Origin of the sequence: Streptomyces sp. NPDC088910, assembly GCF_044749865.1 — a bacterium.
GTDB lineage: Bacteria > Actinomycetota > Actinomycetes > Streptomycetales > Streptomycetaceae > Actinacidiphila.
In genome coordinates, this window is record NZ_JBIVIV010000016.1 from 172,681 (window position 1) to 227,529 (window position 54,849).

The window sequence follows — 54,849 nt, forward strand, 5'->3', positions numbered from 1 at the left end:
ACCCGCGGGGCCACCGCGCCGCGGGACCTGCCCGTACCCGTCCTGGACTTGGACGTGGACCTGGACGTGGACCTGGACCCGGGGGCCGTGAGCACCGGCGCGGCCGGTCGGACTGCTGTGGCTGCCGACCCGCGCGACGCGGCGTACGTCATCTACACCTCGGGCTCCACCGGGCGCCCCAAGGGCGTGGTCGTCACCCACGGCTCCGTCACCAACCACATGGCGTGGATGGCCGGCCACCTCGAACTCACCGACGACGACCGGGTCCTCGCCCGCACCTCACCGAGCTTCGACGCCTCCGTCTGGGAGACCTGGCTGCCGCTGCTCCACGGCGGTGCCACCTGCCCCGTGCCGCCCGCGGCCAACCACGACCCGGCGGGACTGCTGGCCCTGATGCGCGAGACGGAGGTGACCGTCGCGCAGTTCGTGCCCTCGCACCTCTCGCTCCTGCTGGCCGAGACCGCCCCCGGCGACGCGCCCGGGAGCCTGCGCGCGGTGCTGTGCGGCGGCGAGCCGCTGACCCGGACACTGGCGGAGCGCGTCGGCCGCGACTGGCGGGCGCGGGTGCACAATCTCTACGGCCCGACCGAGGCCACCATCGACGCCACCGCCCACCGGTGGGACGGGCGGCAGGACACCGACGGGTACGGGGAGAGCGTCCCGCTGGGCCGCCCCGTCGACAACACCCGCGCCTACGTCCTCGACAGCGGCCTCCAGCCCGTGCCGCCCGGCGTCACCGGGGAGCTGTACCTCGCGGGCGACGGCCTCGCCCGCGGCTACCTCGGCCGCCCGGCGCTGACCGCGGCGCGGTTCGTCGCCGACCCGCACGGACCCGGCGGCGCCCGGATGTACCGCACGGGCGACCTCGTCAGATACGGCGCCGACGGCGAGCTCACCTTCGTCGCCCGCGCCGACGAACAGGTCAAGCTCAACGGCCTGCGCATCGAACCCGGCGAGATCGAGGCCGCCCTCACCGGCCTGGACGGGATCGCCGCCGCGTGCGTACTGGTCCGCGAGGACATACCGGGGGAGCGGCGCCTGGTCGCCTACACCGTCCCCGACCGGCCCGGCGCCCCCACCGACCGCGAACTGCGCGACCGCCTGGCCGCGGAACTGCCCGCCTACATGACACCCGCCGTCTTCGTCCCGCTGGACGCGCTGCCCCTGCTGCCCAACGGAAAGACCGACCGCAAGGCGCTGCCAGCCCCGGCCCGGCCCGCCGCCGCCCGGCCCGGAGGACAGCCGCGCACCGCGTCCGAGCGCGTGCTCTGCGAGGTCTTCGCCGCGCTGCTGCACACCGACACCGTCCGTACCGACGACGACTTCTTCGGTCTCGGCGGCGACAGCATCCTCTCGATCCAGCTCGTCAGCCGCGCGCGGGAGGCCGGGCTGAGCGTCACACCGCGCGACGTGTTCGCGCACCGCACGCCCGAGGCGATCGCGGCCGTCGCCCGAACCCTCGGTCAGGACGTGCCGGCCCAGGCCGTACCCGGCTCCGGCGAACTGCCGGCCACGCCCATCGCCGCGTGGCTGCTGCGACGGCCCGGCACCATCGACGGGTACAACCAGTCAGGGGTGCTGCGCACGCCCGCGGGAGCCGACGAGGACAGCGTCGCCGCCACGCTCCAGCGCCTCATCGACCACCACGACACGCTCCGGCTGCGGGCCGTCAGGACCGGCGAGGACGGCCCCGTGCTCGACGTGCTGCCGCCCGGCGCCGTGAGCATCCGCCGACGCCTCACCCGTCTCGATGTCGCGGGGCTCGACGCCGACGCCGTCCGCACCGTCCTCGCCGAGGCGGGGGAGCGGGCCCGGCGGCGGCTGCGGCCCGCGGACGGCCACGTGATCGAGGCGGTCTGGTGCGACGCGGGACCGCACGCGCGCGGACGGCTGCTGCTGGTCGTGCACCACCTCGCCGTCGACGCCGTCTCCTGGCGCGTCCTCGCCGAAGACCTCGCCACCGCCTGGCACGCCGTCACCTCGGGTGCGCCCGAGGACGGCCTGCCCGCCGTCGGCACGACCTACCGCGGCTGGGCGCGGCTGCTCGCCGCCCAGGCGCTGGAACCGGCGCGCGAAGCGGAACTCCCGCTGTGGGAAAGGGCCTTGAGCACCCCCGCGCCCCGCCTGGGAAACCGGCCGCTCCACCCCGACCTGGACACCGCCGACCGGACCCGCACGGTGACCACCCGGCTGCCCGCCACCTGGACCGCGCCGCTGCTCACCGACGTGCCCGCCGCCTTCCACGCGGGAGTCGGCGACGTCCTGCTCACCGGCCTCGCCCTCGCCCTGAACTCCTGGCAGGCCCAACGGGCGGCCGACGGCGGCCCGTTGCCCGGCGGCACCGGCGTGCTGCTCGACGTCGAGGGCCACGGACGCGAGCAGATCGCCGACCACGTCGACCTGTCCCGTACCGTCGGCTGGTTCACCAGCCTCTACCCGGTCAGCGTCGATCCGGGACCCGTCGATCCCCGCGACCCCGGGCGCTTCGGCCCCGCGCTCGTGGACCGCGCGCTCAAACGCGTCAAGGAGCAGTTGCGGGCCGTGCCCGACCACGGCCTCGGATTCGGGATGCTGCGCCACCTCAACCCGGCCACCCGCCCCCGGCTCGCCGCCCTGCCGGAACCGCAGATCGGCTTCAACTACCTCGGCCGGTACACCACTTCGCACCAGGACACCGCCGGGGCCGCGCGGCAGGACGCGGGCGCCGACTGGGAAGTGCTGCTCGACGGCGGCGGCCCGCGCGCCCAGGACCCGGACATGCCCGTCCACCACGTCCTCGACATCAACGCGCACACCGAGGACCTGCCCGACGGCCCCCGCCTGGTGACCCGGTGGACGTGGGCCGCCGACCTGATCGCGGAAGAGGAGATCGACGCCCTGTCCGACGCCTTCGGCCGCGCCCTGCGCGCCATCGCCGAGCACACCGAACAACCCGACGCGGGCGGCTACACGCCCTCCGACCTACCGCTGGTCTCGCTCGACCAGGCCCAGATCGACCGGCTTCAGAACAAGTGGGGTGGACACAAGTGACCGGGTTCCAGTTGGAGGACGTACTTCCGCTGACACCGCTTCAGTCGGGGATGCTCTTCCACGCGCTGTACGACTCCGCCGCCGTGGACGTCTACACCGCGCAGTTCGTCTTCGACCTCGAAGGCGCCGTCGACGTCGCCGCGCTGCGCGCCGCCATCGGCGCCCTGCTGCGGCGGCACGCCAACCTGCGGGTCGGTTTCCTGCACGAGGACCTGGACGAGCCCGTACAGGCGGTCGCCGCCACCGTCCCCGTACCGCTGGAGGAACTCGATCTGACCGGGCGGGACGGCGCGGCGGCGGGCGAACGGCTCGGCGCGTTCCTCGCCGCCGACCGGACCCGGCGCTTCGACCTCACCTCCCCGCCGCTGATGCGGTTCACCCTGGTGCGCACCGCCCCCCGTCAGTCGCGGCTGGTCATGACGAGCCACCACATCCTGCTCGACGGCTGGTCGACACCGCTGCTGGTACGGGAGCTGTTCGAGCTGTACGCGAGCCGCGGCGACGACACCGCGCTGCCCAGCCCCACCCCCTACCGGACCTACCTGGCCTGGCTCGCCCGGCAGGACCGCGCCGCCGCCCTGGACACCTGGCGCACCGCCCTGGCGGGCCTGGAGGCCCCGACCCTGCTCGCCGGGCCCGGCCGGACGCGGACGGCCGCCACCGACGACCTGCCCGGAACGCTCGTCCTCGACCTGGACGCGGCCACCACGACCCGGCTGCGCGAGACCGCCCGCGCCCACCGGCTCACCGTCAACACCCTGGTCCAGGGCGCCTGGGGACTGCTGCTGACGCACCTCACCGGGCGCGACGACATCGTCTTCGGCACCACCGTCTCCGGCCGCCCGCCCGAGATACCCGGCGTCGAATCGATGATCGGCCTGTTCATCAACACCGTGCCGGTACGGCTGCGCCTGGAGCCCGGCGAGACCCTGGCCGCGCTCCTGACCAGGCTCCAGGCCGAACAGGGCCGTCTCCTGGACAGCCAGTACCTGGGCCTGACCGAGATCCGCGGCGTCACCGGACTGGACGAACTCTTCGACACCCTCGCGGTCTTCGAGAACTACCCGGTGGACGCCGCCGCGCTGAGCACCGCCCGGCGCGGACTGCCCGGCCTCGACCTCACCGGCTTCACCGGCACGGACGCCGCCCACTACCCGCTCACCCTCACCATCGCGCCGGGCGACCGGCTGAGGATCACCTTCGGCTACCGGGCCGCCGTCCTCGACCACGACGACGTGGCCCGCACCGTCGCCCGCGTGCGGCGCGTGCTGACCGCGATGGCCGACGGCCTCGACCGCCGCGCCGACACCGTCGATGTCCTCCTCGACGGCGAGCGCGAACGGCTGCTCGCCCTCGGGCGCGGCGCGCCGCTCCCCGTCGGCACCGTGGACACCAGCGTCTGGGACACCGTGCTGCGCCACGCCGCCGACCACCCCGACCGGCCCGCCGTGACCGGCGCGGGCGAGCCGTTGTCGTACCGCGAACTGGCCGACGTCGCGGGGGAGACGGCCCGCGCCCTGACCGGGCTCACCACCGCGTCCGGCAGCCGCGTCGGTGTCATGACGGAGCGCTCGGCCGCCCAGGTCACCGTGTCTCTGGCCGTGCTGGGCGCGGGCGCCGCCTATGTGCCGCTCGACCCGCGCTGGCCCGACGAACGGCTCACCCGTGTCGCCGAGGCGGCCGGACTGCGCGCCCTGGTGGTCGACGAGGCCGCCGCCGCCCATCCGTGGGTCCGCGGTCTCGCCACCGCCCTGCCGACGCTGACCGTGGACGCCGCGGGTCGGGTCCGCGCAGGCGCGCCCGCCGCCCCCGGAACCCTGCCGGAGGTCACCGGGGGCGCCCGGCTCGCGTACGTGATGTTCACCTCGGGCTCCACCGGCCTGCCCAAGGCCGTCGGCGTCACCCACGCCGACATCGCCGCGCTGGCCGCCGACCGCGTCTGGCACGCCGGCGCGGCCGACGCCGTCCTGCTGCACTCGGCGTACGTCTTCGACGCCTCCACCTTCGAGATGTGGGCGCCGCTGCTCAGCGGCGGCCGGGTCGTCGTGGCCCCGCCCGGCCCCCTCCAGCCCGCCGTGCTCCGGGACCTCGTGGCCCGGCACGGCCTGACGTCGGCGTTCTTGACCACCTCCCTGTTCAACCTCGTCGCCGAGGCCGACCCGGACGCGCTCGGCCTGCTCCGCACGGTCGCCTCGGGCGGCGAGGCCGCCGCCCCCGGCGTCCTGCAACGCCTGGCCGCCGCCCACCCCGGCACCGCCGTCCTCAACGTGTACGGGCCCACCGAGACGACCACCTTCGCCACCCGCCACCAGGTGCGCCCCGAGGACGGCCCCGACGGCGCGCCGCCGATCGGCGGCCCCACCGACGGCACCCGCGCCTACGTCCTGGACGCCGCGCTGCGCCCGGTCCCGCCGGGAGCCGAGGGCGAACTGTACGTCGCGGGCCCCGGCGTGGCGCGCGGCTACCTGGAGCGGCCCGCCCTGACGGCCACCCGCTTCGTCGCCGACCCGTTCGCCGCCACCGGGGACCGCATGTACCGCACCGGCGACCTCGTGCGCCAACAGCCCGACGGCGTCCTCCAGTACGTCGCACGGGCCGACCAGCAGGTCAAACTGCGCGGCCACCGCATCGAGCCCGGCGAGATCGAGGCGGTGCTGCGCGCCGACCCGTCGGTGCGGTCCGCCTGCGTCATGGTGCGCGAGGACCTGCCCGGCGGTCGCGGACTCGCCGCGTACGTCGTCCCCGCGCCCGGCCGCACCCCCGACCCCGACCTGCTCACCGCGCACGTCGGCAGCCACCTTCCCGGTTACATGGTGCCGACCGCGATCCAGGTGCTCGACGACTTCCCGCTGACCGTCAACGGCAAGCTGGACCGGGCGGCCCTCCCCGCGCCCGCCGCCCCTGACCTGGCCCCGGTCCGGGCCCCGCGCGACGCCCACGAGGAGATCCTCACCGGCCTGTTCGCCGACGTGCTCGGGGTGCCCCGGGTCGGCCCGGACGACAGCTTCTTCGCGCTCGGCGGCCACTCGCTGCTCGCCACCCGCCTGGTGGGCCGCATCCGGACCGCCCTGGCCGCCGAGACCGAGATCCGCACGCTGTTCGACCACCCCACCGCCGCCGCCCTCGCGACCGCGCTGAAGGACGCGCGCCGCCCGGCGCGGCCCGCGCTCGTCCCCCAGCCCCGCCCTGCCGTCCTCCCGCTGTCGTACGCCCAGCGCCGCCTGTGGTTCCTGCACCGCCTCGAAGGGCCCTCGGCGACGTACAACATCCCCTTCGCCGTACGCCTGGACGGGCCCCTCGACACCGGCGCGCTGCGCCGGGCCCTGCGCGATGTCGTCGTCCGGCACTCCGCGCTGCGCACGGTCTTCCCCGAGCACGACGGCGGACCGCGCCAGCTCATCACGGCGGCCGACGACGTCCGCCTCGTCCTGGCCGCGGAGACCGTCGAGCCGGACAAGCTGCACGACCGGGTCAGGTCCGCGGCGGCCGAACCGATCGACATCGAGCGGCAGTTGCCGCTGCGGGCGACTCTGCTGCGGCTGGCCGACGACGCCCACGTCCTGGTCCTGGTGATCCACCACATCGCTTCCGACGGGTCCTCCATGGCGCCCCTCGCCCGTGACCTCGCCGCCGCCTACCGCGCCCGCGTCGGCGGGCGGGCCCCGGCCTGGGCCGAACCGCCCGTCGACTACGCCGACTTCACGCTCTGGCAGCGCCGGCTGCTCGGCGACGAGCAGGACCCCGACAGCGCCATGGCCCGCCAACTGCGGTACTGGAAGCAGGCGTTGGACGGTCTGCCGCACCTGGTCGAACTGCCGTGGGACCTGCCGCGCCCCGCCGTCCCCCGGCACACCGGCGCCAGCCACGACTTCGTCCTGGACCCCGCCGTGGCCCGGCGCGTCACCGACCTCGCCCGCAGCCGCGGCTGCACGGTCTTCATGGTGCTCCAGGCCGCCCTGTCACTGCTGCTGTCCCGGCACGGAGCCGGTGACGACATCCCCCTGGGCACGGCGGTCGCCGGACGCACCGACGAGGCCGCGACCGACCTCGTGGGCTTCTTCGTGAACACCCTCGTGCTGCGCACGGACCTGACGGGCGACCCGACGTTCCTCGAACTCCTGGACCGCGTCAAGGACGCCGACCTCGCGGCCTACGCCCACCAGGACGTCCCCTTCGAGCGGCTGGTCGAACTGCTCAACCCCGCGCGCTCGCAGAACCACCACCCGCTCTTCCAGACCATGCTCGTGCTCCAGAACCACGCCCCCGCCGCCCCCTTCGACCTGCCCGGCCTCACCGTCTCCGGCCTGCCCGTCGATCCGGGCGTCAGCAAATTCGACCTGTCGTTCACCTTCACCGAGACACCCGCCGGTACGGATACGGATACGGATACGGATACGGATACGGCGGACGGTCAGGACGCGTCCGGCGCGTCCGGCCCGTCCGGCGGCATGCGCGCGACCGTGGACTACGCGACGGAGCTGTTCACCGAGGCCACGGTCGGCGCGCTCGCCGAGCGCCTCGTCGTCCTGCTCGGCGAGGTCACCGCCGACCCCGGCCGCCCGCTGCGGACCTACGACGTCCTCGGCCCCGGCGAACGCGCCCGGATCGCCGCCCTGGGCACAGGACCGGCCGACGACCTGCCCCGCTCGACGGTCCCCGAACTCTTCGCCCGGCAGGTCCGCCGCGCCCCGGACGCCCCGGCGGTGCGCGACGCGGCCACCACCCTCAGCTACGCCGAACTCGACGCGCGCGCCGACGCCCTGGCCCGCCGTCTCCTCGCGCGGGGCATCGGCCCCGAGGACCGGGTGGCCGTCGCGCTGCCCCGGACCAACGACCTCGTCGTCGCCCTCCTCGGCGTCCTCAAGGCCGGTGCCGCCTATCTGCCGCTGGACCCCGACTACCCGGCCCAGCGGCTGTCCTTCATGCTCGACGACGCCGGGCCGCGGCTGCTCCTCACCACGGCCGACGTCGACGCCCGCCTCCCGGAGACCGCCGTACCGCGCCTGGTGCTCGACAGCCCCGAGGCGGACGGTCCGCCGGTCCCGCCGCGCGGGGACACCGCCGTCCCGCCGCGTGCGCTCCCGTCGCATCCCGCGTACGTCATCTACACCTCCGGCTCCACCGGCCGGCCCAAGGGCGTGGTCGTCACCCACCAGGGCGTCGGCGCCATGGCCAGGACGCAGCGCGACCGGCTCCGGGCCGGTCCCGGCAGCCGGGTCCTCCAGATGGCGTCGGTCAGCTTCGACGCCGCGTTCTGGGAGCTGTGCATGGGGCTGCTGTCCGGCGCCTGCCTGGAGATCGGGGAACGCGAGGCCCTGCTGCCGGGACCCGCCCTCGCGGACGCCGTCCGCACGCGCGGCATCACCCACCTCACGCTGCCCCCGGCCGCGCTCGCGGTGATGGAGCCCGGCTCCCTGCCCACCGGGATCACCCTGGTGCTCGCGGGCGAGGCGTGCCCGCCGGAGCTGGCGCGGGCCTGGGCGCGCGAGCGGTACCTCGTCAACGCCTACGGCCCCACCGAGACGACCGTCTGCGCCACCATGAGCGGCTTCCAGCGGGCGGACGGCGCCCTCGCCCCCGACCGCGCCGTCCCCATCGGCCTGCCTGTGGACGGCACCCGCGTGCACGTACTGGACGACCGGCTGGCACCCGTCCCGTCCGGTGTCATCGGCGAGTTGTACGTGTCGGGCGCGGGACTGGCCCGCGGCTACCTCGGCCGGGCCGCCCTCACCGCGTCCCGCTTCGTGGCCGACCCGTTCGACCGCTCCGGCGGCCGTATGTACCGCACCGGCGACCTGGTGCGCCGTACGGCCGAGGGCCAGATCGTCTACGTCGGCCGGGTCGACGACCAGGTCAAGCTCCGCGGATTCCGGGTGGAACCCGGTGAGATCGAGGCCGCGATCACGGCGCTGCCCGGCGTCGCGGCGGCCTGCGTCGTCGTCCGCGAGGACCGGCCGGGCGACCGGCGCCTGGTCGCCTACACCGTGGCCGCGCGCGGCGGGACGGCCCCCGACGAGGCGGCGATCCGCGCCCGGCTCGCCGACACGCTGCCCGGCCACATGATCCCGGCCGCGTGCGTCCGGCTCGACGCGCTGCCGGTCACCCCCAACGGGAAGACCGACCGCCGTGCCCTGCCCGCGCCCGGCCACGCCGCGCCCGCCGCGTCCAGGCCCCCGGCCACCGACCGCGAGCGCGAGCTGTGCGCGGCGTTCGCGCAGACGCTCGGCGTGCCCGAGGTCGGGGTGACGGACGACTTCTTCGCCCTCGGCGGCCACTCGCTGCTCGCGGTGACCCTGGCCCGCAGGATCGAGGAGCGGTGCGGCCGACGGCCCTCGCTCAGGGCGCTGTTCGCGGCGCCGACGGTCGAAGGCGTCATCCGGTCGCTGGACGGCGCGGCGGACAGAGGTCCGGCGGCGCCGGACACCACGCCGACCGGGCCGGGCGACGGCCTGGGCGAGGGACCGCTGGACCCGGTCGCGTCGTACCTCCTCGCGGAGGTCCGGCTCGCCCCCGACATCACGGGCGGTGCGCGCCGGACCGCGCCGGTACCCGCTCCCACCCGCTCCCGCCCCGCCGCCCGCCCCCTGCTGACCGGCGCTTCCGGCTTCCTCGGCGCGTTCCTGCTGCGCGACCTCATCGAGGCCACGGACGGCCCCGTCGACTGCCTGGTCCGCGCCGACGGCCCGGACCACGCGGCGCACCGGCTGCGGGCCAACCTGGAGCGCTACGGCCTCTGGCGCCCCGCCTACGCCGACCTGGTCCGTCCTGTCCCCGGCGACCTGGCCGCCCCCGGTCTCGGCCTGTCGCCCGACGACCGCGCCGCCCTGGCCCGCCGCCTCGGCCCGGTGCTGCACAACGGCGCCCGGGTCAACTTCGCCGCCCCGTACGGCGATCTGCGCGCCCCCAACGTGGCCGGTACCGAGGAACTGCTGCGGCTGCTCGCCGACTCCGGCTCACCGGGCATGCACTACATCTCGACCACGAGCGTCTACGCCCCGTCGTCCGATCCCGACGCCGCGCCCGTCACGGAGTCGACGCCGACCGGCCCGGCCGCCGACCTGCCGGGCGGCTACGCGCAGAGCAAGTGGGTGGCCGAGGGGATCGTCGACCTGGCGCGCGCCCGCGGCCTGCCGGTCACCGTCTACCGCCCCGGCCGGATCAGCGGCGACACCGCCACCGGCGCCTGCCAGGACCGCGACCTGCTCTGGCAGCTCATCAAGGGCTGCCTCCAGGCCGGGGCGGTGCCGGACCTGCCGCACGGCTCGACCGACTGGATACCCGTCGACTACGTCAGCGCGGCCGTCGTGGCACTGGCCCGCTCCGCCGGGACCAGTACCGCCATGCCCGTCTACCACCTCACCAACCCGGACGCCCCCGACCTGCGGACCGTCTTCGAAGTGGCCGCCCGCCTGGGCCACGACCTGCCCACCGTCCCGGTGGCGCGGTGGCGCTCCCGCGTGGCGGCGCAGCCCGACAACGCCGCCCAGCTCCTGCTCGGCGACGACACCCCGCCCGCCGGCTCCGCCCCCTCCCACCACCGCCGCTTCGACTCCCGGCGCACCGCCGCGCAAGCCGCCGCCGCGGGCGTCCACCTCCCGCCCCTGAACGACACGGTCCTCACCCGCTACCTCACCTACGGCCACACCACCGGCTATCTCCCCACCCCCTGACCCGGCCCCGTCCGCGCCGCGACCGACCGACCCCTCAGGACCCGCGCCTCCCGAAACGCGGTGGCCCCGGGCCCCGGGGGGTCGGGAGGATGGGGCGATGACGACCGACAGCGGGGCCGTGGGGGCACAGGGTGTGCGAGCCGAGTGGGGGGACGTGCCCGCGGGGGTGCGGGGAGAGGCCGAGGCGCGCCTGGGGGCACGCGTCGCGGCGGCGGAGACGCAGGCCGGCGGCTTCTCGCCGGGCGTGGCGGCCCGCCTGCGGCTGACGGACGGGACGAGGGCGTTCGTCAAGGCCGTGACCTCGGCGGCGAATCCGGAGAGCCCGGGCATCCACCGGGCGGAGGCCGCGGTGGCCGCGGCGCTTCCCCGTGAAGTCCCGGCCCCGCGCCTGCTGGCCTCCTTCGAGCGGGACGACTGGGTGGTCCTGCTCTTCGAGGACATCGAGGGCCGCACGCCCGCACAGCCGTGGGACGCGGCCGAGTTGGAGCGCGTCCTGACCGCGGTCGGCGACCTCGCGACGCTGCTCACACCGTCCCCGGTGGAGGTCCCGCCCGTGGCGGAGGCGAACGCGGAAAACTTCCACGGCTGGCGCGCCCTGGCCGCCGAGCACGCGGCGGGCACCGACGACCTGACGGGCCTCGACCCCTGGGCCGTACGCCATCTGGCGGAACTGGCCGCGTTGGAGGCCGGATGGGCGCGGGCGGCGGCCGGAAAGACCCTGGCCCACGCGGACCTGCGGGCCGACAATCTGCTGCTCACCGCGGACGGCCGCGTCATGGTCGTGGACTGGCCGTGGGCCTGCCTGGCGGCGCCCTGGTTCGACCTGCTGCTGATGCTGCCCAGCGTGGGGATGCAGGGCGGACCGCCCCCCGCCGAGATCTTCGACCGGCACCCGGTGGCCGCGGGCGCCGACCCGGACGGCGTCACGGCGGTGCTGGCCGCCTTCGCCGGCTTCCTGCTCGGCCACGCGCGGCGGCCCGCGCCGCCCGGCCTGCCGACACTGCGCCCCTTCCAGCACGCCCAGGGCGTCGTCGCGCTCGACTGGCTGCGGACCCGTACCGGCTGGTCCTGACGGCGGCGCGCCCTACCCTGGCCTTATGTCCCCTTTCGTGGTCGAGCGCCGCACCCCGCTGCCCGTCGCCGAGGCGTGGCGGCGGCTGACCGACTGGGAACGGCACACCGCCACCGTGCCGTTGACCCGGATCAGCGTGCTGACGCCGCCGCCCGACGGGGTCGGCACGGCCTTCGTGGCGCGGACCGGGCTCGGCGGTGCCGGGTTCGACGACCCGATGCGGATCGTGCGCTGGGAGCCGCCGGTCGACGGCGGCCCCGGATTCTGCCGCCTGGAGAAGACCGGCCGGATCGTCACCGGCTGGGCGGAGATCGACGTACGGCCGGACGACACCGGTACAGGTGCGGGCGCGGATACCGGCTCGTGGGTGCGCTGGCGCGAGGAGCTGCGGGTGTGGCGGCTGCCGGGAGCGTTCGACGCGGTCACGGGGCGTACCGGACGGCTCGTCTTCGGCCGGGCCGTGGACACGCTGCTGCGCGGGGAGTGAGGCGAAGACGGCCTGCGGGTACCGATGAGTTCCGCGCCGCGCACCGGTCTACCCCGGTGAAGCGCACGACCTTCCCGTGACACCGACCAGCGGAACGTAAGGCAGGCACCCATGTCCACGAAGATCTTCGTCAACCTCCCCGTGAAGGACCTCGACCGCTCCGTGGCCTTCTTCACCGCCGCCGGGTTCACCTTCAACCCGCAGTTCACCGACGACAACGCGACCTGCATGGTGATCAGCGACGACATCTACGCGATGCTGCTGGTCGAGCCCTTCTTCCGGACCTTCACCGAGAAGGAGATCGCGGACACCGCGACCACCACCGAGGCCATCGTGGCGCTGGGCCTGGACAGCAAGGAGCAGGTCGACCGGATCGCGGAGGCAGCCGTGGCCGGGGGCGGCACGGCGGCCAAGCGCACCGAGCACGAGAGCCCGATGTACACCCGGAGCTTCTTCGACCTGGACGGCCACCACTGGGAGCTGTTCTGGCTGGACCCGGCCCTCGCCCAGGGCTGACCCGCCCCTGATCCAGGGCTGACCCGCCCCTGGTCCAGCGGCCTGGTCACCGGACGGGCGGCGGCCCGCTGCTCTCGCGGACGACCAGCTCGCCCGCGACCTCCACCCTGGTCGACGCGGGCTGCTCCCCGCCGAGGAGCTGGAGCACCATCCGGGCGGCAAGCGCGGCCATGTCGGCGAGCGGGGTGCGTACGGTGGTCAGCCGCGGGGTGACCCAGTCGGCGAAGGGCAGGTCGTCGAAGCCGACGACGCTCAGGTCGGCCGGGACGCGCAGCCCGAGCGCGGCGGCGGCGCGGTAGGTGCTCAGCGCCTGCTGGTCGTTGCCCGCGAAGACCGCGGTCGGCGGGTCGGGCAGCCCCAGCAGGTCCAGGGCGTGCCGGTGCGCGGGCTCGTGGGTGAAGTCGCCGTAGCGGACGAGCGCCGGGTCGAAGGGCAGCCCGGCCTCGTCGAGCGCCGAGCGGTAGCCGTCCACGCGGGCGCGTGAGGCCAGCCGCTCCGGCGGCCCGCTGATGACGGCGATCCTGCGGTGGCCGAGCCCGATGAGATGGCGGGTCGCGGCCAGCCCGCCCGGCCAGTTCGTGGCGCTCACCCACGGCACTCCGGGCGCGGGCTCGTCGGCCGGGGCGATCAGCGCGAAGGGCAGGCCGAGCCTGCGCAACTCCTCGTGCTGGGCGGGCGTCAGCTCCGGCAGCACCAGGATCGCGCCGCGCGTGCGGCGGGTGGCGAGCGAGTCCAGCCACTGCCGGGTGAGCCGGCTGCGGCCGTGCGTCGCCGACACCACCATGCCCAGCCCCTCGGCGTGCAGCGCCTCCTCCGCGCCCCGGATCAGCTCGCCCGCCCACGGGCTGGCCAGTTCGTTGATCACGAAGTCGATCAGGCCGCCCGCCGCCAGCGCCGTCGCCGCGGGGCGGTGCCGCGCGAGATACCCGTGCTGCTCCAGCAGCCGCTGGACCTTGGCGCGGGTCCTGGACGCCACGTCCGAGCGGTCGTGCAGCACCTTGGAGACCGTGGAGACCGACACCCCCGCCTGCCGCGCGATCTCGGCGAGCGTCGTCGTGCCTCCGCCGCCCGCGCCGCTCCCCGCGCCCGCGTCTGTGCCGCCGCCTGTGTCGCCGTCGGCTTCGTGCCCCGGTTCCGCCGCCGCCATCCTCTGCTCTCCCGCGCTCGCGCCCCCGGCGGCCGTATTACCGCCGTGCCGGTCCGCCTTTTGCGAAAGCTATCGCGAATCACCGCGGTCGCGGTCCCCGGACCCGGCGGCGGTCCGCGGGTCCCGTCACCGCCTTGACCCTCACCGAAGGTGAGGGCCCACCGTGAGGGCAGGGCGTACCGCACGCCGCGGAACCGGACGAGAGGACCTTCCATGAAGACGACAGGACCTTCCACGACAGAGCGCTGCGTCATCCTCGACATCGGCGGAGTCCTGGAGATCACACCGCCGACGGGCTGGATCGAGCGGTGGGACGAGCGCCTCGGCCTCCCGCCGGGCACCGTGGACCGCCGTCTCGACGACGTCTGGGAGGCCGGCGCGGTCGGCGCGATCACCGAGCCCGAGGTACGCGCCCAGGTCGGCGCCCGTTTCGGCCTCGACGCCCGCCAGGTCGAGTCCTTCATGTCCGACCTCTGGGCCGAATACCTCGGCGCCCCCAACACGGAACTCATCGACTACGTCCGCGGCCTGCGCTCCCGCTGCCGCCTCGGCATCCTCAGCAACAGCTTCGTCGGCGCCCGCGAGCGGGAGACCGCCCGCTACCGCTTCGACTCACTGGTCGACGAGATCGTCTACTCCCACGAGATCGGCGTCTCCAAGCCCGACCCCCGAGCCTTCGCGCTCACCTGCGAACGCCTCGAAGTCCGCCCGTCGGACTGCCTGTTCATCGACGACCACGCCCCCAACATCGCCGCCGCCGAGACCGCGGGCATGCGCGCCCACCTCTTCACCGGCACCCCGCAGGCCGTCGCCCGCGTCGAAGCCCACCTGCCGGCGCTATGAGGTGCGGGTGTTGGTGAGGTGCGGTCCGATGTGGCCGATGTAGAGCAGACCGGTGTTGGCGGTGTCGTCGAAGAAGTGCAGCCGCGGGGAGATGGTGCTGCCGCCACCGATCCGCAGATGGGCCTCCATGTAGACCGCGCCGGAGGGATCGACGGCGCGGGGCACGGGGAGGGTGCGCTCCTTGCGCCAGGAGAGATTGCGCCAGACGGTGTCGGACTCCTTCATCAGGACCTTGCCCGCGGGGAAGGGGTGGCAGCCGGAGGGGAGATCCTGGCACCAGGAGCGGAAGTCGCCGCGGGCGCGGCCGGCCACGGAGGCGGCGGCGAAGTCCTCGAGAGCCTGGAGCGCTTCCCAGCAGACGTTGACCCAGTTGGGCTTGGAACGGTCGTCGAGACCGGTCATCACCTTGGGGTCCCCGGTGAAGAGCAGGGTGGGGAACTGGTGGAGCCGGGCGTGGAGTTCGGTGAAGCTGCCGGGCAGCGCCTCGCTCTCGTCCACCTCGACGGGGGCGAAGGCGGCCTCGTAGGCGCCGACTTGCTGGAGACGTAACTGGAGCGCGCGGACCTGCTGTTGGGCGGCGCGGCGCTCGGCGTAGAACTCCTCGGCGAGCCAGTTGGCGTCGGCGAGGTCGTGCTGGAGCTCGCGGACCTGCTTGTAACGGGCGGCCTCGGCCTCCGCCGCCTCGTCGAGAAGGGCGATCAGGCTCTCGTGGTCGGCGCGCAGGCGCGCTATCTCGTCGCCGTGCTCGGTGGACCTGGGCCGCGGGCGCTGGGCGTGCAGGCGGGCCAGCGGCTGGGGGAGCGGCATGCGGGCCGCCTGGTTGCGCGGCAGCGCGGTCAGCACGGTGGCGGCCCGTACCGGATCGGCCTCGACCGTGGCGCGGGACATCACCGGGTGCCGCTGCCCGTCGGCGGCCCACGCGGGGTCGACGCGCGGCATGTACGTGCGGATGCCGCCGCCGAAGACCGGATGGTGTTCGAGCGCCTTGTTGAACGCGGCCTGCGCCTCGCGGGTCAGCACGTACAGCACCGCGCGGCCCACGAGTTGGGTGAAGGCGCGGTCCACGACCTTCTCCAGCCACTCGTCGGCGTCGGTCCCGTACGGCACGCTCGCCACGACGATGGGCAGCCGCCGCTCCCGGTCGGTCAGCTCCTCGACCACCTCCTTCACGTCACCGGCGTAGATGAAGCTGGCGCGGGCGCGGATCTCGGCGATGCCGCTGTGCGTGTCCAGGGCGTCGAGTATCGCGTCGGCCAGCCGCGGCTTGGACGCGCGGATCTGCGGTATCTCCGCCGAGTCCGGCCGGTGTTCGACATCGAGCTGCACCCAGGTGCGGCCCGGATCGGCCATGTCGGTACGGACGATGAGCGTGGACTGCCAGGTCGCCCGCAATGTCGGCGGGCTCTCCCGCAACCGCCAGCGGCTGTGCGCGCCCTGCTGCCCCGAATCGGTGTCGCGGTCGAGCGTCACGTGCTCGGCTATCTCGTTGCGGCCGTCGTGCAGCGCCGTGACCGGATAACCCTTGGCGTCGGTGAGCCACTCCGCGACCAGCCGGTCGGCCGTCGCGGCGGCCGTGACGTAGTCCTGCTCGGTCCACACGACCATGCGGTACGCGGACGCGTCCACGCAAGTCCCCCCTCGGTGGGCTGATCGATCTTCAAGGGGAGGCTAGAAGAGCGCGGTGTCACGGTGATAGGGGGCACGCCGTCCGGCCGGGCCGTACGGGCTGCCCGATCCAGGGCGAATCGGGTCCACGGCCGCTGGGCGTCACACCTCCGCTGCCCCGGTGGCCTACGCGAGCGCCGCCCGCAACTCCCTTGTCGTGGGCGGGTTGGCGCCGGGCCGCGAGACGGTGAGCGCGGCGGCGGTGCCCGCGTGGCGCAGCACATGGGCGAGGGTCGCCTTGTCCAGGGCGCCGAGCGCGGGCCGGGCGGCGGCGCCGGTGAGGCCGAGGCCGGTGAGGGCGTCCAGCGTCGCGGACATGAAGGAGTCGCCCGCGCCCACGGTGTCGGCGACCTCGGTCCGCACCGGCGCGCCCGTCACCTCGATGTCACGGGTGAAGGCGGCGGCGCCCTCCCCGCCCATGGTCACGAAGACGACGGCGGGCCCGGCCGCCAGCCAGCGCGCGGCGACCGCCGCGACCGGCTCGCCCGGATACAGCCACTCCAGATCCTCGTCGCTCGCCTTGACGAGGTCGCTCAGCGCCACGCACCGCTCGACTCCGGCGACACCCTGCTCGTGCGTGCCCATCAACTCCGGCCGGATGTTGGGGTCGTAGCTGACGGTGGCGTCCGCGCGCAGCCGCGCGGCGAGGTCCACGGTGGTGGCCGCGCCCGGCTCCGCCACGGCGGCGATCGACCCGATGTGGACGTGCCGGATCGCGGCGGGCGGCTCGACGGGCCCGAGCGTCCACGCGATGTCGAAGTCGTAGCGCGCCGCGCCCTGTTCGTCGAGCGTGACCACCGCCGTCGGCGTGCGGACGTCGTGCCGGCCGTCCGCGAGCAGGTGTACGCCCGCCGACCGCAGGTGGTCGGTGATGAGCTTGCCCGAGGGGTCGTCGCCGAGCTGCGTGAGGAGCGCGGTGGCGTGGCCGAGGCGGGCCAGCCCGTACGCCACGTTGGCCGGACTGCCGCCGGGATGCGGCACATCGGGCTGTCCGGGGGTCCGGACGATGTCCGCTACGCACTCACCGATCACCAGGAAGTCGCTCATGGGCCACATGCTGCCGTATCGCGGTCCCGCCCGGCGACCCCCGTCCCCGTACGCGATCACGCGGGCGGTCCCCTGCCGGTACGCGGCCGGAGACCGTCTGCCGCGGCGGGCCCGCCCGCCCTACGCTGGTGGCGGCGGCCCCGCGGATGAGCGGGGCGGCGGACGAAGGGGGGCTCCGTGGACGCGGAGTTGGCGGCACTGGCCGCGTCGGGCGCGACGCAGGTGGTCACACTGATGGCGTCCGACGCCTGGACACAGGTACGGGACCGGCTGGCGCGGTTCCTCGCACGCGGCAGCGGCGGCAGCGCCGGGGCGGCGGCCGAGGACGGTACGGCAGCCGACGACGGTACGACCGGGGCCGCCGTACGCGCCGGGGACGAGACCGCCGCTCTCGACGAACTCCAGCTCTCCCGAGCCGAGTTGACGGCCGCCAGGGACTCGGGGGACGCGGACGCCGCCGCCGACATCGAGGCGGGCTGGCGCACCCGGCTGCGCCGCGTCCTGCGGGACGACCCGGCCGCCGCCGCCGAACTGCGGCTGCTGCTGGAGGAGTTGGCCCCGGCGCCCGGCCGTGGCTCGGTCAGCGTCGTCAACAACACCGTCAACGACGGGGTGTTCCACGCCCCGGTCATCCAGGGCCGCGACATCAGGAGCACCACCGTCCACGGCGGCGGCCCGACGACGCCCTGACGGCGGCAGGGCCCGGCGGTCAGGACTCGGACCTGTCCAGCTCCTCGTCCAGCGCCGTCGCCGCCGTGATCAGCGACAGATGCGTGAACGCCTGCGGGAAGTTGCCCAGTTGCTCACCCGTCGGCCCGATCTCCTCGGCGAACAGGCCGACGTGGTTGGCGTAGGTGAGCATCTTGTCGAAGGCATAACGGGCCGGGCCCAGGCGCCCGGCGCGGGCGAGCGCGCCGACGTACAGGAAGCTGCACAGCGAGAAGGTGCCCTCGCCGCCGCGCAGCCCGTCGGGGGACGCGCCCGGGTCGTAGCGGTAGACGAGGCTGTCGGAGACCAGCTCCTCGTCCATCGCGTCCAGCGTCGACAGCCAGCGCGGCTCCTTCGGCGCGACGAAGCCGACCTCCGGCATCAGCAGCAGCGACGCGTCCAGCACCTCGCTGCCGTAGTGCTGCACGAAGGCGTGCCGCTTCTCGCTCCAGCCGCGCTCCATGACCTGTTCCATGATCGTGTCGCGCGCCGTCGTCCAGGTCTCCAGATCGGCGGGCCTGGCGAGTTCCGCGGCCAGCCGGATGCCGCGGTCGAAGGCCGACCAGCACATCAGACGGCTGTACGTGAAGTCCTGCCGCCCGCCGCGGGTCTCCCAGATGCCCTCGTCCGCGCGGTCCCAGTGCGCGGCCAGCCAGTCCAGCAGCCCGGAGAAGGCCCGCCAGCCCTCCCACCCGGCGAGCTGGGCGATGTCCTGCGACCGGGACAGGGCGTGCACGGCCTCGCCGTAGATGTCGAGCTGGAGCTGGTCGGCGGCCCCGTTGCCGAGCCGGACGGGCGCGGAGCCGCGGTAGCCCTCGAAGTGGTCCAGCGTCTCCTCGGCCAGGTGCGGGTCGCCGTCCACCCGGTACATGATCTGCAACGGTTCGCCGGTGACCGTGCCGCCCGCGCGCAGCCGCCCGCCGAGCCAGCGGCGGAAGGCGTCCGCCTCCGCGGTGAAACCGAGGTCGACCAGCGCGTTCACCGACAGCGACGCGTCCCTGACCCACGTATAGCGGTAGTCCCAGTTGCGCTCGCCGCCGACCTGCTCCGGCAGGCCCATCGTGGCGGCGGCGACCGGAGCGCCGGTCGGCGCGTACGTGAGCAGCTTCAAGGTGATCGCCGAGCGGTTCACCGCCTGCTGCCAGCGGCCCCGGTAGCGGCACTGCCGGATCCAGCCGTGCCAGAACTCCCGCACCCCGTCGAATTCCGCCCGCAGGCCGTCCACCGTCACCGGCTCGGGCGGCTCGCCGTGCGCCGCGCACACCGTCAGCACCGCGGCGGCCATCTCGCCCTGCTTCAGCGTGACCGCGGCGCGTACGTCCTCCTCGTCGCGTTCGAGGTCCAGCGGGCCGACCGGCTGGAGGTACGCCCACGCCCCCGACGCGCCGAATCTGGCCGTGCCGTCGTCGCTCACGTGCAGCCGGTGGTCGCAGCGGCCGTAGTCGAAGCGCGGCCTGCACTCCAGGGCGAAGCGGACCGTGCCGCGCACCACCCGCATCACGCGCAGCAGCCGGTGCCGGTCGGTGGCGGTCTCCGGCCGGTCCACCGGCATGAAGTCGATGACCTCGCCGACGCCGTCGGGGGTCATGAAGCGGGTGACGAGCACCGCGGTGTCCGGCAGATAGAGCTGCCTGACCCTCGCCTCAGGGCTCGCGGCCGCGATCGAGAAGTAGCCGCCGCGGTCGTGGTCGAGGAGCGAGGCGAAGACGCTCGGCGAGTCGAAGCGCGGCGCGCAGAACCAGTCGACGACGCCCCGCGACGACACCAGCGCGCTGGTCTGGAGGTCTCCGATGAGGCCGTGGTCCGCGATCGGCGGGTAGCGACGCATGAGGGCACCTTTCGCCGTTCCCCCGCCGCGGTGCGCCCGCCGCGAGGCGTCCCCCCGCCCTGACCACGCTAGATGACGCGGTCGGCACCGGCATTCCGGCGCGATCGCGGGTCCGTGCCGCCGGCGGGTCCGAGGAGGGAGGCCAGCGGCGGCTCGGAGGCCAGCACGGCGCCCGCGGTGATGGTGAAGGTCAGCACCGCGCAGATCGCGATCAGCCAGGACAGCATCGTGAAGACCGACCCCAGGGAGCCGTAATTGGCCAGGCTGCGGTTGAGGGCGGTCGGCATGTAGAGGCGGGCGGTCACCGACAGGGCCGTCATCGCCAGCGCGGTGAGGATCGCGCCGGGCAGCAGCGGCAGCCACGCGACGCGCTTGCTCAGCAGCAGCCGCTGGGTCCACCACCACACCAGGACGTCCGCGAGGAAGGTCAGCGGCAGGCCGAGCCACAGCCCGACGCCGAAGCCGTCGCGCAGCGGCCCCTGGAGCACCAGCGCCACCATCCACGCGGCGATCCACACCACCCAGCGCCACACCGCGACCCGCACCGAGGCGCGCGGCAGCCCCCACGCCCGCTCGCACACCCGCGCCATCGCCCGGCTGCACGCGGTGGCGGACAGCAGCGCCATCAGGACGCCGATCACCCCGATGGTCTGCCGCAGATCCCCGCCGTTCGCGCTGTAGACCTGCCTGAGCTGCTCGTCCGACGCCCCGGTGAGGCCGAAGACGTTGCGCGCGGTGCTCACGAGCTGGTCGCGTACGGTCTTCGGCGCGAAGGCCGCGACCACGAACAGCAGCGGGACGGCGGTCAGGAAGAGCTGGGCGGCCAGCCGGGTGCCCGCGTCCAGCAGATTCACCGACAGCAGGCGGGCGGTCAGCTCGGTGATGACGGGGAAGCGGCGTTCCGCCGCGTGGCGCAGCCGCAGCCCGCGCGCCTTCCACCGCGCCGCGCGCCCGGCCGCCCACGCGACCGTACGGCCGACCAGGCCCTTCTCGCGGTCGGCCCGGCCCTTCTCACGGCCCGGGGGCCCGGAGGGTGCGGCGGCCATACGCGACCTCCACGGCGGACACGGCGGACACGGTTGTGACGGGCGGACATGGCGAGCACCGCGAACACGGCGGCGACGAACGCCACGAACGCCACCAGTCAAGGCGGTGTACGGGGAACGCGCGACTTGTGACGCCGACGGACGGCCTCCGCGCCGGGCTCAGCGGGCCCGCGGCGCGGGAAGGACGGCCTCCAGACACACCCGGCCGCCGATCTCGACGGTGCCGTCAGGGCCGGGCGCGGTGAGGATCTGCGAGCCCCGGCCCTGCGTGATGTGCAGCGCGCGGCCGAGCTGCCGGGTGAGCAGCAGCGCGGCGGCGCCCGTCGCCTCGTCCTCGTCGATGCCGTCGCCGCGGCCGGGGAAGGCGCGCGCCCTGATCCGGCCGGCGGCCTCGTCCTGCCACGCCCAGGCGTACACCCACTCGCCCGGCTCCGGCACGTCCAGCGCGTCGACCTCGGCGGGCAGCGCGTACTCGCGCAGGGTGCGCGGCGGCGCCCACTCCGCGCGGACGGTGATCCAGGTGAACTCCCCGTCGTCGCGCGTGAAGACCTCCCCGACCTCGGGTTCGAGCACCTCCACGTCGAGCAGCCAGGCGACCCCGACCAACGGGTGCCCGGCGAAGGGCAGTCGCAGCCCCGGCGTGTAGATGTCGACCGCGCCGCGCTCCGGATCGTCCACGAACACCGTTTCGCTGAAGCCGAGTTCACCGGCCAGGGCCTGCCGTGCCGCGCGGTCCGGGTAGCGCGAGCCGTCGCGGACCACGCCGAGCGGGTTGCCGTACCGCCGGTCGGGGCCGCAGAAGACCCGCAGCACATCGATGCCGCCCGATGTCGTATTCACTCCGGCATTCAAGCATTCGGGGCGCGGGAGCGGACCCGCTCGCACCGGCCGGTTCCGGCCGTCCCGCCGCCGGGACCCGTGGAACTGGTCAGACCACCTGGCGGAAAGCTATCCTGAGCGTCGCTGTTCATCAGTTACGGCGTCGGCGGCCGGAGGCCGCGAGCGCGTCATTATGGGGGCCTCACGTATGAACGACTCTCGCGAGGTCGCGGGCGTTATCCTGCCGGGCTATCCAGAACCCCTGTGGATCCAGGCGGTGAATTTGATCCGCAGCGAAATCGACCGGGGCGAGCTGAGGCCGGGAATGCGGCTGGCGCCCGAGCGGGAGCTCTGCCGTCAACTGGGCATCAGCCGGGTCACACTGAGGAAAGCCCTGGGTCACCTGGTGGAGGAGGGCGTGCTCAGCGCGTCCCACGGCCGTGGCTGGTACGTGACGCAGTCGGCGCCGAAGAAGGAATGGCCGAACAGCCTGGAATCCTTCAGCGAGACCGCGGCACGAATGGGGTTGAAGCCGCACTCCAAGGTATTAATGGCACAGGCGAGCCCGGCCAGCATCGACGAGGCGGAGCGGCTCGGTATCGCGCCCGGCACTCCGCTGTTCCGGCTGGAGCGGGTACGGCTGCTCGACGGTGTTCCGATAGCGCTGGACCTGACGCGAATTCCGCTCGCTCTGGTGCCCGGCATCGAGGACGTCGATTTCGCGGACCGCTCGCTGTACGCGACGCTTTCCGCCGCCGGGGTCGAGCCGGTCCGCGCGGACAGCACGATCGAGGCGACCAAGGCCGACGACCGCGCCGCGGGACAGCTCGACATGGCCTCGGGCGATCCGCTTCTGGTCATGCACCAGATCGCGGTCGGCTCCGACGAGGAGCCGCTGTTCGAGTCCACGATCCAGTACGCGGGCGACCGGTACCGGCTGCGTACGTCCTTCGCGCGCTCGCACGGCTGAGCCGCGGGCGGCCGTACGGCTGAGCCGCGGGCGCTCGTACGGCTGAGCCGCGGGCTGAGGCCGGACCGGTGTGCCGACCTCAGCCGTGCGCGTGGTCAGAGCACCAGCACTCCCTTGACGAAGTCGGGACCGGCCGCCGTCATGGCGCGGAAGGCGTCGTCCACGCCTTCGAGGCCGAAGCGGTGGGTGATCAACGGCGCGTAGCTGAAGCGGCGTTCGCCGATCAGCGCGAGCGCGTCGCGCATGGCGCCCATCAGCCGGGTGCGGTCCGGGCAGAAGCCGTTGACGACGGTGACGGCCTTGTACCAGAGGTCCATGTCCATCATCGCGTCGCCGGTGTGGTGGTAGCCGACGACGCACAGGGTGCCGAAGGGCCGTACCAGGCTGCCGGCCGTGCCGAGCCCGCTCGTCGTGCCGGTCGCCTCCAGGACCACGGCGAGCCGCGCGTCGGTGGCCCGTCCGGTGTCCTTCCGGTACTCCTCCGGGAGGTCGTCGGGGGCGAAGACGAGGTCGGCGCCGAGCCGCAGGGCGCGCTCGCGGCGGGCCGGGTCGGGGTCGACGCCCACCAGCAGCCCCGGCGCGTGCCGCTTGGCGAGCTGGACCAGGCCGAGGCCCATGAAGCCGAGGCCGACGACGGCGACCCGGTCGCCCGCGCGTACGCCCGTACGGGCCAGCGCCTCCTCCAGGTCGGCGACCGGTTCGCCGATCGCGTGCGCGGGTTCGATCCCGGCCGGTACCGGCAGGACGGCGTGCGCGTCCATGACGGCGAGCGTCGCGAATCCCTCGCCGCCGAGCCCGGTCACCAGGTCGCCCGGCGCCCAGCGGCCCGCGTCCCGGCCGGTGCCGACCACCCGCCCCACGATCTCGTGGCCCAGCCTGACCGGCGGCGCGGCCGGGTCGTGCGAGAGCCACGGCCCGATGTCGGAGGTGCAGACCCCGCTGGCCAGCACCTCGACCAGCACCTGGCCGGCGCCGGGGACCGGGTCGTCGGCCGCGACGACCTCCGAGGTGCGCGGGCCGACGAGCTGACTGATCTTCATACGGATCTCCTGGCCTGAGTGGTGTGACGGCTGGTGATGTGACGGCTGGTGGTGTGACGGCTGGGCGGGGATGGCGGGCCGAGCGGGGTGACGGGGTCGGTGACGACCGGGGACCAGCGTAGCGAAGTGGTCCTATGTGGTCAGTAGTGGTGTCGTAGGAATCCGGGCGGGATGACGGCCGAATTGTGCCTGTCTGTGGCTGAAAAGTGCGAAGTGCGCCCGGTTTCCCCGGCATTCTGGTCTGCTTCACCCTCTAGACAGGACCGGCTTTCGTATTACGATGGCGGCAAGTGGTATGGCTTTGGCACATACCCAACGACCGCTGTCCGGGCCCTCGACAGCCCCGGAAGCGGTCCTGGCGGGACTCACTTCAGGCGGGACTCAGGGGAGGAGAGCGGATGGCATCCGTCACCGCGGCAGTCATCGGCGCGGGTTCGCAGGGCCGGGTGCACGGCCTCGGCCTGAGGGCGGTGCCGGGCGTCGAGCTCGTCGCCCTCGCCGACGTCGACGAGCGGACCGCGGAGGACCTGGCGGGGGAGCTGGGCGTACCGCGGACGTACCGCGACTACCGTGAACTGCTCGTCCTGGAACGGCCCGACGTCGTCAGCGTCTGCACACCGCCCGCCCTGCACCCGGAGATCGTCCGGGCCGCGGCGGCGGCCGGGGTCCGCGCGGTGCACTGCGAGAAGCCGGTCGCGCTGTCGTACGGCGAGGCCCTGGAGATGACGCGGGTCGCGGCCGACGCCGGCACGCAACTGACCTACAACCTCCAGCGCCGCTTCGAGGCCGTGCAGCGCTTCGCCCGCGAAGCCGTCGCCGGGGGCGAGATCGGCGAGGTCGTGACCATCGAGGGGTACTGCCCGAACCTGTTCGACTGGGGCACCCACATCCTCGACCTGATCCTCTTCCACCGCGGCGACACCGCACCGGATTGGGTCTTCGGCCAACTCGACGTGACGCTCGACCGCTATGTGTACGGCGCCTTCGTCGAGACCGCGTCGGTCACCCAGATCGGCTGGGCCGACGGCGTCCGCGCGGTGGTCTCCACCGGACGCGAACCGCACACCCCGGTCCTCAACCTCCAGAACAACCTGGGGCTGATCATCCAGGGCACCCGCGGGCGCGCCGACATCCGCGGCGCGCGCTGCCTGATCCAGCGCTTCGGCAAGGACGACCTGGTCCACGACTCACCCTTCGACACCGACCCCCGCACCTGGGACCGCGGCGTCGACCCGGCGATCGTGGCCGCCACGGCCGAGGCGGTGCGGGACGCGGTCGACAGCCTGCGCACCGGCGGCAAGCCCGCCCTCGACGCCGAGCACGGCCTGCGCGGCGCCGAACTGGTCTTCGCGACCTACGAGAGCAGCCGGTCCCGGCGGCGCGTGCCGCTGCCGCTCGACCGCATGGACAACGCCCTGCTCAGCGGGCGTGCGCAGGGCTACTGGAGCCCTACCGGCGAACTGCGCTCCACCTACTGAAACGAGCGGCCCGACGATGCCGAGAACCGCCAGCCCCACCGCCCTCGCCGTCTTCAGCGGCGACGACGTCCACGAAGACCTCTTCACCGCCGCCCGCGAAGTGCGGACCCTGCTGACCGACGAGGGATTCGTCACCCGTACCGCCGTCGGCACCGGCCGCTTCGACGGCCCGGTCGACGCCGAACTCATCGTGCTCTACACGGCCTTGGGCCGCTTCACCGACGCACAGCGCGCGAGCCTGGCCCGCGCGGTACGCGGCGGCGCCGGACTGATCGCCCTGCACTCCACCACCGTGGACGCGGACCTGTTCGACCTGGTCGGCAGCCGGTACGTCTCGCACGGGCCACCGCCCCACGAGAGCCGGTTCACCGTCACCCTCGACGGCGCACACGAAGTGACCGCCGGAATACCGCCGTTCGAGCTGACGCACGAGCACTACCACGTCGAAACCGCGCCCGGCGTGCTCACCCTCGCCCGCCGTACGACCCCCGGCGGCACCGAACCCCTGCTGCACGTCCGCGAATTCGGGGACGGACGTGTCTGCTACCTCCAGTTGGGCCACGACATGCGGAGCTGGGGAGAACCCGCCGTGCGCCTTCTCGTCCGGCGCGCGGCCCGCTGGGCGTGCCGCCTCGAAGCCCGAGGGAACTGACCCATGCGCATCCTTTTCCGGAAGATCTGTTTCTACCTGCTCACGGCGTGGGCGGCCATCAGCCTCAACTTCGTCATCCCGCGCGTCATGCCGGGAAACCCCGCGGACAACCTGATCCAGCAGTTCCACGGGAAGCTCAGCCCCTCCGCGGTCCAGGCCCTGCGGGTGCTGTTCGGCGAGTCCGACAAGAACCTGTGGGAGCAGTACGTCAGTTACTGGCACAGCATCTTCACCGGCGACTTCGGCACCTCGTACGCCTACTACCCGTCGCAGGTGAGCACCGTGCTCGGGCAGAGCATGTACTGGACGCTGATCCTGGTCACCATCTGCACGGTGCTCGGCTTCGTCATCGGCACCACGCTCGGCATGCTCGTCGGCTGGAAGCGCGGCACCTGGCTCGACTCGCTGATACCGATCACCACCTTCCTGTCGTCGATCCCGTACTTCTGGTTCGCGATCATGATCGTGTACGTCTTCGCGATCACCCTCAAGTGGTTCCCGCTGTCCGGCGGTTACGGGCTCGACCAGACCATCGGCCTGAACGCCGGGTTCATCGGCAGCGCGATCAACTACGCCGTCCTGCCCGCCGTCACCATCACCGTCGCCTCCGTGGGCGGCTGGCTGATCAGCATGCGCAACATGATGGTCACCACGCTCAGCGAGGACTACGTACGGCTCGCCGAGGCCAAGGGGCTCCCCAGGCGCCGGGTGATGTACACCTACGCCGCCCGCAACGCGATGCTGCCGTCCTTCTCCGGCTTCGCCATGTCGCTCGGCTTCGTGATCGGCGGCTCCATCGTCACCGAGGTCGTCTTCAACTACCCCGGCATCGGGTCGGTGCTGTTCAAGGCCGCACAGGCGGCCGACTACCCGCTGATGTCCGCGATCTTCCTGCTCATCACCGTGCTGGTGCTGATCGCCAACCTGATCGCCGACATCGCGTACGTGTTCCTCGACCCGAGGACAAGGGAGAGCTGATCCATGGCCGTGCAAGCCGCCGCCCTCGCCGAGGCGGACACCGCCGACACCGCCGCCGAGCCCGCCGGCGGACCCGCCCGCCTCCGGTCGCGCCTGCTGCGCTCACCGCTGACCCTCATCGGCCTCGCGGTCGTGCTGGTCTTCGTCGTCCTGGCCGTCGTCGCGCCGTGGATCTCGCCGTACGACCCCTCGACGGTCAGCGACGACACCCTCGTGGGACCGTCCACCGCGCACTGGCTCGGCACCACCCAGAACGGCCAGGACGTCCTGTCGCAGATGCTCTACGGCGCCCGCGCCTCGATGCTCGTCGGCCTGGGCGCCGCGGTCCTCGCCACCTTCCTGTCGGTGATCGTCGGCGTCACCGCCGGATACGTCGGCGGCCTCGGCGACGAAGTGCTGTCGCTGCTGGCCAACGTGTTCCTGGTGCTGCCCAGCGTGCCGCTGACGATCATCCTGGCCGCGTATCTGCCGCACAGCGGCTCGCTCGGCATCATCCTGGTCATCACGCTCACCGGCTGGGCCTGGGGAGCGCGGGTGCTGCGGGCGCAGACGCTCTCGCTGCGCAAACGCGACTTCGTGGAGGCCGCCCGCGCCACCGGCGACAAGACCTGGCGGATCATCCTCAAGGACATCCTGCCGAACCAGCTCGCGGTGATCGCCGCGTCCTTCCTCGGCACCGTCAACTTCGCGATCCTCACCCAGGCGACCCTGGCCTTCCTCGGCCTCGCCGACGTCACCCAGTGGTCGTGGGGCACGATCCTGTACTGGGCCCAGACCGGCAGCGCGCTGCTGACCGGCGCCTGGTGGTGGTTCGTCCCCGCCGGCCTGGCCATCGCCCTGCTCGGCACCGCCCTGTCGCTGGTCAACTTCGGCATCGACGAGTTCATCAACCCCCGGCTGCGCCAGGCCGGGATCGGCACCAAGAAGGCCCAGCGCGGCCAGGTCGCCGCCAAACGCGCCCGCCGGATCAAGAACCACGCCCCGGCCGAACGCCGCACCGAGGTCACGCCCTTCACCCCGGACAGCACCGACGTCGTCCTCGACGTCCGCGACCTGCGGGTGGAGTACGTCGGCGACGGCGGTGAGCGCACCCCGGCGGTCAGCGACGTGTCGTTCACCCTGCGGCGCGGCGAAGTCCTCGGCATCGCGGGCGAGTCGGGCTCGGGCAAGTCCACCCTCGCGTACGCCATCACCCGGCTGCACAAGCCGCCCGCCGAGATCACCCAGGGCCGGATCGTCTACACCAAACCCGACGGCGACACCGTGGACGTGCTCGCGATGGGCGACGCCGAGCTGCGGGGCTTTCGCTGGGAGGAGCTGTCGATCGTCTTCCAGTCGGCCATGCACGCGCTCAACCCGATCATGCGGATCGGCGAGCAGATCGAGGACGTCATCGTCGCGCACCGGCCGCGGATGACCCGGCAGGAACGGGCCGCCCGGGTGGTCGAACTCCTCGGCATCGTCGGCATCCCCGCCGACCGGGCGGGCTCCTACCCGCACGAGCTGTCCGGCGGCATGCGGCAGCGCGCGATGATCGCGATCGGCCTCGCGCTCGACCCCGAGATCATCGTGATGGACGAGCCGACGACCGCGCTCGACGTCGTCATCCAGCGGCAGATCATCGAGAAGATCATGGAGCTGAAGGACCGGCTCGGCTTCTCGGTCGTCTTCATCACCCACGACCTGTCGCTGCTGATCGAACTCTCCGACACGATCGCCGTGATGTACGGCGGCAAGATCGTCGAGACGGCGGCGGCCGACGACTTCTACCGCCGCCCCCAACACCCCTACAGCCGGGGCCTGCTGGCGTCCTTCCCGACCCTCGGCGGCCCCAAGCGGGAGCTGACCGGCATCGTCGGCTCGCCGCCCGACCTGCGCAGGCTGCCCAGCGGCTGCGCCTTCCAGCCGCGCTGCCCGCTCGCCTTCGACGCCTGCGGGAGCCACGTACCGCCGCTCCTGCGGATCACCGGGCCGGACGGCGCCACCTCGCACGCCGCCTGCCTGCTGCACGCGGACGGCGCCCAGAACCAGGACCGACTCGTGACAGGTGAGATGCGATGAGCGGCGACGTGACGAAGAAGAACGCCGGGGCCGCCGCCCGCGACGGCCGCGCCGCGGACGGCGCCCGGCCGGTGCTCGAAGCGGTCAACGTGACCAAGCACTTCCCGGTACGCGGCGGACGCCTGCGCCGCGGCGCGGCCCCGCAGGTCGTGCACGCCGTGGAGAACGTCAGCCTGAGCCTGTACGCGGGCCGGATCACCGCGCTGGTCGGCGAGTCGGGCTCCGGCAAGTCGACGCTGGCCCGGCTGCTCGCCCAGCTCTACCCGGTCACCGGCGGGGAGGTGCGGCTGCACGGCGTCCCCGTGAAGTCGCCGCGCGGCCGGGCCTTTCGCGACCACGTCCGCCAGGTGCAGTTGATCCTCCAGGACCCCTTCGCGTCCTTCAACCCGGTCGCCACCATCGCGGGCACCCTCAAGCGCGCGGTGGCCATCCACCACCCCGGCAAGCGCGGCAAGGAGCAGACCGCCGTCATCGACGACCTGCTCCGGCAGATCAACCTCGTGCCGCCACGGCAGTTCACCGAGAAGTACCCGCACGAACTGTCCGGCGGCCAGCTCCAGCGGCTCTCCATCGCCCGCGCCCTGGCGGCCGACCCCGAGGTGTTCCTCGCCGACGAACCGGTCTCCAGCCTCGACGTCTCCATCCGCCTCGGCATCCTCAACCTGTTGCGCCGCCTCACCGAGGAACGCAACGTCGCGATGCTGTACGTCACCCACGACATCGCCTCCGCGCGGTACTTCGCGGCCGACACCGCCGTGATGTACGCGGGCGAGGTCATCGAGACCGGCCCCTCGGAAGCGGTCACCCAGCAGGCGGCGCACCCGTACACCCAGCTCCTGATCGCCTCCGCGCCCGATCCCTCGCGGGGCGGCGCCGCGCGGGTCAAGGACATCGGGCAGCCGCCCAGCCTCATCTCCCCGCCGGGCGGCTGCCGTTTCCACCCGCGCTGTCCGTACGCGATGGAGCGCTGCGCCACCGACATCCCGCCGTCCTTCGACCTGACCGACGGCCACACCGCCCGCTGCTGGCTGTACGCGGACGACGAGCAGGCGCGCGGGCGGCGCGCAGAGAACGCGGCGGCCGTCACCGCCTCCGCCGCGCGGCCTGCCGGCACCGACCCCTCGGTCACCGACCCCACTGTCGACGAACCCGCTCTCCCCACACCCGATTCCGCTGTCCCCACCTCCGAAGGAGCAGACGCACAGTGACCACAACGCAGTCGTCGATCGCGTCAGGAATGACGAGACGCGGTCTTCTCGCAGGCGCCCTCGCGGGCGCGGGAACCCTTGCCCTGTCGGCCTGTTCGGGAACCGCGGGAGGCTCGGGCTCCGCCAAGGGCACGCTCACCGTGGCGGGCCAGTCCGACAACCTCACCCAGGTCTTCAACCCGTTCCTGGCCAACACCGCGCAGAGCCTCACCTACACCCCGCAGGGCCAGGGCGGCTTCATCTACGAGCCGCTGGTGCAGATCAACACCGTCGACATCGGGCGCGACCTGCCGTGGCTCGCCAAGTCCTGGCGCTGGTCGGACGGCAACAAGACGCTGACGATGGAGCTCCGGACCGGTGTGAAGTGGACGGACGGCACCCCGTTCTCCGCCGACGACGTCGTCTTCACGTACTCGATGCTCAAGCGGTATCCGGGGCTCAACCTGCTGGGCATCGACCTCAGTTCGGTCACCGCGCCCGGTCCGGCGCAGGTCGTCTTCACCTTCCCCGCGCCCTCCGAGCAGCACTTCACCAACATCGTGTCGGCGCCGATCGTCCCCCAGCACCTGTGGTCGAAGGTCAAGGACCCGACGACGTACACCGACAAGAACCCCGTGGGGACCGGGCCGTTCAAGCTGTCGTCGTTCTCCGCGCAGAGCTTCCTGCTGGTGCGCAACGAGGACTACTGGCAACCGAAGGCGCAGATCAGCTCGCTGCGGTTCGTGGCGTACAAGGACAACGAGAGCATGACCAACGCGCTCGTCCAGGGCCTCGCGGACTGGGGCGGTACGTACATCGCCAATGCCGACAAGACGTATCTCAGCCGGAACAAGCACTACAACTACTGGGCGCCGATCGCCGGAACCGACGGCATCATCCCCAACCTGGAGCGCTGGCCGCTCAGCGACATCGCGGTGCGCAGGGCGATCAGTCTCGGTGTGAACCGCAAGCAGGTCGGCGCGGCCAGCGGCGCGCCGCCCGCGACCAGCGTCACCGGTCTGCCGATGCCCGCCTACGCCTCCTCGATCGCCCCCCGGTACAAGGGAGTCGACTTCGTCCAGGACGTCGACAAGGCGCACAAGACGCTGACCGACGCCGGATACGCCAAGGGCGGCGACGGCTACTACCGCAAGGACGGCAAGCGCGTCGAGTTCTCGATCAGCTTCCCCTCCGCGTACACCGACATCGCCGCGCGCGTGCAGGTGCTGGTCTCGCAGCTCAAGGACATCGGCATCAAGCTCAACGTCGACACGACCACGGTCAACGACATCAACGGGCTGACGTCCAAGGGGAACTTCGACTCCACGATGGGCTACCCGGTCAACTCCGCGCCGCGCGCCTTCTCGTACTACAACGACACGATCAACCCGAATCTGTACTACCCGGTCGGCAAGGCGACGCCGACCTTCCAGAACATCGAGCGGTTCCAGAACGCCGAGGCCGCGACGCTGTTCACCGAGTACCCCAAGGCGACCACGGACGAGCAGCGGCAGCAGATCATCAACAGGATCGAGGAGATCTTCGTCGAGAACCTGCCATGGATCCCGATGTTCTACTGGGGCAGCTACGGCAACTGGAGCACCGCCAAGGCCACCGGGTTCCCCACACCGCAGAACCCGTACTTCAGCCCGGTGCCCAACCCCGTCGTCGCCCTGCGGCTCAAGCCCGTCTGACCCTCCCCGCCCCCGCCCGGCCCGCCTCCCGCGGCCGGGCGGGGGCCGCCGAGCCACGCCACGACGCACGACCCCAAGCCATCTGTGAGGAACGCAATGCCACACCTCTCGACCCCGAGAGCCATGGTCATCGTGAACGGCGACGACATCCACCACGACCTGCTGAGCGCTGCCGAGGTCTTCCAACAGCTCGGCACCGAGGCCGGGTTCGCGACCCGCAAGGCGATGGGCACCAGCCGCTTCGTCGACGCGCGGCCGGAGACCGCCGAGGCGGACGTGTACCTCTTCTACACCGCGGGCGGCCACTTCGCGACCGAGCAGCAGCAGGCGCTGGCCGACGCCGTACGCGCGGGCAAGGGCCTGGTCGGCGTGCACGGCGCCAACATCATGGGCTGGGCGGGCGACGGGCTCGACCCGGCCGACCGGCCGCTGTTCGAACTGCTCGGCAACCGCTACCTCTCGCACGGCCCCGGTCACCACGAGGGCCGCCACACCGTCGAGATCGTCGCGGACCACCCGGTCACACGCGGCCTGTCCGACTTCGAACTCTTCGACGAGTACTACGAGTTCGAGCTGGCCGACGACGACGTGACGGTCCTCGCCTCGCGCCGTCGCGCGGACGGCGAGGTGATCCCGGTGCTCTACGCCCGCGAGGCCGGGGAAGGCCGCGTGGTGTATCTGGCGCTCGGCCACGACATGCGCTCGTGGGGCGAGCCGCCGGTGCGCGCCCTGGTCCGCCAGGCCCTGCTGTGGGCGGCCCGCCGTACGGAGGAGGACGCGTGACCGCCGAGATCGGTGTGATGACGTACACGGTGCTCGACCAGGCCCGCGCCGACCTGGAGGGCACGCTCGCCGAGATCGCCGGGATCGGTTACGCGGGCGTGGAGACGTACGGCCTGGTGGAGCACTTCGGGGCCGCCCGGGTCAGGGACGCCGTCGCGTCCGCCGGGCTCGCGCTGACCAGCGCGCACACCCCGTTCCCCGCCGGTCCTGACGCCGAGGCGCTGCTGGACACCAACGAAGAGCTGGGCGCCGAGGTGCTGGTCTGGAGCATGGAACGCGAGGAGTTCGACTCGCCGGACGCGATCAAGCGCGGTGTGGAGCGGGTGAACGAGGCCGCCGAGCGTGCCGCCGGGCGCGGCATGCGGATCGCGTACCACAACCACTTCGCCGAGTTCTCGCAAGTCTTCGACGGGCGGCAGGCGTACGACCTGCTGCTCGACCTGCTGGACGACCGCGTCCTGGTCGAACTCGACGCCTACTGGGCGCAGATGGGCGGCGCCGACCCGGCCGAGGTGCTGGCCGGGCTCGGCGACCGGGCGCGCTTCGTGCACGTCAAGGACGGCCCCGCCGTCAGCTACGAGGACGACGTGATGGTGCCCATCGGCGAGGGGCGGATCGACTGGGCGCGCACGCTGACCACGCCGTCCGGCCTGCGCTGGCACATCGTCGAGCTGGAGCGGCTGCACATCGACACGTTCGAGGCGCTGCGCCGCTCCTACGACCACCTGGTCGGCCGCGGGCTCTCCCGCGGCGCCTCGCACGTCCCGGCGCCGACCGAGGAGCGGGCATGAGGGTGCTGTTCCTCGGCGGCGCCGGGATGATCGGTTCCGCGGCGGCCCGCGAGGCCGTCGCGCGCGGCGCCGACGTGACGATCGTGACGCGGTCCGCGCCCGTCCGGCCGCCGGCCGAGGGCGTACGGTCGCTGCGCGCGGACGTCCGGGACGCCGCCGCGCTCGCGTCGGCGCTGGGCGGCGAGGAGTTCGACGCCGTCGTCAACTGGGTCGGCTTCACGCCCGACGACGTGCGCGACCACCGGGAGCTGTTCGCCGGCAGGGCCGGGCAGTACGTCTTCATCAGCACCTGCTCGGTCTTCGGCCGCCCGGTGCCGCTGCTGCCGATCACCGAGTCCAGCCCGCGCCGCCAGCCGCACTTCGGCTACGCGCGGGACAAGATCGCCTGTGAGCTGCTGCTGGAGGAGGCGTACCGCGAGGCGGGCTTCCCGCTGACGATCGTGCGGCCCTTCCACACCTACGACCGCACGGTGATCCCGGTGCTCGCGGGCTGGACCGCGATCGAGCGGATGCGGGCGGGCCGGCCGGTCGTCGTGCACGGCGACGGCACCTCGCTGTGGTCCCTGACGCACTCACGGGACTTCGCGCGCGCCTTCGTCCCGCTGCTCGGCAACGGTCAGGCGATCGGCGAGAGCGTCAACGTCGTCAGCGGCGCGATCCTCACCTGGGACCAGATCCATCTCGCGCTGGCCGCCGCGGCCGGGGTGCGGGAGCCGGTGCTGCGGCACCGGTCGAGCGAGTCGATCGCCGAGCTGGTGCCGGGGTGGCGGGACGTGCTGGAGCACGACTTCCGGCACTCGATGCTCTTCGACACCTCCAAGCTGCGGGCGCTGGTCCCCGGTTTCGCGCCGGAGGTCTCCTTCGCGCAGGGCGCGCGTGAGGCGCTCGCGCACTACGACGCCCACCCCGGACTGCGGGTGGTCGACGAGGACCTGGACCGGGCCTTCGACGGTCTGCTGGAGGCGTGATGCGCGCCGCACCGGACAGTGGTACTCCGTGGTCTTTACGTGGCGTACCTTTATAAGACCAATGCAAAACCACTTTGCTATCATGGGGCGAGAATGACGAGGGAAGAGGAACGCGTGATCGGCGTCGGGCTCATCGGTTCCGGATTCATCGGCGACACCTACGCGGACGCTCTCCAGGACGTACGGAACGCGGCGCTCGTCGCCGCCTGTTCGCGCGACCTCGCACGCGCACAGGCGCTGGCCGCCAAGTGGGCGCCGGACGCGACCTGTTACGACGACATGGCGGCGCTGTGCGCGGACCCGGACGTCGACCTCGTCGTGGTCGCCGTGCCCAACGAGGCACACCTGGACGCGGTACGGGCGGTCGCCGCCGCGGGCAAGGGCGTGGTCTGCACCAAGCCGCTGGCCCGCGACGGCGACGAGGCCGCCGAAATCCTGCGGGTGGTCCGCGAGGCCGGGATCTGGCACGGCTACGCCGAGAGTTCGGTCTTCTCGCCGAACATCGCCAAGGCGCACGAGATGGTCGCCGCGGGCGCCATCGGCGACCTGCTGACCCTGCGCGCCCGCGAGGCGCACTCCGGGCCGCACGCCCCGCACTTCTGGGACGCGCGGACCGCGGGCGGCGGCGCCCTGCTCGACATGGGCTGCCACACCGTGGAGTCCGCCCGGCACTTCTTCGGCAAGGACAACCCCGTCACCGAGGTCTTCGCCTGGGGCGCCACCCTCGCCCACGCCGACCGCACCACCGGCGAGGACACCGCCGTCGCGCTGCTTAAATTCGCCGGCGGCCAGCTCGCCACCGTCGAGTCCTCGTGGATCGAGAAGGGCGGCATGCAACTGCGCCACGAACTGGTCGGCAGCGCGGGCCGGTTGGTCACCGACACCTCGGCGACCCCGGTGTGGGGCTTCATCGAGAACCCCGCGGGCTACCTGGTGGAGAAGGCCGACGCCGACACCGGCTGGGTCTACCCGGTGCCCGAGGAGGCCCGTGCCTACGGCTTCAGCCAGGAGATGCGGCACTTCGTGGACCGCTTCGCCCGCGGCGAGACCCCGCTGGAGACCTTCGAGGACGGCCATGTCGTCAACCGCGTCCTCGACGCCTGCTACGCCTCCATGCGCTCGGGCACATGGGAGAAGGTCCAGGTCCCGGCATGAGCACGCAGCACACGGCGCCCCGGGCGCTCACCACGCACTACCCGGAGCCGCTGTGGCTCCAGGCCAAGGCCGCGCTCCAGGAACGGATCGCCGCGGGCGAGGTCGAGCCCGGCTCACGGCTGCCGCCCGAGCGCGAACTGTGCCAGATGCTCGCCATCTCCCGCGTGACCCTGCGCAAGGCGCTCACCGCGCTGGTCGAGGAGGGCGTGCTGCGCCCGGCGCACGGCCGCGGCTGGTACGTCGGCGTGCCCGAGCGCAAGGAGTGGCCCAACACCCTGGAGTCGTTCACCGAGACGGCCCGCCGGATGGGCCTGGTGCCGACCTCGCGGGTGCTCCGCCGCGAACTGGGCACCTCGACCTTCGACGAGGCGGAGGCGTTCCAGATCGCGCCGGGCACCCCGCTCTACCGCGTCGACCGGGTCCGCATGCTCGACGGTGTGCCGATCGCGGTGGACGAGTCCTTCGTCCCCGCCGACATCGCCGTCGGCTTCGACGAGGTCGACTTCACCGACCACTCGCTCTACGACACCATCGCGGGGCTCGGCTTCCAGCTCGACCGGGCCGACACGACGATCGAGGCGCGCCCGGCCGACGACGTACTGGCCGGACACCTCGCCATCGCCGCGGGCACGCCAGTGCTGGAGATGCGGCAGATCGTCCGCGACCGGAGCCAGCGCCCGCTGCTCTCCTCGGCGATCCGGTACGCGGGCGACCGCTACCGGCTGCGGACCTCCTTCGCGCGCGGCAACGCGACATGAGCCGTCACCCGAAGGCCGCCGCCACGGCGCGCTCCCGTACGGTTCCGGCCCGCCGCCCGGGGGTCGCGGCAGCCGCCCCGGCCCGCCGCCCGCGCGCCGCCTCCCTCGCCCCGACCCGCCGCCCGGACCCACTCGCAGATGCGGAGACCTCGTGACCCCGACCCCGCCTGAACCGACCGTCATAGCCGGGGCCGTCCCGGGAGCCCGCGCCGACGCGCTCGCCGGGTCCCCCGCCGGGGCTCTCGCGGGGGCCCTCGCCTCGCCGCGGCCGGCGGAGATCACCGCGACCACCGCGCTGCTGCGGCGCGAAGGGCTCCTCGGCCCCGACACCCATGTCGCGTACCTCGGCCTGGCCGAACAGGACAAGCGCGAACTGCTCGCGGGCGACGTGGCCCCCCGCCGCTTCCGCGTGATGCTCATCGACATGCGCACCGGGGTCTCGTACGACACCGTCGTCTGCCCCGAGCAGGACCGGGTCGTGACCGCCAGGGAACTGGACGTCGCCACCGACGGCCATGTCCCCGTCGTCCTGGCCGAGTTCCCGCTGGTCGAGGAGATCGTGCACCGCGACGAGCGCTGGCTCGCCGCCATGCGCAAGCGCGGCCTGACCGACCCCACGCAGCTCCGGGTCAATCCGCTGTCGGCCGGGGTGCCGGGCGAGGGCGAGACCGGCCGCCGCCTCCAGCGCTGCTTCACCTTCGTGCAGAAGACCCCCGACGACCTCGGGTGGGCGCACCCGGTGGACGGCGTCACCGCGATCGTGGACGTCGTGACCCGCGAAGTCCTCGACGTCCAGGACCACATGGACCTGTCGGTGCCGCGCGAGGACGGCAATTTCCACGACCCCGCGTGGGTCGGGCAGCCGCCGCGCGCGGGACTGAAGCCCATCGAGATCACCCAGCCCGAGGGCCCCAGCTTCACCATCGACGACGACGGCGTCCTGCACTGGCTCGGCTGGTCCCTCCAGATCGGCTTCGACCAGCGCGAGGGCCTGGTCCTGCACAACGTCGCCATCGAGGACGCGGGCGTGCCGCGCCCCGTGCTCTACCGCGCCTCCATCGCGGAGATGATGGTCCCCTACGGCGACCCGAGCCCGCAGCGCTGGTTCCAGAACTTCTTCGACTGCGGCGAATACCTGCTCGGCGGCTTCGCCAACTCCCTTGAACTGGGCTGCGACTGCGTCGGCGACATCACCTACCTGGACGCCGTGCTCGCCGACAGCGCGGGCGAGGTCCGGGTCGTCCCGCAGGCCATCTGCGTCCACGAGGAGGACACCGGCATCCTCTGGAAGCACTACGACAACTGGACCGGCTCGTCCGACTCACGCCGCAACCGCCGCCTGGTCGTCTCCTTCTTCGTCACCGTCGGCAACTACGACTACGGCTTCTACTGGTACTTCTCCCTCGACGGCGCGATCGAGCTGGAGGTCAAGGCGACCGGTGTCGTCTTCACCTCGGCCTACCAGGGCCCCGGCCACCCCTTCGCCTCGGAACTCGCCCCCGGCCTGGGCGCCCCCTACCACCAGCACCTGTTCAGCGCCCGGCTGGACATGACGGTCGACGGTACGGACAACGCCGTGGACGAGGTCGAGGCCGCCCTCGTCCCGCGCGGACCCGCCAACCCCACCGGCACCGGCTTCACCCAGACCGTCACCCGGCTGCGCACCGAAGCGGGCGCGCAGCGGCTCGCCGACAACACCCGCAACCGCTCCTGGCTGATCACCAACCCCTCGGTGACCAACCGGCTCGGCAACCCGGTCGGCTGGATGCTGCACCCCGAGGGCCTGCCCGTGCTGCTCGCCGACGAGGAGTCGGACATCCACCGGCGGGCCACGTACGCCACCAAGCACCTGTGGGTGACGCCGTACGCGCCGGACGAGAACTATCCGGCGGGCGACCTGGTGAACATGCACACCGGCGGCGCGGGGCTGCCCGCATGGACCGCCGCCGACCGGGACGTGGACGGCACCGACATCGTGCTGTGGCACACCTTCGGGCTCACCCACTTCCCGCGCCCCGAGGACTGGCCGGTCATGCCGGTCGACTCGGCCGGCTTCGTCCTCAAGCCGTACGGGTTCTTCGGCCGCAATCCCACCCTCGACATCCCGCCGTCGAGCGGCGACCACTGCCACCCGGCCGGAACCCACGGCGCGGGCCACAGCGGCCACGAGGGCCATGCGGGCCATGACGGTCACCGGGGCCACGACGGCCGGGACGGCCGGGACGGCCGGGACGGCCGGGGCGAAGACCACGGCCACCACGACCACACCCACCAGCACCAGCAGCAGCACGACGATCACGGAAAGGCCGGAGCATGACGGCAGAGCACCCGCTGGGCATCCAGCTCTACAGCGTGCGTGACGACCTCGGGCCCGACCGGCTCGACGGCACGCTCGCGCGCCTGGCGGCGCTGGGCTTCACGCACGCCGAGCCGTACGACATCCTCACCGACCCGGCCGGGCTCGCCGCCGCCCTGCGCGACAGCGGCCTGCACGCGGCCACCGCGCACTCCTCCGTGCTGCGCCACGACACCGCCGAAATCGTGGACGCCGCGGTCGAGTCGGGCATCGGCACGGTGATCACCCCGTGGGTCGCACCCGACAGCGTCGCCGACCGCTCCGGGGTCCAGCGGCTCGCCGACACGCTCAACGCGGCGGCCGAGCAGGCCGCCGCGCGCGGTGTGCGGATCGGCTACCACAACCACGACTTCGAGTTCGCGCAGCGCGTGGACGGCGTCCCCGCCTACGAGGTGCTGGCCGGACTCCTCGACCCGGCCGTCGTCCTGGAACTGGACGTCTACTGGGCCGGGGTCGGCGGCGCCGACGTCTTCGAGCTGCTGCCCCGGCTCGGCGACCGGGTCAGGCTGCTGCACGTCGTACGGGACCGCGAGCCGGGCAACGACCGGCCGGTGCTCGGCGTCGACGCCACCGACCGGATGGCCGAGGTCGTGGCGCTGGCCGCCCCCGTACTCGAACTGCCGGTCGTCGAGGTCGTCGCCCACCACAGCGACGTATGGCCGCTGGTGGAGCGCAACGCCGCCTACTTCCGTGAGCTGGTGACCGCGTGAGCGCGCACGGGACGCCGACCCGCGTCGCGGTGGTCGGCGCGGGCAACATCTCCGACGAGTACCTGCGCTCGCTGACCTCCTACCCCGACCTCGCCGTCACGGCCGTCGCGGACCTCGACCCCGCGCGGGCCAGGGCGCAGGCCGACGCGTACGGCGTCCCGGTGTCCGGCACGACGGCCGAGGTGCTGCGCCGCGACGACGTCGACCTCGTGGTCAACCTGACCGTCCCCGCCGCGCACGACGAGGTCGCGCTCGCCGCGATCGAGGCGGGCAAGCACGTGTGGGGCGAGAAGCCGCTCACGCTGGACCGCGACAGCGCCCGCGCCGTCCTGGACGCCGCGAGCGCCGCCGGGGTCGCGGTGGGCAACGCGCCCGACACGATCCTGGGCCCCGGCATCCAGACCGCCGCGCGGCTGCTCGCGGACGGCGCGGTCGGCCCGGCGCGGACCGTACTGACGCTGATGCAGGGCCCGGGACCCGACGCCTGGCACCCCGGGCCGGGGTTCCTCTTCGCCAAGGGCGCGGGCCCGCTCTTCGACATCGGCCCCTACTACCTCACCGCGCTCGTCCAACTCCTCGGCCCGGTCGCCTCGGTGACCGCCGCGGGGCACCGGCCGCGCGCGGAGCGCACCGTCGGCTCCGGACCGGACGCGGGCACCCGCTTCCCCGTCGAGGTGGACACGCACCTCAGCGTCCTCACCACCTTCGCGTCCGGGGTGGTCGGCACGTCCGTCTACAGCTTCGACTCGCCGGTACGCCGCCAGTTGTTCGAAGTGACCGGCGCGGACGGGGTGCTGGAGGTCCCGGTCAGCGGATTCGACGGCCCCACACGGCTGTTGACCGACATCACCCCCGAGGCGCCGTGGCGGACCGTCCCCGCGACCGGCGCCCCGGCCGGGCGGGGCGTGGGCGTCCTGGAGATGGCCCGCGCGATCCGGGCGGGCCGACCGCCGCGCGCCGGCGGCGAACTGGCCTACCACGTACTCGACGTCATGCTCGCGATCGAGGAGTCCGCCGACCTCGGCGCGCCCGTACGGATCGACAGCACCGCGCCGCCTGTCCCACCGATCCCGCCGCACTGGGATCCGACCACCCGGACGTCCGAAGGAACGGAGCAGAAATGACCGACGGCTACATCGCCTACTCGGCGGCCCGCGCGACCCAGGCGGAGGCCCTTGCCACGGCGGTCACCCGGCTGACCGGCGCGGTCACGGCGTCGGCGGCGGAGGGCCGGCTGTCGGGGCCGGGACCGGTCTTCGTCGGCATCGGCGCCAGCCTGGCCGCCGCGTGCGCGCCGGTCTGGGCGCTGCGCAGCCGTGGTGTCCACTCCTGGCGGCTCGGCGCGGGCGACCACCCGCTGCCCTTCCCCGCCAGCGCCCACCCGGTGGTCGGCGTCTCGCAGAGCGGACGCAGCGCGGAGACGCTCGCCGTGCTGGACTCCGTCGACCCGGCGCGACGGTTCGCGGTGGTCAACGTCGTGCCGTCGCCGATCGCGGACCTCGCCAGCGGTGTGCTCGGCCTCGGCAGCATCCCCGACAGCTACGCGTCCACCATCGGCTACACCGCGACCGTCGCCGCGCTCGGCCTCCTCGCCGACGCCTGGGACGGCGGCCGGATCGACGACGGCTGGGCCCGCCTCGGCGAGGTCTTCGCCCGCACCGAGCGCGTCCTGACACCCCAACTGCGCGCGCTGGCACCGCTGTTCGCGTCCGCGACCTCCGCGGACTTCGTCGGCACCGGGCCCGCGGTCGGCTCGGCGGAGGCGAGCGCCCTGCTCTTCCGCGAGGTCGCCAGGATTCCGTCGACCGGCATGAGCACCCGGCAGTATCTGCACGGCTCGATGGAGTCGGCGGGCGGCGGGGTGCACGTCATCTTCGGCGACACCCGCGAACTGGCCGTCGCCGAGACCCTGGCGTACTCCGGCCACCGGGTCGTCCTCGTCACCAGCGAGCCCGTCCAGGGCGGCCCGCTGCTGCACCCCGTCACCGTGCCGCGCCTCCCGGCCGCGCAGCGTGCGATCATCGAAATCCTGGTCGCACAGATCCTCGTCGAAGCGGTCGCCGAGGTCAGGGGAGTCGAGATCGAGGAATTCGTGTTCCACAACTCCGACATCAAGGTCGCGGCCGAACGGCCGGGCGTATGAAGGTCGTTGTCGGCGCCGACGTGGGCGGCACCAAACTCGCCGTCCGCGTCGCGCCGTTGGCCGACCCGGCGGCGTCGCCGCGCGCCGACCGCACGCTGCCGGCCGACGGCTGGGAGGCGGCGCCGGTCGACACCGCCGCGCGCTGGCTGCTGGAACGGCTGACGGGCGCGGTGCCCGAGGGCGACGAGATCGCCGCCGTCGGGATCGGCGCGCAGGGCTGCGACACCCAGCGGCACTGCGCGCACCTGGCGGCGGCCGTCGAAGCCCTCGGCGTACCCGCCGTCGTCGTCAACGACGCGGCGCTGCTGGTGCCCGCGGCCGGTCTCGACACCGGCATCGGCGTCATCGCGGGCACCGGCTCGATCGGCGTCGGCGCCGACGCCGCGGGCGAGGTGCTCTTCGCGGGCGGCTGGGGCTGGGTGCTGGGCGACGAGGGCGGCGCGCCCGCGATCGTCAGGGACGCCGTCAGATCGGCGCTGGCCGCGTACGACGCCGGGCGGGCCGACGACGGACTGCTCGCGGCGCTGCTGGACCACTTCGGCGACCCGGACCCGCAGACGCTGGCCCGTACCGTCAACGACGAACCCACGCCCGGCAATTGGGGCCCGGCCGCGCCCGCCGTCTTCCGTGCCGCCGACGCGGGCTCCGCGCTCGCCGCCGCGGTGGTCGAGGAGGCGGGCCGGCAGTTGGCGCTGCTGGTCACCCGGCTCGTCGGCCGGGGCGCCGTCGGGGACACGGTGGTGGCCGCGGGCAGCGTCGTCGTGCGCCAGCCGCGGCTCGCCGACGCCTTCCGCGCCCGGCTCGCCGCCGCGCACCCCTCGCTGACCCTGCGCCTGCTGGACGTTCCCCCGGTGGCGGGCGCGGTGGCGCTGGCCAGGGCCCGGCACCGCACGGGCTGACATGGGCCGGGGCGGCACGGGCTGACATGGGCCGGGGCGGCGGCGCGTGGGAGGGATACGCGCCGCCGCCCCGGGTCGTGGGCGGTCAGGAGCAGATGAGCTTCGCGTCCGCCCAGTCCGCGTGGTCGCTGTCGTTGCCGTCGCCGCCGTCGTCCACGACGAGCCGCACATTCTGCGCGCCGGTCACGTCGGCCGTGAGCGCCTTGCCGCCCATGGCGTTGGTGACCACGCCGCTGTCGGCGACCGTCGTGCCGTCCGCGACGACCGTGAAGCGGACGGTGCCCTTGCCGTTCTTCTCGTCGTCCACGCCGACCGTCGCCGTCACCGTAGAGCAGACGCCGCCGAGGTAGTAGGCGATGTCGCTCGGCGCGTGCACCCCGAGGCCCTTGGCGTAGACGCTGCCGCCGAGCGTGATCGGACTGCCGTCGTCCGCGCCGGTCTCACCGTTGCTGCGGTCGCGTTCGACCGGCCCCCACCCGTTGCTCGACGTCGTCCAGGGCAGGTCGCTGAGGTAGCTGGTCCCCGCGGGCGGCGGCACCTTGACGGCGACGCTGCCGACCAACGGCACCGTGACGGTACGGCCGTTGACCAGATCGCGGTAGCTGACCGTGCCGGTGACCGGATACGCGCCCGGTCGCGCGTCGGCGGGCACGGTGACCGTCCACGGTGTGGTGAGGGTCCGGCCGCCGGGCAGCAGCAGGCTGCCGGTGGCGCCGGTCGCGCGGACCGTCCAGCCGTCGGGGCCGGTCAGCCGCACCTTCACCGTCGCGGCGGGCAACGAGCCCAGGTCGGTGGCGTACGTGGACACGGTCGCGCTGTGGCCCGGCTCGATGTGGTCGGGTCCGGTGACCCCGGTGTCGAACAGCGGCGGCGCGAGGACCGCGCGCGGGTCGGTGCCGACCCGCAGCAGGACGGTGCCGTGCGCGGGCACGGTCGCGGACAGGCCGCCCGCGCTCTGGTAGTCGGTGTGCGCCCACAGGTCGCGCACCGAGTAGTTGCCGCGCTTGGGCAGTCCCGCGGCCCGCGCGGTGGTGGAGATCCGCTGCGCCTGGTCGCCCGAGTTGAACAGGGCCACCGCCCGCTCGCCGCCTGCCAGCTTCTTGCTGAGCACGTACCGGCCGCCGTCGGAGGAGACCACGGTGGCCTGGCTGCCGAGCGGGTCCTGGTCAAGGGCGATGACGTCCTTGTCGCCGAGGATCGACAGGGTCTGCGGGGTCGCCTTGCGCAGGTCGGTGCCGATCAGCAGCGGCGAGTTCATCATCGACCAGAGCGAGAAGTGCGTGCGGTACTCGGTGTCGGTCATGCCGCCGTTGCCGACCTCCAGCATGTCGGGGTCGTTCCAGCGGCCGGGGCCCGCGTACGGCGCCAGCGGCATGTTGTCCTCGGCGATGGACAGCATGCTCGTCCAGTTGTCGCTGATGTCGCCCGTGGTGCGCCACGAGTTGCCGACGTCACCGGCCCACTCCCACGGGTTCTGCACGCCCCACTCGCACAGCGAGTACACGATCGGGCGGCCGGTGGCGGCCAGCGCGTCGCGCATCGCGGTGTACCGCCTGACGTAGTCCTCGCGGGTGCCGTCGCTGGTGTTGTTGCAGTTGTCGTACTTGAGGTAGTCCACACCCCAGTCCGCGAAGGTCCGCGCGTCCGTCGTCTCGTGGCCGAGGCTGCCCGGGTACCCGGCGCAGGTCGCCGTGCCCGCGTCCTCGTAGATGCCGAGCTTGAGTCCCTTGCCGTGCACGTAGTCGGCGGTGCCCTTGATGCCGTCGGGGAACTTCACCGGGTCGGGGACCAGGCGGCCGTCGGCGTCGCGGGTGTGCGTCATCCAGCAGTCGTCGATGTTGACGTAGGTGTATCCGGCGCTCTTCAGACCGGAGCTGACCAGGTAGTCGGCGGTCTGCTCGATCAGGGCCTGGCTGACGTCGCAGCCGAAGGCGTTCCAGTCGTTGAAGCCCATCGGGGGCGTACGGGCGAGGCTGTTGTCGAGTGCGGCGGCGGGGGTGGCGGTGACCACCGCACCGGCCGTGACGGCCGCGCCCGCGAGGGCGCCGCCCCACAGGGTGCAGGCGGTGGCGCAGGCGAGCAGCCTGCGGACGAGTCGTGGCATGGAGAATCCTCTGCTCGCGGGGTGGGCGAGGCGGACGGAGGTCCGCGGATGCGCACCGTGGGACTGATCGTGTGCGGATCGCTGGCATTTCGACGCTTTGACTCAACGGAACTGAACAGAGTCGAGCAAATTTCTTCGCGGCGACACGTTAGGAGCCGTGCGGGGCCATGACAAGACTTCGGTCAGATTCACCAGAAGTGTCGACACTCAATGGTGCGGGGGTGCGGATCGCTGGCCCCTGGACAGGGGGTATCCCCACTGCTTCAATCGGGTCCCGTGGTCGAGTGTCGACACTTCAGGGGAAACGCGATGCTCGCTCACCTCGACGAGGAGGGACCCGGGCATCCGCGGGCGCAGCGACACCGGCGACGTACAACTCGCGGACTACTCTTGCGGCTTCTTCGACCTTCATCGCGTCGCGACACACATGAGAGAACGGGAGGCGAGTGGCGTGAGGTCCCTCGACGACGTCAATGACCTGCGGACCTGGCTCGAACTGGCCGGGGAACTCGGTGAGGTCCGCACCCTCTCCGGAGCGCACTGGGACAAGGAGATCGGCGCCGCGTCCGAGGTCAACTACAAACGCCCCTCGCCGCCCGCGCTGCTCTTCGACGACATCGAGGGCTACCGGCCCGGCCAGCGAGTGCTCACCGCCAGCATGGCCAACGCCCGCAGGCTCGGCATGACCCTGCGGCTCGGCACCGACCTGGACGACCGCGGTCTGGTCGAGGCGCTGCGCACCCGCCCCAACGAGTGGGTGGAGAACGCCGGGAAGTACCCCGTCGAGGCCGTCGACCGGGGCCCCGTCACCGAGAACGTGATCACCGCGGCCGACGCCGACCTGCTCGCCTTCCCCGTGCCGAAATGGCACGAGAACGACGGCGGCCGGTACATCGGCACCGGCTGCGCCGTCTTCACCACCGACCCGGCCACCGGCGTCCTCAACGCGGGCGCGTACCGCATGCAGGTGCAGAACGGCGGGCGGGCGGCGAGCATCAACATGGAGGCGGGCAAGCACGGCGCCGCGCACGTCCGCGAGTGGTTCGCCCGCGAGGGCCGGGCGCCGGTCACCGCCTCGCTCGGCCACGACCCGCTGCTGCTGGTCGTCGCGGGCACCGAGGTGCCCACAGGACTGTCGGAACTGGAGTACGCCGGGGCCGTGTTGGGCCGCCCCGTCGAGGTGATCCGCGGCGAGGTCACCGGGCTGCCGATCCCCGCGACCGCCGAAATAGCCGTCGAGGGCTGGCTGTATCCCGAACGCCGGGAGCAGGAAGGGCCGTTCGGCGAGTGGACCGGCTACTACAGCGGCGGCACCGAGGCCGTGCTCACCATGGACGTCGAGCGGATCTACCACCGCCACGACCCGATCCTGCTCGGCGCCCCTCCCGGCAAGCCGCCGCACGACTACTCCTACATGCGCAGCGTGATGAAGTCCGCGATGATCCAGGACGCGCTGGTGCGGTCAGGACTGCCCGGCGTCGAGGGCGTCTGGGCCCACGAGGTCGGCGGCGGACGGCAGTTGCTCGCCGTGTCGATCCACCAGAACTACGCGGGTCACGCCCGGCAGGCGGGCTACCTCACCTCGCAGCTCCCGCAGGCCGCGTACATGAACAAATTCGTGGTCGTCGTGGACGCCGACGTCGACCCGCGCAGCCTCAACGACGTGATGTGGGCGGTCTGCACCCGCACCGACCCCGCCGACGACATCGAGACGATGCGGCAGACGTGGGGGAGCAGGGTCGACCCGCTGCGCGCACCCGGCCTGCCGCCGTTCAACACCCGCGCCGTGATCGACGCCTGCCGCCCCTGGACCCGGCTCAAGGACTTCCCGCGGGTCGCGGAGGCCAGCAGGGAACTGGTCGACCACGTAATACGCCGCTGGCCGGACATCCTGGGCGGTGCCAGGTGACAGCCCGGCCGTCGACAGGATCGCCGACGAGATCGCGGTGGCCGCCGCCGCCCCGAAGCGGTCGCCCTCCACCGGGCCCGCACCGCGGCGGACGCCCCGGGCGGGGCCGCGCGGTCCAGGAGCGCCCACGACGCGCAGGCCCGCTGATGTCGACCGGCGGGTCAGTCCGGGGAGCCTGTCCACCCCGAGCGCTCCACCGCCGCCAGACCGCGTAGAACGATGGACCGTGTGAGCGCGACGGCCAGTTCCGCCTCGCCGTCGGCGTACGCGCGGACCAGCCTGCGGTGGTCCTCCACCGACGTGTCGAGGCGGCCCGGCAGGGAGAGGCTGAGGTGACGCAGATGCAGGGTCCTGATGCCGACCGAGTCGAGGACGGCGCGCACGGTCTCGTTCCCGGCCAGCCGCGCCTCGGTGTTGCGGAAGTCCACGATCAGCCAGAAGTACCGCTCCAGGTCCCCGGCCGCCGCGGCCTCCTCGAGACGGGCCTGAACGCCGTCGAAGACCTCGATCTCACCGGCCGTGCGGTGGGCGATGATCCGGCGGCTCACCAGGCCGTACAGCTCGGACCGCAGCTCGTAGATCTCCCGGACCTCGGTGAGGCCCAGGCGGCGCACGCGGGGGCGCTTGCGGGCCGCGATCTCGACCAGGCCCTCGCGCTCCAGGGTCAGCAACGCCTCCCGCACCGGGGTCCGGCTGCTGCTGAACTGCCGGGCGAGTTCCACGGAGTTGAGGTCGTCGCCCGGCTTCAGCCGGCCCTCGATGATCGCGCTGCCGACCGAGACCAGGATGCGGGCCGCCACGCTGTCCAGGTCCTCCGACCGGCGCAGCACCCGCAGGATCTCCCGCTCACCGGCCGTCAGCGGCGGTCCGGACGCACGCGGGGCGTCCCGGCCCTCCCCGTTGACCGCCATCACGTCACCCACCGCCTCTCCGCTCACGGCCGCCCGCCCACGCCCGCGGGTTCTCCCGGCACTTCGCGGGCGCTCCTCGCGACTCGTGGAAGGGTCTGTCATGGATCACCACATCACACCACGGGTGCCATGGGTCGTCGGAATCACCGGAGTCGGCGGCACGCCGTACGCCGCGGCCGTCATCCGCGGGCCGCTCGACGCGGGTGAGGCCGTCGACCTCGGCGCCCGCACCCCGGAGGAGACGGCGGTGCCCGTCGCCGCCGGGATCGCCACGTGCCGTTGGGGCGGTACGGGGTTGCCGCTGACCGGGCTGAGCGGTGACATCCACCGCCCCGCGGCCTGAGACCGGCCCCGCGGGCTGAGACCGGCCCCGCGGCCTGAGACCGCCCCCGCGGGCTGAGCCCAGGCCCTCGGGCTGAGACCGGCCCCGGCCCCCGTACCCTCCCGTACCGCCCCCGCCGGCTCGCGGCCGACCCGGTGCGTCAGGCCAGGACCCGCCGGTGCAGCGCCGTCACCGCCTTGCGCGCGGAGGTGAAGGCGCCGTGCTGCCAGGCGTCCATGTAGCTGAGCCAGTCACCGGCGAAGTACACATGCCCGGTCGGCTCGTTGAGCGGCTGGTAGCGGGCGGCGTCCGGTCCGCCGGGCGTGCTGTGCCAGGCGGCCTCCTGGTACGGGAACTGCCGCCAGTGGTGCGAGAAGGACGTGGCCAGCTCCGTACGGTACTTCTCGCCGTAGATCTTCACGCCCGCGGCGACCGCCCGCGCCTCGCGGGCCTTGGGGCTCAGCGCCGCGTAGGAGTCGGCCTTGGAACCGGTGTTGTAGTAGCCGATCAGCAGACCGCGCCTGCCGTGGAAGCCGTAGGACGGGTGCCAGATGTGGGTGACGTCGAGGTCGGTCTCGGTGATCCCGCCGTAGATCCGGTGGTCGGTCTCCCACCAGCGCGAGGCGTACTCCAGGCCGATCTTGCCCGCCGAGGACGGGGTGATGGCCTCAAGTGCCGACTGGACGCCCGCGCCCAGATTGTGCGGCACCTTGGCGAGGATGTTCGGCGGCATGGCGGCGACGCAGAAGTCCGCGTCGACCGTCCGCGTCCTGCCGCCCTGGGTGTACGTGACGGTGACGCCGTGCGCGGTGTCGGTGACCTTCGTGACCGCGCAGCCGGTCCGCACCCTGCGCGTGCCGACCGCGGCGGCCAGCGCGTGGGGTATCCGGTCCATGCCGCCGACCGGCTGGAACATCAGCATCGCCTGGTCGAACTCGAACTCGAAGGCGAAGTAGCGGCCGACGCCGGTCGCGAAGATCTCGGAGGCGGTCGGCACGTCGCCCGCCACCACTCCCGGTGTGCCCGCGGCGCCCGGCCAGGCCGAGTAGCCGCGCCGCGAACCGCCGCTGTAGTCGAGGGTGTTGCCGAGCGCGCCGTAGTCCTTGAGGAATTCGACCAGCTTCTCCTGGTCGGCGGCGGTCAGGTCCTTGTCCAGCGCGCCCTGGTCGGTGGCCTTGGCCAGCAACTCGCTGACGTAGCCCAGCACATCGGCCTTGGCGCTGCGGTAACGCATGGGCTCGGTCATTCCGGCCGACTCGTTGTAGAGGTAGGTGTCGGCGTTGACGTTGGTGAACACCTCGATGGGCACGCCGAGTTCACGGCAGTAGTCGAGCGTGACCATCCACTGGGCGATCCGCGCGGGACCGGCGTTCATGTACTGGCCGTCGGAGAAGCGGGCGGTCTGCCGGTTGCCGTACAGGTCGGTGGTGGTGTCGCCGCCGCGTACGGTGAAGTTGCGGCCGCCGGGCCGGTCGCGGGCCTCCAGGACCGTACAGTCGTAGCCCGCCTTGCCCAGTTCGTAGGCGGTCGTCAGTCCGGCGATGCCGCCGCCGAGCACGACGACCTTGGCGGCGGCGCGGCCGGTGAGGTGGAAGTCGCCCGGCCGCGGCGCGCGGTACGGCGCCCCGCGCGTGGCCGCCTCCGCGCCGGGCGCCAGACCCAGCGCACCCATCGTGGCCAGCATCGCTCCAGCGCCGCCGGTGGCCCCGACGGCGCGCAGGAAGTCACGGCGATTGAACGGTGTCATCTGTCATGTCCCCTTTCGCTCATGGCGCGGGAACTCTCGCAGCGGCGTGTTACACCACGTCAGTTGACTTGTGTCACAGAGGTAATGCACTCCTCGCCGGGCCACAGATTCGGACAGGTCGTGCCCGGCCGAAGCCAAAGAAAGCAACAAATATTGACGGGGTCGAACAGGGGGCGTACTTTCCGAGCCGGTCGACCCCGCGTGTCCTTCACGTCCCTCCCGCACCCGTCACGTCCCCCAGGCGTTCGATCCGGGCCCCCACGCCCGGCTCGGGCCGCCCGTCCCCGCAGGCACCGCTCGTCTCCGCTCCACCCCCCACCCCAAGGAGCACCGCATGCGCAAAAGGAGATACACCGCCCGCTGGAAAGCCCTGCTGACCTCGGTCGTGGCCACCCTCGGCCTGGTCTTCAGCGCCTTCATCAGCCTGCCGGGCACCGCGCAGGCCGCCGGTTCGCTGCCCTGTGACCTCTACGGCGCGGCGGGCACCCCCTGCGTCGCCGCGCACAGCACCACCCGCGCCCTGTTCTCCGCGTACAACGGCCCGCTGTACCAGGTCACGCGCGCCTCGGACGGCGGCAGGGCCGACATCGGGCTGCTGGCCACGGGCGGTTACGCCAACGCCGAGCAGCAGGACATCTTCTGTGCCAACACCACCTGCCGCATCTCCAAGGTCTACGACCAGACCTCGCGCCACAACGACCTGCTGCCGGGCCCCGCGGGCACGGCAGGCGGCGTGGACCGCGGGGCGGACGCGAGCGAGATCGCGGTGCACGCGGGCGGCCACAAGGTGTACGGCATCTGGATCTCGCCGGGCGTCGGCTACCGCTACACCGGCGCGGCCTCCGGCGTCCCCGTCAACGGCCAGCCCGAGGGCGTCTACATGGTCGCCAGCGGCACCCACGTCGGCTCCGACTGCTGCTTCGACTACGGCAACGCCGAGAGCACGCCGTCCGACACCGGCAACGGCCACATGGACGCCGTGAGCATCGCCACCACCTGCTACTTCGCGCCGTGCAACGGCTCGGGCCCCTGGGTCGAGGCCGACATGGAGAACGGCATGTTCCAGGGCGACAACGGTTCCAACACGGCCAACGCGGGCAACAAGAGCGCCTACGTCACGGCGGTGCTGAAGAACAACGGGCAGACGACGTACGCCATCAAGGGCGGCGACTCCCAATCGGGGGGCCTGTCGACCTGGTGGAACGGGTCGCTGCCGACCCGGGGCGGCTACAAACCGATGCACCAGGAAGGCGGCATCATCCTGGGCACCGGCGGTGACAACAGCAACCGCAACATGGGCACCTTCTTCGAGGGCGTGATGGTCGCCGGTTATCCGACCGACGCCGCCGAGAACGCCGTCCAGGCGAACATCGTCTCCGTCGGCTACTCGGGCCAGACCAATGTGCCCAACGGCCCGCAGGGCACGATCACCGGCCCCGGCGGCAAGTGCGTGGACGTCGCCGCCGACGACACCGGGGTCAACGGCGCGGCCGTGCAGCTCTGGGACTGCCAGACGTACGCCGAGGACCAGCACTGGGCGCACAACGCCGACAACTCGCTGAGCACGATCGGGCGTTGCCTGGACATCAACGGCAACGGCACGGCGAACAACACGCAGGTCGAGCTGTGGGACTGCAACGGCGTCGGCGGCCAGAAGTGGATCCAGCGCTCCGACGGCTCGCTGTTCAACCCGCAGTCGGGCCGCTGCCTCGACACGCCGAGCGGCGCCACCGGGAACGGCACCCGGCTCCAGATCTACGACTGCAACGGCAGCGCGGCGCAGAAATTCGCCGTCAAGGGCGGCGCCCCGGTGCCCGCGCCCGCCGGGAAGTGCGTGGACGTCGCCGCCGACGACACGGGCGTCAACGGCACCGCCGTGCAGCTCTGGGACTGCCAGTCCTGGGCCGCCGACCAGCACTGGTACCACAACGCCAACGGCTCGCTGAGCACGATCGGCCGTTGCCTGGACATCAACGGCAACGGCACGGCGAACAACACGCAGGTCGAGCTGTGGGACTGCAACGGCGTCGGCGGCCAGGTCTGGCAGCAGCAGGCCGACGGCTCGCTGCTCAACCCGCAGTCGGGCCGCTGCCTCGACGACCCCAACAGCGCAGGCGCCAACGGCACCCGGCTCCAGATCTACGACTGCAACGGCAGCGCCGCGCAGAAGTTCACCCTCAACTGACAGAGCGCGCAACGCACGTGTGACCGAGGTGGCGCGGGCCCGGTGCCCGCGCCACCTCCGTCGCGCTCACGTCCGGGCCGACGCGTCCGCCGCTCCGCGGACGGGGAGCGTACGGCCCAGCCGGGCGAGCGGGGACAGGGAGATCACCAGCGGCGAGAGCAGCATGCCCGCCGCCGCCACCAGGAAGCCGGTGCGCAGACCGCACTGCGCCGCGAGGAGACCGCCGAGCAGCGAGCCGAGCGGGGCCGTTCCCATGCCGACGAAGCCGATCGTCGCCGCCGCGCGGCCCTGCATCCCGTCCGGAGTGACGGTCTGCCGCACCGCCATCAGCGTCACACTGACCAGCTGACCGCACGCGCCGAACGTCAGGTTGACCGCCACGAGCGCCGGAACGGTCAGCGCGCCGCCGCCGTGCAGCGCGGGTACGCCGATCATCACGCTGTCGCCGAGCACGGCCGCGCACGCGAGCACCGGACCGTGGCCGAACCGGCCCGGCAGCCGGGCCGCCAGCAGTGAACCCACCAGCGCGCCGGGCCCCGTCGCCGCGAGCACCAGCCCGACGACAGCGCCCGACAGGCCCAACTCCCTGGGCAGGAACAGCAGATAGACGGTCATCGTCGCCGCGAAGGCGCACTGGAAGGCGGCGGAGGCGAGGCACACCGCCCGCAACGACGGTTCACCGACGACGAATCCGACCCCCTCGCGAATCCGCCGCCGGACAGCGGGCGTACGTCCCGAGCGCCGAGGCACCGCCTCGCCGCGCCGAATCCGCCGGATCGACACGAACGACAGCGCGAAGAACAGCGCGCTGGACGCGAGCGCGACCGGCGCCGACAGCAGCGACACCAGCACACCGCCGAGCGCCGGGCCGCCGATCTGCGCCGCCGACCTGCTGCCTTCGAGTGCGCTGTTGGCGCTGACCAGTTGGTCGCGGTCCAACAGCCGTACGACAGACGCCTGATACGCCACGTCGAAGAAGACCGACAGCGCCCCGACGCCGAACGCGGCCACCAGCAGCACCGGCAGACCGAGCCCGCCGAGCAGGCACGCCACGGCCACCGCCCCCAGCGCCAGCGCCCGCCCGCAGTCCGCCGCCACCATGACCGTACGGGTCCGCCATCCGTCCACCCACGCCCCGACGAACAGCGACAGCAGCGGTATCGGCGCCTGCCCCACCGCCCGCAGCACCCCGACCTCACCGCCGTCGGCGCCCAGCAGCAGCACCGCGATCAGCGGCAGGACCACCGCGCTCCCGTGCTCCCCGAGCTGCGAGACCGTCTGCCCCACCCACAACCGGCGGAAATCCCGGTCCCGCCACAGCCCCGGCGATCCCGGCGGCCCCTGCGACCCGGGCGTCTCCGGAGCCGCGGGCGGCTCGGCGGCCTTCGCGGGAACGCCTCCGTCGTCAGCGCGCGCCGGAACGGCCGACCACCCCTTCGTCTCCTCGGAACCGCTCAGTCATGGGCCCCGGGGACCCTAGCCCCCGGGCGGCGAAGGGCGCACCCGAATTGTTCGCGGGGCCGGCCGGACCCGGCGTACCGGCAGGTCGGGGCGCGTCGCGGCGGGCCGACCCGCCCTGTGACGCCCAGGTGAATTCCCGGCCATGAGAGATCCGCCTGGGGTGTTATATCCACTCATGTGGGATTTGCGGCATTTATTATGCGCTAGAGTCTTGACCAGCGCTTTACATATGTCGCAGAGGTGAGCCGAGGAGGATACGTCATGGAACGGGATGTCCTCGTCGTAGGCGCATCCGCGACCATGTCGGAAGTCCTCCCCACGGCATCGCCGTATTTTCCCCGGGTCGCGCGTGTCGAGAACGCGCCTCGGGACGCCGTACCTGATACGGACCCCCTTTCCGCGCCTTACTGCTGACAGCGTCCGGCTCCCACGCCGGGCGCTGTGGCAGGAGCGCTGCGGCACGCCACCGCATAACGCGCGTCGTCACCCGGCACAGAACTCTGCCGGGTGACGCGCATGCTGGCGTCCGCGACCGGCACTCACGCACCCGCGTCCCGATGGAGCACGTTCATGGAACCAACCGCCCGCGCCCGAAAGACCCCGCTGCCGGGAGTCGGGGCCCGCTATGACATGACGACCGAGTCCGGCCGCCACCTGTCGGTGGTCGTGCACCAGGACGGCAGGCGGTTCCTGGCGTTCCATGACCCCGAGGACGACGACGCCTGCAAGGACGCGACCGCGCTCGCGCCCCACGAGGCGACCGCGCTGGCCGACCTGCTGACCCCCGACCCCGTCGGCCACCTGCAACAACACCTTGAGATCGACCTGGTCACCGAACACATCACCGTGAGCAAACGCTCGCCGTACGCGGGCCGCACGCTCGGCGACACGCAGGTACGCACCCGTACCGGCGCCTCGATCGTCGCCGTGCTCCGCCGCACCTCCGCCGTGCCCTCGCCCACCCCCGACTTCCGCTTCGCCGTCGGCGACACCCTCGTGGTCGTCGGCACCCGCGAAGGCGTCGGCGCCGTCGCCGAACTGATCACAGGAGGATAGAAACCTGTGCACAACACGACCGACATGCTCATCGAACTCGGAGCGATCATCCTCGCCCTGGGCATCCTCGGCCGCCTCGCGGGACGTGTCGGCTTCTCGCCGATCCCGCTCTACCTGCTCGCGGGACTCGCCTTCGGCAAAGGCGGACTGATCCCGCTCCAGGCCAGCGAGGAATTCGTCGCGACCGGCGCCGAGATCGGTGTCGTATTGCTGCTTCTCCTCCTGGGTCTGGAATACAGCGCCTCGGAACTCGTCACCAATCTCAAGACCCAATATCCGTCCGGCGCGGTCGACTTCGTCCTCAACGCATTGCCGGGCGCCGCCGCCGCGATCCTCCTCGGCTGGGGTCCGGTCGCGGCCGTCGCGCTCGCCGGAGTGACGTGGATCTCCTCCTCGGGTGTGATCGCCAAGGTCCTCGGCGACCTCGGCCGCCTCGGCAACCGTGAGACCCCGCTCATCCTCGGCGTCCTCGTCCTCGAAGACCTCTCGATGGCGGTCTATCTGCCGATCCTGAGCGCCCTGCTGGCGGGCGTGAGCCTGGCGGGCGGCACCCTCACTCTGCTGATCTCGCTCGGCACGGTCGGGATCGTCCTGTACGTGGCGCTGCGCCACGGGCGGCTGATCAGCCGCGCCGTCTCCTCCGACAATCCCGA

General features: G+C 72.9%; 40 protein-coding genes and 1 pseudogene (1 of these 41 only partly in view). 30 read left to right on the forward strand and 11 right to left on the reverse strand.

Annotated elements, in window-relative coordinates; genetic code table 11:
- The 5 genes from ACIP4Z_RS31050 to ACIP4Z_RS31070 form a co-directional block, all read left to right on the forward strand.
- Positions 1-3,030, forward strand: the final stretch of a protein-coding gene (locus ACIP4Z_RS31050) for an amino acid adenylation domain-containing protein (protein WP_401313622.1). Its footprint begins 11,733 nt before the window's first position; only the last 3,030 of its 14,763 coding nucleotides appear in the window; the start codon falls outside the window, past its left edge; it ends in the stop codon at positions 3,028-3,030.
- Positions 3,027-10,700 (forward strand): amino acid adenylation domain-containing protein, encoded by a 7,674-nt coding sequence (locus ACIP4Z_RS31055; RefSeq protein ID WP_401313623.1) that lies wholly within the window; start codon positions 3,027-3,029, stop codon positions 10,698-10,700. The genes ACIP4Z_RS31050 and ACIP4Z_RS31055 overlap by 4 nt, the downstream gene beginning before the upstream one ends.
- A 97-nt stretch (positions 10,701-10,797) precedes the next feature.
- On the forward strand, positions 10,798-11,772 hold the full coding sequence (locus ACIP4Z_RS31060; RefSeq protein WP_391048401.1) for a phosphotransferase: 975 nt from the start codon (positions 10,798-10,800) through the stop codon (positions 11,770-11,772).
- Positions 11,773-11,797: 25 nt separating this feature from the next.
- Positions 11,798-12,259: an SRPBCC family protein gene (locus ACIP4Z_RS31065; protein ID WP_401313625.1), complete on the forward strand. Its 462-nt coding sequence runs from the start codon at positions 11,798-11,800 to the stop codon at positions 12,257-12,259.
- A gap of 111 nt (positions 12,260-12,370) precedes the next feature.
- Positions 12,371-12,775, forward strand: a complete 405-nt coding sequence (locus ACIP4Z_RS31070) for a VOC family protein (RefSeq protein ID WP_391048396.1) — start codon at positions 12,371-12,373, stop codon at positions 12,773-12,775.
- A 46-nt stretch (positions 12,776-12,821) separates the two neighbouring features.
- On the opposite strand, the gene ACIP4Z_RS31075 is transcribed toward ACIP4Z_RS31070, so the two are convergent.
- Complete coding sequence (locus tag ACIP4Z_RS31075) at positions 12,822-13,922, reverse strand: LacI family DNA-binding transcriptional regulator (protein WP_401313627.1); 1,101 nt, start codon at positions 13,920-13,922, stop codon at positions 12,822-12,824.
- A gap of 213 nt (positions 13,923-14,135) precedes the next feature.
- Here ACIP4Z_RS31075 and ACIP4Z_RS31080 point away from each other — a divergent pair, with 213 nt between their 5' ends.
- Positions 14,136-14,765 (forward strand): HAD family phosphatase, encoded by a 630-nt coding sequence (locus tag ACIP4Z_RS31080; protein ID WP_355333240.1) that lies wholly within the window; start codon positions 14,136-14,138, stop codon positions 14,763-14,765.
- Here the strand turns inward: ACIP4Z_RS31080 and ACIP4Z_RS31085 are convergent.
- Both ACIP4Z_RS31085 and ACIP4Z_RS31090 read right to left on the reverse strand, forming a co-directional pair.
- Positions 14,760-16,391 (reverse strand): hypothetical protein, encoded by a 1,632-nt coding sequence (locus ACIP4Z_RS31085; protein WP_401313629.1) that lies wholly within the window; start codon positions 16,389-16,391, stop codon positions 14,760-14,762. The two genes, ACIP4Z_RS31080 and ACIP4Z_RS31085, sit on opposite strands and share 6 nt — an antisense overlap.
- A gap of 165 nt (positions 16,392-16,556) precedes the next feature.
- Positions 16,557-17,477 carry a carbohydrate kinase gene (locus tag ACIP4Z_RS31090; protein WP_401313631.1) on the reverse strand — a complete coding sequence of 307 codons (921 nt, stop codon included), beginning with the start codon at positions 17,475-17,477 and terminating at the stop codon, positions 16,557-16,559.
- Positions 17,478-17,654: 177 nt separating this feature from the next.
- Between ACIP4Z_RS31090 and ACIP4Z_RS31095 the strand changes: the two genes are divergently transcribed.
- Positions 17,655-18,167, forward strand: a complete 513-nt coding sequence (locus ACIP4Z_RS31095; protein ID WP_401313633.1) for a hypothetical protein — start codon at positions 17,655-17,657, stop codon at positions 18,165-18,167.
- 19 nt (positions 18,168-18,186) lie between these two features.
- Here the strand turns inward: ACIP4Z_RS31095 and ACIP4Z_RS31100 are convergent, their stop codons facing one another.
- From ACIP4Z_RS31100 to ACIP4Z_RS31110, 3 genes are all read right to left on the reverse strand, one after another.
- Positions 18,187-20,013 carry a glycoside hydrolase family 15 protein gene (locus ACIP4Z_RS31100; protein ID WP_401313635.1) on the reverse strand — a complete coding sequence of 609 codons (1,827 nt, stop codon included), beginning with the start codon at positions 20,011-20,013 and terminating at the stop codon, positions 18,187-18,189.
- 68 nt (positions 20,014-20,081) lie between these two features.
- Positions 20,082-21,059: a YhjD/YihY/BrkB family envelope integrity protein gene (locus tag ACIP4Z_RS31105; RefSeq protein ID WP_401313637.1), complete on the reverse strand. Its 978-nt coding sequence runs from the start codon at positions 21,057-21,059 to the stop codon at positions 20,082-20,084.
- A 159-nt stretch (positions 21,060-21,218) separates the two neighbouring features.
- A complete protein-coding gene (locus ACIP4Z_RS31110) occupies positions 21,219-21,899 on the reverse strand; it encodes a PhzF family phenazine biosynthesis protein (protein ID WP_391048380.1) in 681 nt (226 codons plus the stop codon).
- 187 nt (positions 21,900-22,086) lie between these two features.
- On the opposite strand from ACIP4Z_RS31110, the gene ACIP4Z_RS31115 reads away from it, so the two are divergent.
- Positions 22,087-22,848, forward strand: a complete 762-nt coding sequence (locus tag ACIP4Z_RS31115; protein ID WP_355333224.1) for a GntR family transcriptional regulator — start codon at positions 22,087-22,089, stop codon at positions 22,846-22,848.
- 95 nt (positions 22,849-22,943) lie between these two features.
- Here ACIP4Z_RS31115 and ACIP4Z_RS31120 read toward each other — a convergent pair whose 3' ends face one another.
- Positions 22,944-23,888 (reverse strand): zinc-binding dehydrogenase, encoded by a 945-nt coding sequence (locus tag ACIP4Z_RS31120; protein ID WP_401313640.1) that lies wholly within the window; start codon positions 23,886-23,888, stop codon positions 22,944-22,946.
- Positions 23,889-24,286: 398 nt separating this feature from the next.
- Here ACIP4Z_RS31120 and ACIP4Z_RS31125 point away from each other — a divergent pair, with 398 nt between their 5' ends.
- The 17 genes and pseudogenes from ACIP4Z_RS31125 to ACIP4Z_RS31205 all read left to right on the forward strand — a co-directional run bounded on the left by ACIP4Z_RS31125 (position 24,287) and on the right by ACIP4Z_RS31205 (position 42,501).
- Positions 24,287-25,366, forward strand: coding sequence for a Gfo/Idh/MocA family protein (locus tag ACIP4Z_RS31125; protein WP_401313641.1), 1,080 nt, complete (start codon positions 24,287-24,289; stop codon positions 25,364-25,366).
- A 16-nt stretch (positions 25,367-25,382) separates the two neighbouring features.
- Positions 25,383-26,018, forward strand: a complete 636-nt coding sequence (locus tag ACIP4Z_RS31130) for a ThuA domain-containing protein (protein ID WP_391048373.1) — start codon at positions 25,383-25,385, stop codon at positions 26,016-26,018.
- A 3-nt stretch (positions 26,019-26,021) separates the two neighbouring features.
- A complete protein-coding gene (locus tag ACIP4Z_RS31135) occupies positions 26,022-26,996 on the forward strand; it encodes an ABC transporter permease (protein WP_355333214.1) in 975 nt (324 codons plus the stop codon).
- 3 nt (positions 26,997-26,999) lie between these two features.
- Positions 27,000-27,842 (forward strand): annotated as a pseudogene (locus ACIP4Z_RS31140) (ABC transporter permease); the annotation flags it as partial.
- 207 nt (positions 27,843-28,049) lie between these two features.
- A complete protein-coding gene (locus ACIP4Z_RS31145) occupies positions 28,050-29,057 on the forward strand; it encodes an oligopeptide/dipeptide ABC transporter ATP-binding protein (protein ID WP_391048662.1) in 1,008 nt (335 codons plus the stop codon).
- On the forward strand, positions 29,054-30,265 hold the full coding sequence (locus ACIP4Z_RS31150; RefSeq protein WP_401313643.1) for an ABC transporter ATP-binding protein: 1,212 nt from the start codon (positions 29,054-29,056) through the stop codon (positions 30,263-30,265). The genes ACIP4Z_RS31145 and ACIP4Z_RS31150 overlap by 4 nt, the downstream gene beginning before the upstream one ends.
- On the forward strand, positions 30,262-31,938 hold the full coding sequence (locus ACIP4Z_RS31155; protein WP_401313645.1) for an ABC transporter substrate-binding protein: 1,677 nt from the start codon (positions 30,262-30,264) through the stop codon (positions 31,936-31,938). The genes ACIP4Z_RS31150 and ACIP4Z_RS31155 overlap by 4 nt, the downstream gene beginning before the upstream one ends.
- Before the next feature lie 123 nt (positions 31,939-32,061).
- Positions 32,062-32,721 (forward strand): ThuA domain-containing protein, encoded by a 660-nt coding sequence (locus ACIP4Z_RS31160; RefSeq protein ID WP_366823664.1) that lies wholly within the window; start codon positions 32,062-32,064, stop codon positions 32,719-32,721.
- Complete coding sequence (locus tag ACIP4Z_RS31165; RefSeq protein WP_401313647.1) at positions 32,718-33,512, forward strand: sugar phosphate isomerase/epimerase family protein; 795 nt, start codon at positions 32,718-32,720, stop codon at positions 33,510-33,512. Before ACIP4Z_RS31160 ends, ACIP4Z_RS31165 begins: the two co-directional genes overlap by 4 nt.
- The gene (locus ACIP4Z_RS31170; protein WP_391048361.1) at positions 33,509-34,480 is read left to right on the forward strand and encodes an NAD-dependent epimerase/dehydratase family protein; all 972 of its coding nucleotides are present in this window, start codon (positions 33,509-33,511) and stop codon (positions 34,478-34,480) included. Before ACIP4Z_RS31165 ends, ACIP4Z_RS31170 begins: the two co-directional genes overlap by 4 nt.
- Positions 34,481-34,573: 93 nt before the next feature.
- Positions 34,574-35,635: a Gfo/Idh/MocA family protein gene (locus ACIP4Z_RS31175; protein WP_401313649.1), complete on the forward strand. Its 1,062-nt coding sequence runs from the start codon at positions 34,574-34,576 to the stop codon at positions 35,633-35,635.
- Positions 35,632-36,393, forward strand: coding sequence for a GntR family transcriptional regulator (locus ACIP4Z_RS31180; protein ID WP_355333197.1), 762 nt, complete (start codon positions 35,632-35,634; stop codon positions 36,391-36,393). The genes ACIP4Z_RS31175 and ACIP4Z_RS31180 overlap by 4 nt, the downstream gene beginning before the upstream one ends.
- 151 nt (positions 36,394-36,544) lie before the next feature.
- Positions 36,545-38,710 (forward strand): primary-amine oxidase, encoded by a 2,166-nt coding sequence (locus tag ACIP4Z_RS31185; protein ID WP_401313651.1) that lies wholly within the window; start codon positions 36,545-36,547, stop codon positions 38,708-38,710.
- Positions 38,707-39,459: a sugar phosphate isomerase/epimerase family protein gene (locus ACIP4Z_RS31190; protein WP_401313653.1), complete on the forward strand. Its 753-nt coding sequence runs from the start codon at positions 38,707-38,709 to the stop codon at positions 39,457-39,459. Before ACIP4Z_RS31185 ends, ACIP4Z_RS31190 begins: the two co-directional genes overlap by 4 nt.
- Positions 39,456-40,583, forward strand: a complete 1,128-nt coding sequence (locus ACIP4Z_RS31195) for a Gfo/Idh/MocA family oxidoreductase (protein WP_391048351.1) — start codon at positions 39,456-39,458, stop codon at positions 40,581-40,583. The genes ACIP4Z_RS31190 and ACIP4Z_RS31195 overlap by 4 nt, the downstream gene beginning before the upstream one ends.
- Positions 40,580-41,602 carry an SIS domain-containing protein gene (locus tag ACIP4Z_RS31200; protein ID WP_401313655.1) on the forward strand — a complete coding sequence of 341 codons (1,023 nt, stop codon included), beginning with the start codon at positions 40,580-40,582 and terminating at the stop codon, positions 41,600-41,602. Before ACIP4Z_RS31195 ends, ACIP4Z_RS31200 begins: the two co-directional genes overlap by 4 nt.
- Positions 41,599-42,501, forward strand: coding sequence for a BadF/BadG/BcrA/BcrD ATPase family protein (locus tag ACIP4Z_RS31205; RefSeq protein ID WP_355333187.1), 903 nt, complete (start codon positions 41,599-41,601; stop codon positions 42,499-42,501). Before ACIP4Z_RS31200 ends, ACIP4Z_RS31205 begins: the two co-directional genes overlap by 4 nt.
- 85 nt (positions 42,502-42,586) lie before the next feature.
- Here the strand turns inward: ACIP4Z_RS31205 and ACIP4Z_RS31210 are convergent, their stop codons facing one another.
- Positions 42,587-44,605, reverse strand: coding sequence for an NPCBM/NEW2 domain-containing protein (locus ACIP4Z_RS31210; RefSeq protein ID WP_401313658.1), 2,019 nt, complete (start codon positions 44,603-44,605; stop codon positions 42,587-42,589).
- A gap of 451 nt (positions 44,606-45,056) precedes the next feature.
- Between ACIP4Z_RS31210 and ACIP4Z_RS31215 the strand changes: the two genes are divergently transcribed.
- Positions 45,057-46,514 carry a UbiD family decarboxylase gene (locus tag ACIP4Z_RS31215; RefSeq protein ID WP_355333182.1) on the forward strand — a complete coding sequence of 486 codons (1,458 nt, stop codon included), beginning with the start codon at positions 45,057-45,059 and terminating at the stop codon, positions 46,512-46,514.
- Positions 46,515-46,675: 161 nt separating this feature from the next.
- Here ACIP4Z_RS31215 and ACIP4Z_RS31220 read toward each other — a convergent pair whose 3' ends face one another.
- Positions 46,676-47,437: a GntR family transcriptional regulator gene (locus tag ACIP4Z_RS31220; RefSeq protein ID WP_401313660.1), complete on the reverse strand. Its 762-nt coding sequence runs from the start codon at positions 47,435-47,437 to the stop codon at positions 46,676-46,678.
- 88 nt (positions 47,438-47,525) lie between these two features.
- On the opposite strand from ACIP4Z_RS31220, the gene ACIP4Z_RS31225 reads away from it, so the two are divergent.
- Complete coding sequence (locus ACIP4Z_RS31225) at positions 47,526-47,768, forward strand: hypothetical protein (protein ID WP_401313662.1); 243 nt, start codon at positions 47,526-47,528, stop codon at positions 47,766-47,768.
- A gap of 139 nt (positions 47,769-47,907) precedes the next feature.
- Here the strand turns inward: ACIP4Z_RS31225 and ACIP4Z_RS31230 are convergent, their stop codons facing one another.
- Positions 47,908-49,431: a flavin monoamine oxidase family protein gene (locus ACIP4Z_RS31230; RefSeq protein WP_401313675.1), complete on the reverse strand. Its 1,524-nt coding sequence runs from the start codon at positions 49,429-49,431 to the stop codon at positions 47,908-47,910.
- Between the two features lie 397 nt (positions 49,432-49,828).
- Here ACIP4Z_RS31230 and ACIP4Z_RS31235 point away from each other — a divergent pair, with 397 nt between their 5' ends.
- Positions 49,829-51,679: an arabinofuranosidase catalytic domain-containing protein gene (locus ACIP4Z_RS31235; protein ID WP_401313664.1), complete on the forward strand. Its 1,851-nt coding sequence runs from the start codon at positions 49,829-49,831 to the stop codon at positions 51,677-51,679.
- Between the two features lie 66 nt (positions 51,680-51,745).
- Here the strand turns inward: ACIP4Z_RS31235 and ACIP4Z_RS31240 are convergent, their stop codons facing one another.
- Complete coding sequence (locus ACIP4Z_RS31240) at positions 51,746-52,999, reverse strand: MFS transporter (protein ID WP_401313677.1); 1,254 nt, start codon at positions 52,997-52,999, stop codon at positions 51,746-51,748.
- 711 nt (positions 53,000-53,710) lie between these two features.
- Between ACIP4Z_RS31240 and ACIP4Z_RS31245 the strand changes: the two genes are divergently transcribed.
- A complete protein-coding gene (locus ACIP4Z_RS31245; RefSeq protein WP_391129492.1) occupies positions 53,711-54,196 on the forward strand; it encodes a TrkA C-terminal domain-containing protein in 486 nt (161 codons plus the stop codon).
- A 6-nt stretch (positions 54,197-54,202) separates the two neighbouring features.
- Positions 54,203-54,849, forward strand: a 647-nt coding sequence (locus ACIP4Z_RS31250) for a cation:proton antiporter (protein ID WP_401313666.1), incomplete at its 3' end; no start/stop codon positions are given.

Coding starts and splice junctions, on each gene's coding strand:
- ACIP4Z_RS31230 (WP_401313675.1), bottom strand. CDS start 49,431: ATGCTGGCCACGATGGGTGCGCTGGGTCTGGCGCCCGGCGCGGAGGCG.
- ACIP4Z_RS31115 (WP_355333224.1), top strand. CDS start 22,087: ATGAACGACTCTCGCGAGGTCGCGGGCGTTATCCTGCCGGGCTATCCA.
- ACIP4Z_RS31065 (WP_401313625.1), top strand. CDS start 11,798: ATGTCCCCTTTCGTGGTCGAGCGCCGCACCCCGCTGCCCGTCGCCGAG.
- ACIP4Z_RS31200 (WP_401313655.1), top strand. CDS start 40,580: ATGACCGACGGCTACATCGCCTACTCGGCGGCCCGCGCGACCCAGGCG.
- ACIP4Z_RS31245 (WP_391129492.1), top strand. CDS start 53,711: ATGGAACCAACCGCCCGCGCCCGAAAGACCCCGCTGCCGGGAGTCGGG.
- ACIP4Z_RS31210 (WP_401313658.1), bottom strand. CDS start 44,605: ATGCCACGACTCGTCCGCAGGCTGCTCGCCTGCGCCACCGCCTGCACC.
- ACIP4Z_RS31130 (WP_391048373.1), top strand. CDS start 25,383: ATGCCGAGAACCGCCAGCCCCACCGCCCTCGCCGTCTTCAGCGGCGAC.
- ACIP4Z_RS31175 (WP_401313649.1), top strand. CDS start 34,574: ATGACGAGGGAAGAGGAACGCGTGATCGGCGTCGGGCTCATCGGTTCC.
- ACIP4Z_RS31235 (WP_401313664.1), top strand. CDS start 49,829: ATGCGCAAAAGGAGATACACCGCCCGCTGGAAAGCCCTGCTGACCTCG.
- ACIP4Z_RS31205 (WP_355333187.1), top strand. CDS start 41,599: ATGAAGGTCGTTGTCGGCGCCGACGTGGGCGGCACCAAACTCGCCGTC.
- ACIP4Z_RS31190 (WP_401313653.1), top strand. CDS start 38,707: ATGACGGCAGAGCACCCGCTGGGCATCCAGCTCTACAGCGTGCGTGAC.
- ACIP4Z_RS31135 (WP_355333214.1), top strand. CDS start 26,022: ATGCGCATCCTTTTCCGGAAGATCTGTTTCTACCTGCTCACGGCGTGG.
- ACIP4Z_RS31090 (WP_401313631.1), bottom strand. CDS start 17,477: ATGAGCGACTTCCTGGTGATCGGTGAGTGCGTAGCGGACATCGTCCGG.
- ACIP4Z_RS31180 (WP_355333197.1), top strand. CDS start 35,632: ATGAGCACGCAGCACACGGCGCCCCGGGCGCTCACCACGCACTACCCG.
- ACIP4Z_RS31225 (WP_401313662.1), top strand. CDS start 47,526: ATGGATCACCACATCACACCACGGGTGCCATGGGTCGTCGGAATCACC.
- ACIP4Z_RS31105 (WP_401313637.1), bottom strand. CDS start 21,059: ATGGCCGCCGCACCCTCCGGGCCCCCGGGCCGTGAGAAGGGCCGGGCC.
- ACIP4Z_RS31070 (WP_391048396.1), top strand. CDS start 12,371: ATGTCCACGAAGATCTTCGTCAACCTCCCCGTGAAGGACCTCGACCGC.
- ACIP4Z_RS31120 (WP_401313640.1), bottom strand. CDS start 23,888: ATGAAGATCAGTCAGCTCGTCGGCCCGCGCACCTCGGAGGTCGTCGCG.
- ACIP4Z_RS31080 (WP_355333240.1), top strand. CDS start 14,136: ATGAAGACGACAGGACCTTCCACGACAGAGCGCTGCGTCATCCTCGAC.
- ACIP4Z_RS31160 (WP_366823664.1), top strand. CDS start 32,062: ATGGTCATCGTGAACGGCGACGACATCCACCACGACCTGCTGAGCGCT.
- ACIP4Z_RS31060 (WP_391048401.1), top strand. CDS start 10,798: ATGACGACCGACAGCGGGGCCGTGGGGGCACAGGGTGTGCGAGCCGAG.
- ACIP4Z_RS31100 (WP_401313635.1), bottom strand. CDS start 20,013: ATGCGTCGCTACCCGCCGATCGCGGACCACGGCCTCATCGGAGACCTC.
- ACIP4Z_RS31125 (WP_401313641.1), top strand. CDS start 24,287: ATGGCATCCGTCACCGCGGCAGTCATCGGCGCGGGTTCGCAGGGCCGG.
- ACIP4Z_RS31150 (WP_401313643.1), top strand. CDS start 29,054: ATGAGCGGCGACGTGACGAAGAAGAACGCCGGGGCCGCCGCCCGCGAC.
- ACIP4Z_RS31075 (WP_401313627.1), bottom strand. CDS start 13,922: ATGGCGGCGGCGGAACCGGGGCACGAAGCCGACGGCGACACAGGCGGC.
- ACIP4Z_RS31170 (WP_391048361.1), top strand. CDS start 33,509: ATGAGGGTGCTGTTCCTCGGCGGCGCCGGGATGATCGGTTCCGCGGCG.